The organism is Streptomyces sp. NPDC021093 (assembly GCF_044333135.1).
Classification (GTDB): Bacteria; Actinomycetota; Actinomycetes; order Streptomycetales; family Streptomycetaceae; genus Streptomyces.
On sequence record NZ_JBIRQJ010000004.1, the window covers coordinates 1 to 57,671 of the forward strand.

Annotated in this window: 45 protein-coding genes, 8 tRNA genes and 1 riboswitch (1 of these 54 running past the window's edge); of the genes, 23 read left to right on the forward strand and 30 right to left on the reverse strand. The window is 71.0% G+C overall.

All coding sequences use genetic code 11. The annotated features are described in order from the left end of the window. Nucleotides 1–409 precede the first annotated feature (409 nt). A complete protein-coding gene (locus tag ACH4SP_RS12475) occupies nt 410–967 on the reverse strand; it encodes a MarR family winged helix-turn-helix transcriptional regulator (protein WP_398413667.1) in 558 nt (185 codons plus the stop codon). Between the two features lie 114 nt (nt 968–1,081). Between ACH4SP_RS12475 and ACH4SP_RS12480 the strand changes: the two genes are divergently transcribed. After that, complete coding sequence (locus tag ACH4SP_RS12480) at nt 1,082–2,371, forward strand: MFS transporter (protein WP_398413669.1); 1,290 nt, start codon at nt 1,082–1,084, stop codon at nt 2,369–2,371. A gap of 46 nt (nt 2,372–2,417) precedes the next feature. Here the strand turns inward: ACH4SP_RS12480 and ACH4SP_RS12485 are convergent, their stop codons facing one another. Next, entirely contained in the window at nt 2,418–4,088 is a 1,671-nt protein-coding gene (locus ACH4SP_RS12485; protein ID WP_398413672.1) for a SpoIIE family protein phosphatase, read from the reverse strand. A 179-nt stretch (nt 4,089–4,267) separates the two neighbouring features. Further along, nucleotides 4,268–5,629 (reverse strand): NAD(P)/FAD-dependent oxidoreductase, encoded by a 1,362-nt coding sequence (locus ACH4SP_RS12490; protein WP_398413675.1) that lies wholly within the window; start codon nt 5,627–5,629, stop codon nt 4,268–4,270. 385 nt (nt 5,630–6,014) lie between these two features. Between ACH4SP_RS12490 and ACH4SP_RS12495 the strand changes: the two genes are divergently transcribed. Next, nucleotides 6,015–6,857, forward strand: a complete 843-nt coding sequence (locus ACH4SP_RS12495) for a TetR/AcrR family transcriptional regulator (RefSeq protein WP_398413677.1) — start codon at nt 6,015–6,017, stop codon at nt 6,855–6,857. A 264-nt stretch (nt 6,858–7,121) separates the two neighbouring features. After that, the gene (locus ACH4SP_RS12500) at nt 7,122–9,170 is read left to right on the forward strand and encodes a sigma-70 family RNA polymerase sigma factor (protein ID WP_398413679.1); all 2,049 of its coding nucleotides are present in this window, start codon (nt 7,122–7,124) and stop codon (nt 9,168–9,170) included. Between the two features lie 197 nt (nt 9,171–9,367). On the opposite strand, the gene ACH4SP_RS12505 is transcribed toward ACH4SP_RS12500, so the two are convergent. Further along, nucleotides 9,368–11,491, reverse strand: a complete 2,124-nt coding sequence (locus ACH4SP_RS12505; protein ID WP_398413682.1) for an asparagine synthase-related protein — start codon at nt 11,489–11,491, stop codon at nt 9,368–9,370. Nucleotides 11,492–12,191: 700 nt separating this feature from the next. Here ACH4SP_RS12505 and ACH4SP_RS12510 point away from each other — a divergent pair. The 4 genes from ACH4SP_RS12510 to ACH4SP_RS12525 all read left to right on the forward strand — a co-directional run bounded on the left by ACH4SP_RS12510 (nt 12,192) and on the right by ACH4SP_RS12525 (nt 17,525). Continuing rightward, nucleotides 12,192–13,622 (forward strand): MFS transporter, encoded by a 1,431-nt coding sequence (locus tag ACH4SP_RS12510; protein WP_398413684.1) that lies wholly within the window; start codon nt 12,192–12,194, stop codon nt 13,620–13,622. Between the two features lie 208 nt (nt 13,623–13,830). Further along, entirely contained in the window at nt 13,831–15,102 is a 1,272-nt protein-coding gene (lhgO, locus tag ACH4SP_RS12515; protein WP_398413686.1) for an L-2-hydroxyglutarate oxidase, read from the forward strand. 83 nt (nt 15,103–15,185) lie between these two features. Further along, on the forward strand, nt 15,186–16,040 hold the full coding sequence (trmB, locus tag ACH4SP_RS12520) for a tRNA (guanosine(46)-N7)-methyltransferase TrmB (protein WP_398415034.1): 855 nt from the start codon (nt 15,186–15,188) through the stop codon (nt 16,038–16,040). 105 nt (nt 16,041–16,145) lie between these two features. Next, nucleotides 16,146–17,525, forward strand: a complete 1,380-nt coding sequence (locus ACH4SP_RS12525; protein ID WP_398413688.1) for a PrsW family intramembrane metalloprotease — start codon at nt 16,146–16,148, stop codon at nt 17,523–17,525. A gap of 63 nt (nt 17,526–17,588) precedes the next feature. Here ACH4SP_RS12525 and ACH4SP_RS12530 read toward each other — a convergent pair whose 3' ends face one another. The 5 genes from ACH4SP_RS12530 to ACH4SP_RS12550 form a co-directional block, all read right to left on the reverse strand. Further along, entirely contained in the window at nt 17,589–18,539 is a 951-nt protein-coding gene (locus ACH4SP_RS12530; protein WP_398413691.1) for an aldo/keto reductase, read from the reverse strand. Nucleotides 18,540–18,630: 91 nt separating this feature from the next. After that, on the reverse strand, nt 18,631–19,710 hold the full coding sequence (locus ACH4SP_RS12535; RefSeq protein WP_398415036.1) for a M23 family metallopeptidase: 1,080 nt from the start codon (nt 19,708–19,710) through the stop codon (nt 18,631–18,633). A 281-nt stretch (nt 19,711–19,991) separates the two neighbouring features. Further along, a riboswitch (cyclic di-AMP (ydaO/yuaA leader) is annotated at nt 19,992–20,125 on the reverse strand. 315 nt (nt 20,126–20,440) lie between these two features. Continuing rightward, nucleotides 20,441–21,754, reverse strand: a complete 1,314-nt coding sequence (locus tag ACH4SP_RS12540; RefSeq protein ID WP_398413693.1) for a PP2C family protein-serine/threonine phosphatase — start codon at nt 21,752–21,754, stop codon at nt 20,441–20,443. Nucleotides 21,755–21,855: 101 nt separating this feature from the next. After that, nucleotides 21,856–21,929: transfer RNA gene (locus tag ACH4SP_RS12545), tRNA-Met, on the reverse strand. Between the two features lie 86 nt (nt 21,930–22,015). Then, nucleotides 22,016–22,858: an NAD(P)H-binding protein gene (locus ACH4SP_RS12550; RefSeq protein WP_398413696.1), complete on the reverse strand. Its 843-nt coding sequence runs from the start codon at nt 22,856–22,858 to the stop codon at nt 22,016–22,018. Between the two features lie 124 nt (nt 22,859–22,982). On the opposite strand from ACH4SP_RS12550, the gene ACH4SP_RS12555 reads away from it, so the two are divergent. Beyond that, nucleotides 22,983–23,513: a MarR family winged helix-turn-helix transcriptional regulator gene (locus ACH4SP_RS12555; protein WP_398413698.1), complete on the forward strand. Its 531-nt coding sequence runs from the start codon at nt 22,983–22,985 to the stop codon at nt 23,511–23,513. Nucleotides 23,514–23,575: 62 nt separating this feature from the next. On the opposite strand, the gene ACH4SP_RS12560 is transcribed toward ACH4SP_RS12555, so the two are convergent. The 7 genes from ACH4SP_RS12560 to ACH4SP_RS12590 form a co-directional block, all read right to left on the reverse strand. Beyond that, a complete protein-coding gene (locus tag ACH4SP_RS12560; RefSeq protein ID WP_398413700.1) occupies nt 23,576–23,986 on the reverse strand; it encodes a hypothetical protein in 411 nt (136 codons plus the stop codon). Between the two features lie 399 nt (nt 23,987–24,385). Further along, nucleotides 24,386–24,458, reverse strand: a tRNA-Lys gene (locus tag ACH4SP_RS12565). 266 nt (nt 24,459–24,724) lie between these two features. After that, on the reverse strand, nt 24,725–27,157 hold the full coding sequence (locus ACH4SP_RS12570; RefSeq protein ID WP_398413703.1) for a DEAD/DEAH box helicase: 2,433 nt from the start codon (nt 27,155–27,157) through the stop codon (nt 24,725–24,727). 194 nt (nt 27,158–27,351) lie between these two features. Further along, nucleotides 27,352–27,945, reverse strand: a complete 594-nt coding sequence (locus ACH4SP_RS12575; protein WP_398413705.1) for a hypothetical protein — start codon at nt 27,943–27,945, stop codon at nt 27,352–27,354. Nucleotides 27,946–28,148: 203 nt separating this feature from the next. Then, nucleotides 28,149–28,523, reverse strand: coding sequence for a fluoride efflux transporter CrcB (crcB, locus tag ACH4SP_RS12580; protein ID WP_398413708.1), 375 nt, complete (start codon nt 28,521–28,523; stop codon nt 28,149–28,151). Beyond that, a complete protein-coding gene (locus ACH4SP_RS12585) occupies nt 28,520–28,927 on the reverse strand; it encodes a fluoride efflux transporter FluC (RefSeq protein WP_398413711.1) in 408 nt (135 codons plus the stop codon). Before ACH4SP_RS12585 ends, crcB begins: the two co-directional genes overlap by 4 nt. 7 nt (nt 28,928–28,934) lie before the next feature. Then, nucleotides 28,935–29,285: a metallopeptidase family protein gene (locus ACH4SP_RS12590; protein ID WP_398413713.1), complete on the reverse strand. Its 351-nt coding sequence runs from the start codon at nt 29,283–29,285 to the stop codon at nt 28,935–28,937. A 222-nt stretch (nt 29,286–29,507) separates the two neighbouring features. Between ACH4SP_RS12590 and ACH4SP_RS12595 the strand changes: the two genes are divergently transcribed. From ACH4SP_RS12595 to ACH4SP_RS12610, 4 genes are all read left to right on the forward strand, one after another. Next, complete coding sequence (locus ACH4SP_RS12595) at nt 29,508–31,058, forward strand: metallophosphoesterase (RefSeq protein ID WP_398413715.1); 1,551 nt, start codon at nt 29,508–29,510, stop codon at nt 31,056–31,058. Between the two features lie 81 nt (nt 31,059–31,139). Continuing rightward, nucleotides 31,140–31,212 (forward strand) — tRNA-Glu (locus tag ACH4SP_RS12600). A 36-nt stretch (nt 31,213–31,248) separates the two neighbouring features. Next, nucleotides 31,249–31,323, forward strand: a tRNA-Asp gene (locus ACH4SP_RS12605). Nucleotides 31,324–31,345: 22 nt separating this feature from the next. After that, a tRNA-Phe gene (locus ACH4SP_RS12610) sits at nt 31,346–31,422 on the forward strand. 118 nt (nt 31,423–31,540) lie between these two features. Here ACH4SP_RS12610 and ACH4SP_RS12615 read toward each other — a convergent pair. From ACH4SP_RS12615 to ACH4SP_RS12630, 4 genes are all read right to left on the reverse strand, one after another. Beyond that, on the reverse strand, nt 31,541–32,170 hold the full coding sequence (locus ACH4SP_RS12615; RefSeq protein ID WP_398413717.1) for a DUF4870 domain-containing protein: 630 nt from the start codon (nt 32,168–32,170) through the stop codon (nt 31,541–31,543). Further along, nucleotides 32,167–33,129 carry a cytochrome c biogenesis CcdA family protein gene (locus ACH4SP_RS12620; protein WP_398413720.1) on the reverse strand — a complete coding sequence of 321 codons (963 nt, stop codon included), beginning with the start codon at nt 33,127–33,129 and terminating at the stop codon, nt 32,167–32,169. Before ACH4SP_RS12620 ends, ACH4SP_RS12615 begins: the two co-directional genes overlap by 4 nt. After that, entirely contained in the window at nt 33,126–33,953 is an 828-nt protein-coding gene (locus ACH4SP_RS12625) for a DsbA family protein (protein ID WP_398413722.1), read from the reverse strand. Before ACH4SP_RS12625 ends, ACH4SP_RS12620 begins: the two co-directional genes overlap by 4 nt. A 77-nt stretch (nt 33,954–34,030) precedes the next feature. Next, on the reverse strand, nt 34,031–34,408 hold the full coding sequence (locus ACH4SP_RS12630) for a hypothetical protein (RefSeq protein WP_398413724.1): 378 nt from the start codon (nt 34,406–34,408) through the stop codon (nt 34,031–34,033). 367 nt (nt 34,409–34,775) lie between these two features. On the opposite strand from ACH4SP_RS12630, the gene hrpA reads away from it, so the two are divergent. The 3 genes from hrpA (at nt 34,776) to ACH4SP_RS12645 (ending at nt 39,462) form a co-directional block, all read left to right on the forward strand. After that, nucleotides 34,776–38,720, forward strand: a complete 3,945-nt coding sequence (hrpA, locus tag ACH4SP_RS12635; protein WP_398413726.1) for an ATP-dependent RNA helicase HrpA — start codon at nt 34,776–34,778, stop codon at nt 38,718–38,720. Nucleotides 38,721–38,829: 109 nt separating this feature from the next. Beyond that, a tRNA-Asp gene (locus ACH4SP_RS12640) sits at nt 38,830–38,904 on the forward strand. 273 nt (nt 38,905–39,177) lie between these two features. Then, nucleotides 39,178–39,462, forward strand: a complete 285-nt coding sequence (locus tag ACH4SP_RS12645) for a DUF6274 family protein (RefSeq protein WP_398415039.1) — start codon at nt 39,178–39,180, stop codon at nt 39,460–39,462. A 466-nt stretch (nt 39,463–39,928) separates the two neighbouring features. Here the strand turns inward: ACH4SP_RS12645 and bldC are convergent, their stop codons facing one another. After that, the gene (gene bldC / locus ACH4SP_RS12650; protein ID WP_003949541.1) at nt 39,929–40,135 is read right to left on the reverse strand and encodes a developmental transcriptional regulator BldC; all 207 of its coding nucleotides are present in this window, start codon (nt 40,133–40,135) and stop codon (nt 39,929–39,931) included. Nucleotides 40,136–40,693: 558 nt separating this feature from the next. Continuing rightward, a complete protein-coding gene (locus ACH4SP_RS12655) occupies nt 40,694–41,545 on the reverse strand; it encodes a hypothetical protein (RefSeq protein WP_398413728.1) in 852 nt (283 codons plus the stop codon). Between the two features lie 181 nt (nt 41,546–41,726). Here ACH4SP_RS12655 and ACH4SP_RS12660 point away from each other — a divergent pair, with 181 nt between their 5' ends. Together ACH4SP_RS12660 and ACH4SP_RS12665 are read left to right on the forward strand one after the other, a co-directional pair. Continuing rightward, entirely contained in the window at nt 41,727–42,812 is a 1,086-nt protein-coding gene (locus ACH4SP_RS12660) for a Leu/Phe/Val dehydrogenase (protein WP_398413730.1), read from the forward strand. 287 nt (nt 42,813–43,099) lie between these two features. Then, on the forward strand, nt 43,100–43,348 hold the full coding sequence (locus ACH4SP_RS12665) for a DUF3073 domain-containing protein (RefSeq protein ID WP_362422924.1): 249 nt from the start codon (nt 43,100–43,102) through the stop codon (nt 43,346–43,348). Nucleotides 43,349–43,492: 144 nt separating this feature from the next. Here ACH4SP_RS12665 and purM read toward each other — a convergent pair whose 3' ends face one another. The 8 genes from purM to purS all read right to left on the reverse strand — a co-directional run bounded on the left by purM (nt 43,493) and on the right by purS (nt 53,455). Then, on the reverse strand, nt 43,493–44,560 hold the full coding sequence (gene purM, locus ACH4SP_RS12670; RefSeq protein WP_398413733.1) for a phosphoribosylformylglycinamidine cyclo-ligase: 1,068 nt from the start codon (nt 44,558–44,560) through the stop codon (nt 43,493–43,495). Between the two features lie 47 nt (nt 44,561–44,607). Then, a complete protein-coding gene (purF, locus tag ACH4SP_RS12675) occupies nt 44,608–46,134 on the reverse strand; it encodes an amidophosphoribosyltransferase (RefSeq protein WP_398413735.1) in 1,527 nt (508 codons plus the stop codon). Between the two features lie 316 nt (nt 46,135–46,450). Further along, nucleotides 46,451–47,323, reverse strand: a complete 873-nt coding sequence (locus ACH4SP_RS12680; RefSeq protein ID WP_398413737.1) for an META domain-containing protein — start codon at nt 47,321–47,323, stop codon at nt 46,451–46,453. Between the two features lie 60 nt (nt 47,324–47,383). After that, complete coding sequence (locus tag ACH4SP_RS12685) at nt 47,384–48,187, reverse strand: sterol carrier family protein (RefSeq protein WP_398413739.1); 804 nt, start codon at nt 48,185–48,187, stop codon at nt 47,384–47,386. A gap of 51 nt (nt 48,188–48,238) precedes the next feature. Continuing rightward, nucleotides 48,239–50,119 carry a hypothetical protein gene (locus tag ACH4SP_RS12690; protein ID WP_398413741.1) on the reverse strand — a complete coding sequence of 627 codons (1,881 nt, stop codon included), beginning with the start codon at nt 50,117–50,119 and terminating at the stop codon, nt 48,239–48,241. Nucleotides 50,120–50,220: 101 nt separating this feature from the next. Continuing rightward, a complete protein-coding gene (gene purL, locus ACH4SP_RS12695; protein WP_398413743.1) occupies nt 50,221–52,527 on the reverse strand; it encodes a phosphoribosylformylglycinamidine synthase subunit PurL in 2,307 nt (768 codons plus the stop codon). Then, nucleotides 52,527–53,207, reverse strand: a complete 681-nt coding sequence (gene purQ / locus ACH4SP_RS12700) for a phosphoribosylformylglycinamidine synthase subunit PurQ (RefSeq protein WP_398413746.1) — start codon at nt 53,205–53,207, stop codon at nt 52,527–52,529. Before purQ ends, purL begins: the two co-directional genes overlap by 1 nt. Continuing rightward, entirely contained in the window at nt 53,204–53,455 is a 252-nt protein-coding gene (purS, locus tag ACH4SP_RS12705) for a phosphoribosylformylglycinamidine synthase subunit PurS (RefSeq protein ID WP_398413748.1), read from the reverse strand. The genes purQ and purS overlap by 4 nt, the downstream gene beginning before the upstream one ends. A gap of 345 nt (nt 53,456–53,800) precedes the next feature. On the opposite strand from purS, the gene ACH4SP_RS12710 reads away from it, so the two are divergent. From ACH4SP_RS12710 to ACH4SP_RS12735, 6 genes are all read left to right on the forward strand, one after another. After that, nucleotides 53,801–54,118 (forward strand): Lsr2 family protein, encoded by a 318-nt coding sequence (locus ACH4SP_RS12710; protein ID WP_398413750.1) that lies wholly within the window; start codon nt 53,801–53,803, stop codon nt 54,116–54,118. Between the two features lie 141 nt (nt 54,119–54,259). Then, nucleotides 54,260–54,331, forward strand: a tRNA-Gly gene (locus ACH4SP_RS12715). A gap of 88 nt (nt 54,332–54,419) precedes the next feature. Further along, nucleotides 54,420–54,495: transfer RNA gene (locus tag ACH4SP_RS12720), tRNA-Gly, on the forward strand. Between the two features lie 125 nt (nt 54,496–54,620). Further along, on the forward strand, nt 54,621–55,589 hold the full coding sequence (locus ACH4SP_RS12725) for an ABC transporter ATP-binding protein (RefSeq protein ID WP_398413752.1): 969 nt from the start codon (nt 54,621–54,623) through the stop codon (nt 55,587–55,589). Next, nucleotides 55,586–56,401, forward strand: a complete 816-nt coding sequence (locus ACH4SP_RS12730) for an ABC transporter permease (RefSeq protein ID WP_398413755.1) — start codon at nt 55,586–55,588, stop codon at nt 56,399–56,401. The genes ACH4SP_RS12725 and ACH4SP_RS12730 overlap by 4 nt, the downstream gene beginning before the upstream one ends. Nucleotides 56,402–56,467: 66 nt before the next feature. After that, nucleotides 56,468–57,671, forward strand: the 5' portion of a protein-coding gene (locus ACH4SP_RS12735; RefSeq protein WP_398413757.1) for a sensor histidine kinase. It continues 152 nt past the right edge of the window; only the first 1,204 of its 1,356 coding nucleotides appear in the window; it begins with the start codon at nt 56,468–56,470; the stop codon falls past the right edge of the window.

Here is a 57,671-nt window from a genome sequence, read left to right on the forward strand (position 1 = left end):
GTTGTTCTTGCGTTTCCGACTCTATCAGACCGTTTCCGTTCCGACTTCCTCGGTGCTTTCCAGGTTCTTCGCTTTCGCGTTTTCCCTTTCCGGCGATTCCGACTCTATCAGATCCTTTCGGGCCTGACTCCCAGTCGAACTTGGGTTGTCTTTGCGGCTGTTGGGCCGTTCCGACGTCTCAAACTCTAGTGGATTTTCCCGGTGAACCGAAATCGGCTCCCAGCGACAGAATTCGGCATGCCGAAATTGCCCCTGGTGGGAGATCGTGCGGAGTTTGATTGCCGCTTTCGCGGCGGAAGGTGCTGCCGCAGAACCGTTACGGCTGTGTGGCAACTCGGAGAACCTTACGGATCCTGCTGAGGGGTGTCAACCCCTCGGCAGGCCGCTCGAACAGGCAGGAGAAGGGGAGTCAGTCCAGGTCAGTGAGGCGGCCGCCGGCATCCGGCTGGGCGTCCTCGACCCGGCGCAGGAGGCGGGTCAGCATCTCGCCCAGTACGACCCGCTCGTCGGGCGCGAGGTCCTGGAGGAGGTCCTCCTCGAAGGAGGACGCCATGCGCATTGCTTCGAGCCACTTCGTACGGCCCTCGTCCGTCAGCTCGACGATGACGCGTACCCGGTTGTTCTCGTCGCGGTCCCGCGTGACCAGGCCTTCGCCTGCCATGCGGTCGATGCGGTGGGTCATCGCGGCCGGGGTCAGGCCGAGGCGCTTGGCGAGTTCGCCGGGGCCCAGCCGGTAGGGGGTGCCGGAGACCACGAGGGTCTTCAGGACTTCCCACTCCGCGTTGCTGATGCCCAGGGCGGCGACCTGGCGTCCGTACGCGACGTTCATCCGCCGGTTCAGGCGGCCGAGGGCCGAGACGACCTTCTCCACCTGGGGGTCCAGGTCCCGGAATTCGCGTTGGTATGCGGCGATCTGCTCGTCGAGGCTCGGCTCATGAGGGCCGGGCGACTCTGGCGTGTCTGGCATCCGCGAAGTATGGCACGGGGTGCGTTGGCGTTGAAGTCCTTCGCTGTGTATTGTTGAGGTTCTAACTTTACTGTTGAAGTCTTCGGACTTCAGGTCTTCAGGGTTGAGGTGAGTATGACCAAGGCGATGGGCTCGGCGATGCGGCGGATTCAGGCAGGCAACGCGCTGGCCGCTTTCGGGCTCGGATTTACGGTCCCGTATCTGTACGTGTACGTGGCTCAGGTGCGGGATCTGGGCCCGACCTCGGCGGGCATCGTCCTTGGTGCCTTCGCCCTGGCCGCGCTGATCGCCCTCCCCTTTGTAGGGGTACTGATCGACCGGCGCGGTCCGGTGCCGGTGCTGATCGGCGCCGCGCTGGCGGCCTCGGTGGGCGCGGTGGCGCTCGGGGCCTCGTCCAGCCTGGTGACGGCCGTCGGATCGGCGGCGGTGCTCGGCATCGGGACCGCGGTGATGCAGCCCGCGCTGGCGACGATGATCGTGCGGTGCTCCGCGCCGGAGACCCGGACCCGGTCGTTCGCCATGCAGTTCTTCCTGGCCAACCTCGGGCTCGGCATCGGTGGACTCATCGGCGGCCAGATCGTCGACAAGAACGACCCCTCCAGCTTCACCCTGCTCTTCGGGATCGAAGCGGTGATGTTCCTGGTGCTCGCCGGGATCGCGATGACCGTGCGGATGCCGCACATCCCCGTGGTCGAGGGCGCCGGCGGAAAGGGCCTCTTCGGGGGCCTCGGCTCGCTGGTGAAGCACAAGGCGATGCTGCAGCTGTGCGGGCTCGGGTTCGTGATCTTCTTCGCCTGCTACGGACAGTTCGAGTCGGGGCTCGCCGCGTACGGGACCGAGGCCGCCGGGATCGACCCGTCGACGCTCGGCATCGCGCTGGCCGCCAACACGGCGATGATCGTGGCCGCGCAGTTCCTGGTGCTGAAGTTCGTCGAGCGTCGCCGCAGGTCGCGGATGATCGCTCTGGTGGGCCTCATCTGGACGGTGGCCTGGATGGCCGCCGGGTACGCGGGTCTCGGACACGGGAGCCAGGCCATGGCGACCGCGGCCTTCATCTCCACGTACGCGCTCTTCGGGCTCGGTGAGGCGATGCTGTCGCCGACCGTCGCGCCCCTGGTGGCCGACCTCGCGCCGGAGTCGATGGTGGGCACGTACAACTCGGCCTTCGCGCTGGTCAAGCAGCTGGCGCTGGCCGTCGGGCCGGCCGTGGGCGGGCCCATGGGGGCCTCGCTGCACATGCCGTACATCGTGACGTTCATTCTGTTCTCGCTCGGCATCAGCGTGCTCGCGCTGCGGATGGGCAAGCAGCTCACGCCCGAGCAGGACCAGCCGATTCCGGTCAAGTCGATCGTGGTCGCCAAGCACGTGCCGGAGGGCGAGGGCTCGGTGAAGGCGGCCGCGTAACCCCCTGCTCAGGACTGCTCAGGCCGGTCAGGCCGGTCAGGACCGGTCAGGACTGTTCAGGGAGTGCGAACTCGCACCACACCGCCTTGCCGCCGCCCGGTGTGCGGCGCGAACCCCAGGACGAGGCGATCGTCGCGACGATCGAGATGCCTCGTCCTGCTTCGTCCGCAGGCTCGGCCCGGCGGCGGCGCGGAAGGTGGTCGTCGCCGTCGGTGACCTCGATGATCAGGCGGCGGTCGGTGCGGCGCAGCCGCAGGCGCATCGGGGGTGTGCCGTGCTGGAGGGAGTTGGCGACCAGCTCGCTGGCGGCGAGCACGCCGAGATCGCTCAGCTCGACGGGGAAGCGCCAGGAGGAGAGGACTCCGGTCGCGAAGGCGCGGGCACGGGGGGCCGCTTCCACGCCGCCGAGGAGTTCCAGGGCCGCGTTGTGGAAGAGCTCGGCGTCGTGACCCTTGCGGGAGGGGTGCTGGACGACGAGTACCGCCACGTCGTCGTCGTGGTCGGCGGTGATGCCCAGCGCCCTCATGAGGCGGTCGCAGACGACCTCCGGGGTGCCGGTTGCCCCGGACAGTGCCCGTTCGAGCGCGGAGACGCCTTCGTCGATGTCCTCGCGGCGGCGCTCGACCAGACCGTCTGTATAGAGGACAGCCGTCGATCCTGGCGGGAGGGCGATCGTGCCGGAGGTGTGCATCCAGCCGCCGGTGCCGAGCGGCGGGCCCGTGTGGTCCTCGGCGCGGGCGACCGTGCCGTCCTCGTGGCGCACGAGGATCGGGAGGTGGCCGGCGGAGGCGTAGACCAGCCGGCCCTCGTTGGGGTCGTGGACCGCGTACGCGCAGGTGGCGATCTGGCTGGCGTCGATCTCGGCGGCCAGGCCGTCGAGGAGTTGCAGCACCTCGTGCGGCGGGAGGTCCAGGCGGGCGTACGCGCGGACCGCCGTGCGGAGCTGTCCCATGACGGCCGCGGCGCGCACCCCGCGGCCCATCACGTCGCCGATGACGAGGGCGGTGCGGCCCGCGCCGAGGGTGATCACGTCGTACCAGTCGCCGCCGACGGCCGCTTCTTCGCCGCCCGGCTGGTAGGTGGCGGCGATGCGCAGGTCGTCGGGCTGCTCCAACTCCTGCGGAAGGAGCGAGCGTTGGAGCGTCACGGCCGTCTCGCGCTGGCGGCTCTCGGAGGTGCGCAGGCGCTCGGCCGCTTCCGCGTGGTCGGTGACGTCGGTGGCGAAGACGAGCACGCCCCCGCCGTCGGGTGTGTCGAGCGGGGTGCAAGTGATCGTGTACGAACCGCCCTTGGGCGTACGGCGGGACTTGACCGTACGCGGCGTGCCGCTGCGCAGGACCTGGTCCATCAGCGGGAGCAGGCCCAGCTCCTCCAGCTCCGGCAGCTCGGACGCGGCGGTGGCACCGACGGCGCGCGGGCCGAAGGCGGCGGCATACGCCTCGTTGACGTACGCGACGCGGTGCTCGGGTCCGTACAACAGGGCGACGAGCGCCGGGAGTTGGCCGACGATCTCGCGCAGGGAGAGGTCTTCGAGGGCGGGCGGGCGCGGGGCGTCGGACGACTGGGCGCCGTCGCCGGACCCGGGCCCCTGGCCGGCCCCGGATTCGGGCTGCTGCCCGAGCTCACCGCGGGCGGCGGGCACGGACCCGCGGTCGGACCTTGCCGCCGCGCGGCGCTGCGTGCCGGGAAACCGGGCGCTCCAGCGGGTGAAGTTCACTGAACTACTTGCCTCGTGGTCGGGGTGGTGGTGCAGGTCGGCTTGGGTCCGGGGTCGGCCGTGCGGTCGCGCAGGTCACGCTCGGATCGCTCCGGGGTCACTCTTCGCAGGCGCGGGTCAACCTATCGTCACACGTCCAGTGTGACGGACCGCACTGACAACCGGTAACGGAGAGGACGTCAGCGGGGCTTGGGCGGTTCGCTCCCCGCCGCGAGTTCGAATTCCGCGCGCGGGTGTTCCAGTGAGCCGAGCGAGACGATCTCACGCTTGAAGAGGCCGGAGAGGGTCCACTCGGCAAGGACGCGTGCCTTCCGGTTGAAGGTCGGGACCCGGCTGAGGTGGTACGCGCGGTGCATCGTCCAGGCGGGGAAGCCCTTGAGCTTGCGGCCGTAGACGTGCGCGACCCCTTTGTGGAGGCCGAGGGAGGCGACCGAGCCGACGTGCTTGTGGCGGTAGTCGGTGAGGGGCTGTCCGGCGAGGGACGCCGCGATGTTGTCGGCGAGGACCTTGGCCTGGCGGACGGCGTGCTGGGCGTTGGGGGCGCACTCCTTGCCCTTCTCGGACGCCGTGAGGTCCGGGACCGCTGCCGCGTCGCCCGCGGCCCACGCGTGCGGCGCGCCCTCGACGGAGAGCTGTGCGGTGCAGGCGAGGCGGCCGCGGGAGTTGAGGGGGAGGCTGCTGGCGGCGAGTACCGGATGCGGTTTGACCCCGGCCGTCCACACGAGCGTACGGGTGGGGAAGCGGGCGCCGTCGTCGAGGACGGCGACGCGGTTCTCGACGGAGGACAGCCGGGTGTTCAGGCGGACGTCGATGCCCCGGCCGCGCAGCTCGCGGACGGCGTACTGGCCCATCTCCTCGCCGACCTCGGGGAGGATGCGGCCGCTGGCCTCGACGAGGATCCACTTCAGGTCGTCGGCCTTGACGTTGTGGTAGTAGCGGGAGGCGTAGCGGGCCATGTCCTCCAGCTCGCCGAGCGCTTCCACGCCCGCGTATCCGCCGCCGACGAAGACGAAGGTCAGGGCGGCGTCGCGGACGGCGGGGTCGCGGGTGGAGGAGGCGATGTCCATCTGCTCGATGACGTGGTTGCGCAGCCCGATGGCCTCCTCGACGGTCTTGAAGCCGATGCCGTGCTCGGCGAGGCCGGGGACGGGGAGGGTGCGGGAGACGGATCCGGGGGCCAGGACCAGTTCGTCGTACGGCATCCGGACGGGCCCGGTGCCCTCCTCGGCGGTGGCGAGGGTGGTGACGGTCGCGGTGCGCTTCGCGTGGTCGATGGACGTGACCTCGCCGACGAGGATGCGGCAGCGCGGCAGCGTGCGGCGCAGCGGGACGACGACGTGGCGCGGGGAGATGGATCCGGCGGCGGCCTCGGGGAGGAAGGGCTGGTACGTCATGTACGGGTCGGGCGTGACGACGGTGATCTCCACGCTGCCGTCGCCGCCTGCCGCAAGCCTCCGTTTCAGCTTCCGCTGGAGGTGCAGTGCGGTGTACATGCCGACGTATCCGCCGCCTACCACGAGAATGCGCACTGGATTTGTCACCGTCCCATGAGGCAACGGACGTGGGGCTTTGTCCACAGGGCCGACAATTTGTGTGACTGACCGACAGGGTCGGTGACGCGCGTGGAAGTTGATGTTCCGGGGCGGTACGGGCCGTGTTTGCGCAGGTCAGAGGGGAAGAAACGGTTGTTGGGGGTGGGTGGAAGCAGGCTGGCGGACGGCCTGACTCCGATCAGGGGGCACACCGTGCGGAACAACCCCCTTCTGAATCGCCCCGCGCTCAACTATGTTCGTATCTCGTCGGAGTAACGGGTTCGGTGTCTGCACGGCTCGTGTTCGCACGGCACGTGTCCGCACGGCTCGTGAACTCCGGCAGTCAGGGCGGGGAGTGTCTCCGGGGGGAGACATCATTACCGGGGGAACGCTGATGCACATTCAGGATTCACATTGGCAGGCTGCCGTCGCACCGTCGGCAGCGTCCGAAAGCAACGGGCGGGTTTCCGCGGGCGGTTCGGCCGTCCCGCGATCGGCACCGCTCCGGGTCGACGCACAGCGCAATCTCGAACACGTACTGCGGGCTGCCCGCGAGGTGTTCGGCGAGCTCGGGTACGGGGCGCCGATGGAGGACGTCGCGCGCCGGGCCCGGGTCGGGGTCGGCACGGTCTACCGGCGGTTCCCGAGCAAGGACGTACTGGTGCGGCGGATAGCCGAGGAGGAGACCTCCCGGCTGACCGAGCAGGCGCGGACGGCGCTGGGGCAGGAGGACGAGCCGTGGTCGGCGCTGTCCCGGTTCCTGCGGACGTCGGTCGCCTCCGGCGCGGGACGGCTGCTGCCGCCGCAGGTGCTGCGGGTCGGTGTGGATCACGACGTCGACCTCGACGGGGTGTACGGCGGGAGCTACGAGCCGGGCGGTACCGGCGCGGTGCGCGATGCCACGCGGGTGCCGCAGCAGCGGCAGGCCGGAGACGGCGCGGTCGCGCCCGACCTGCGGCTGGTCGAGCAGGACGGCTCCGTCGGTGCTCCGGGCGGCGCTTCTCCGGTCGCCGAGGGTCTCGACGACTCCGGTGCCGGGACGCTGCTGGAGGTCGTGGGTCAACTGGTGGACCGGGCACGGGCGTCGGGCGAGCTGCGGGGCGACGTGACCGTGGCCGACGTGCTGCTGGTGATCGCCACGGCCGCTCCCTCGCTGCCGGACGCGGCGCAGCAGGCGGCGGCTTCGGCCCGGCTCCTGGACATCCTGCTGGAGGGGCTGCGGTCGCGGCCCGTGTGAGAGCGCGGCCCGCACGGGTCACGGCCGGTTCATGAGGTCACGGCCGGTTCATGAGGTCGCGGCCCGTGTGCGGTCTCGGCCCGTGTGAGCGTGAGTGAGCAGGGCAAGCCCGCCGACGCCTTCCCCAACGGGTGAGGATTAGAGCTTCGTTTCGGGAAAACCCCCCGGACGAGTGGTTGGCGGGCTTGATCGGCTTTCGGCGCGTCGCCCTGTGGGAGTCTTGGCCGGTGTTCCGGTCTGAGGGTGCGTACGGGGGCTTCCGTCATGGGTGTTGACGAGCGGGACGAGTCGCTCGGGGACGGTGACGGCGGCTGGGCGTCAGGGGATTCCGGGACGTCGGGGACTTCCGACAAGCCGGGGACTTCCGGCACTTCGGGAGCTTCCGGCTCTTCGGGTGGTTCTGCCGCCGGTGATGCCGCCGGGCTGCCCTCGCGGCAGGTGCCGAGCCAGGGCGGTCCGCTGGGGGCCACTCCTGCGCCCGTGACGGAGCGCGGATCCGATCCGACGAGCGTGCCGCCGCAGCGCGGTGGCAGGACCCCGTCCGGTGAACCCTTCGTGTCCGACGCCGACTTGATCGAGCGCATGCGCTCGGGCGACGACGGTGCGTACGAGGAGCTGTTCCGGCGGCACTCGGGCTCGGTGCGCCGTTACGCGCGTACGTGCTGCCGCGACGCGCACACCGCCGACGACCTGACGGCCGAGGTCTTCGCACGGACCCTGCAGGCGGTACGGGGCGGCGCCGGCCCTGAGCACGCCGTACGGGCGTATCTGATGACCACGGTGCGGCGGGTGGCCGCGACCTGGACGAAGACGGCACGGCGCGAGCAACTCGTCGAGGACTTCGCGGTCTTCGCCGATCAGGCGGCGCGGGCCTCCGAGGTGCGGGACGACGACACCCTCGACCTGGGCGCCGACGTACTGGCGATGCACGAGGCGGAGCAGACGCTCGCCATGCAGGCGTTCCGGTCGCTGCCCGAGCGGTGGCAGGCCGTGCTCTGGCACACCACGGTCGAGGAGGAGTCGCCGAGCGACGTGGCCCCGCTGTTCGGGCTGACGGCGAACGCGACGGCGGTGCTCGCGTCGCGGGCCAGGGAAGGGCTGAAGCAGGCCTATCTGCAGGCCCATGTGAGTGCGGCGCTGACGGCGGGCGGGGACTGCGCGCAGTACGCGGACCGGCTGGGCGCGTACGCGCGGGGCGGGCTGCGGATGCGGGCCGAGCGCGGGCTGCGCAAACACCTGGAGGAGTGCGCCAAGTGCCGTGTCGCCGCTGGTGAGTTGAGCGACGTGAATGCGGGGATTCCGGCGCTGCTGCCGGTGGCGGTCATCGGTTGGGTGGCTGCCGGGTACTCGGTGAAGGCCGCGGGGATCGTGGCGGGCGGAGCGGTCGCCGGGGCGGGTGCGGCGGCCGGGGCAGGTGCGGCCGGAGCTGGAGCAGGTGCGGCGGGGGCGGGTGCGGCCGGAGCAGGGGCGGGAGGTTCCGGTGGTGCTGCCGGTGGGGGTGCCGCGGCCGAGGGGCTCGGGGCTCCTGCGAAGGTGGGGATCGGTGCGGCTGTCGCGGTCGCGGTGACGGCGGGGCTGGTGTTCGCCTTCGTGGGCGACGAGACGCCGATTCCGCCGAAGGCCGACGCGAAGCCGCCCGCGGTGAAGCCCGTACCGGAACAGCCTGCTCCGCCGCCCCCTCCCCCGCCGTCGTCGAAGCCGCCCGCCCCGAAGCCGCCCGCGCCCGCGCCGCCGAAGCCGCGGGTGGTGAAGCCGACTCCCAGGCCGACCCCCAAGCCGGTGCCGCCACCGGCGAAGCCGGCCCCCAAGCCGCCGCCTCCCGCGCCGAAGCCCCCTCCCCCTCCCCCGCCGCCGCCCGCGCCGAAGCCGCCGAAGGCCTACCCCGTCGCGGAGTTGGAGTACGGCCCGATGGGCGACCACACGGAGCCTGAGGTGCGCCTCGGCGAGAGCAGTGCGCTGTGGCAGCGGGACAGCATGTCGATCGGCGGGGTGCGGTACGGGAACGGGGTGTCGGTCCCCGCGACGTCGTCCGTGACGATCGACCTGAACCGGAAGTGTTCGACGTACGACGCGAAGGTCGGCGTCGACGACATGACGATGGGGACCGGCGCGGTCCGCTTCTCCGTGTACGGGGACGGGGCGCTGCTGTGGCGGTCGCCGGTGCTGCGGGGCGGGGACGCGGCGCTGCCGGTGCACCTGGGGATCGAGGGCCGCAAGACGCTGCGCCTGGTGACGGAGTCCGTGGACGGCCCTGGCTCGGTCTCGGACGCGGCGTTCGCGGACTGGGCGGGCTCCCGGATCGGGTGCGGGTAGCAGTTAGGCGCGCGGGCTCGCGGACCAGGTAGTTGGGCGTGCGGGCCTGCAGTTCTGGTGCGGCTAGAGGGCAGACCGTCAGGGGCGCGGGGAACTGCGCGACCAGCCACGACGCACCCGCACGTAAATCCCCGGCCCGCCGCACCCGCACGTAATCCCCCGGGCCCGCCGCAGGCGCAGGCACGGCGCCCACCCACCTAAAGGCTCCGCCGCTGCGGCACTCCCCCCGCCACCGCGCGCTGCCTCGGCGCCGCCGAGCCCGTCCAGCACGTACCGCGCCGGGCGAGCAGGCGGCGGAGCCACAGTTCGGTGGAGACCAGGTCGGCCAGTCCGTCCAGGGGTACCGGTTCGCCGGCGGCCGCCGCCCGTACCGCCTTGCGTACGACGCGCGCCTCGATCAGACCCGCGTCGGCGAGCAGCGGCGCCTCAAAGAGGGCGAGGAGGTTGTCCTGTGCGGCACGGATGCCCGCCTGGGCCGTAGCGGTGGCGGTGGTGTGTGCGGTGGCCGCGCCCCAGCCCGGCGGGAGGTCGTGGACGCCGGCGCCGGAGAGGACCGCGCGGAGGATCGCGGCGCGGGCGCCCGGCTGGACGCGGAGGGTTTCGGGGAGTTCGCGGCAGGCGCGTACGACCTGGTTGTCGAGGAAGGGTGCGTGCAGGCGCTGGCTGCGGACCTCCGCGGCCTGCTCGAAGACCCGGTGGTCGTAGGCGTGGCGGGCGAGGGCGGCGCGGGCGCGGGCCTCGCCGGGGCGCTGGACCGAGGCGGGCCGCAGCGCCGACTCCTGCAGGCGGATCGATACTTCGGCGAGGGCCTCGCCGGTCAGCCAGCGGGCGGCCGGGCCAGGACGGGACCAGGCGAGGGCTTCGAGGGAGGCGTCCAGGGCGCCTGCGGGGCCGCTCGCGTCGACGACGCCGCGGCTGGTGAGGCGGCCCGCCGCGTCCTCGATGCCCGAGCGGTAGGACGTACGGGCGAGGCGGCGGGCGGCGCGGTAGACGGTCAGCGGGACGAGGAAGGAGTGCGGGGACGCACCCTCGGCCTTCGCCAACGCCGTCGCGGGTCGCAGGATGTGACGGCGTCTGCGGTCGATGAGGAGGTCGGCGAGGCGGGCCGGGTGGGCGTCCAGGACCTGCCGGGCGCCGTTGCCCACGAGGTGGTCGGCGCTGCCCGACTGGAGGCGCAGGCGGGCGCGTTCGGCGGTGACGAGGGAGGGGCCCGGCTCGTCGGTGAGCGGCCCCGTCTCCAGGTCGGCGTACGGGAGTGCCTCTTCGGCCCCGGCGACGACGACGTGGTGGAGGCGGGGGTTGGCGGCTATCGCACCGGCCCGCTCCAGTTCGTGGTCGAGCTCGGTGTCGCGGGTGTGGGCGGTCGCGGCCAGGTCGTTGAAGGTGACGGCGAGGAGGCGTTCGCCCGCGCCGGTGCCGTGGCCGAGTACCGTGCCGGGCAGTCCTGGCAGGCCCGCCGCGAGCAGGGCGAGGGTGGCGGAGGCGCTGCCTCCGGAGAGGTCGGAGCCGATGCCGGGGACGGGTGCTCCGCGGCGGCGGGCGCGGCGCTCGGCAGGGCCCATGCCGGGGACCGGGCCCGGGTCGGGGAGCGGAGTCTCGGGGGCGTGCCGGGGTGCGGTGAGGCGGGCGCGCACCGCCTCTATGAGGGCGTCGCGTACGCCCTCCACGGCGCGTTCCGGGTCGAGTTGGGGCGCGGCGACGGCGAGGGAGGCGACCGGCTCGTAACCGGTGATCTCGCGGGAGCCCTCGCGCAGGACGAGGGCGTGGCCGGGCGGGATGCGCCGCACGCCGGTGTACGGAGTGCCGTCGCGCAGGGCTTCGGGGACGTCCGGGCAGGCGAGGAGGGCGGCGAGATGGCCGATGTCCAGCTGCGCCTCTATGAGGTCGGCGAGGGGGAGCGCGGCGGTGGCGTACGCGGTGCCATTGGCCCAGGGCGTGTAGAAGACGGGGCGGGCGCCTGCCAGGTCACCGGCCACGGTGACGCGTCTGCCGGTCTGGACGACGGCGGTGTAGCTGCCGGGCCAGGCGGTCAGATGCCTCAGTGCGCCGCCGCGCGCCGCGAAGAGGCCGACGCGGAGTTCTTCGTCGGTGGCGCCGCAGCAGCCGAGGACGGCGAGGCGGGTGAACTCGTCGACGCTGACGGTGCGCACCTCGTCGGGGCGCCAGTCGCCGACGGCCCACAGGGGGTCGGGGTCGCCCCACAGGAGCTGGGCGCCGACGGGCTGAACGGTGTCGCCCTCGTGTTCGGTGCCGGGGGCGCCGACGGCACCGACCGTGCCGAAGCTCGCGGCGATGCTGCTCCATCCCACCAACCAACGCATCGCCGCCTCCACAGCCTGTGGACAACTCTGCCCGCGCGGGGCGTGCGGTGGGGGTTCGGGTCATCACATGACCTCGGCCGGACGGTTCGAGCCGTCCACTTGCCCTCTTGTGCGCGCACCGTGCCGCGCCCTGTCGCGCGTGGGGACCATGCTGCCACGACTGCGGCGCGCGGGTGCGGGTACGGGGCGCGATGGCAAAGGCCAATGCGCCGGTGAAAAGGGGGAGTTGGGGGGCAATTGGGGCAGTGGGCGGCAAGGGCACCCGGCCGCGGAGGGGATACGGGGGAGACACAGGAGGGACGCGCTCCGCAAGAGGGCGCCATTCGGCCAAGTTTTGGGCAGCGCGCAGTCCGGGAGACGCTGTTCGCCTCCCGGACCGTACCGCCACCCGCGGGGATGAAGGTGGCGGTGACCCCCAGCCCACTGGATCCAGTGCAGCGGGCCGACCCACGCACGTCCCATGGAAGCGCCGCCTCCGCACACCGGCCAGAGCGCACGGGCGGGCGCACGGCCGCGCGGCAGGAGCACGAATCGGACGGAACGTTCCTCTCGTGCCGTCCCGTACGCACCCTGCGGGCAACAATCTCGCCATACGGGACACTTGCCCTTAACGCTTGGGATGCGGCGAACTACGCTGGGTTTACGAATGCCGCGTGCCTATGCCGGGCCCGCGGCGGCCGTCTGCGTGAGGGGTGGCGCAATGTCCAGGGAGCAACGCGGGCCGAACGACAAGCTCGGCACGGTTCTCGCCCTCGCGGGAATCAGCAACGCCGGGCTGGCGCGCCGGGTCAACGACCTCGGTGCGCAACGAGGAATGACGCTTCGGTACGACAAGACGTCGGTGGCACGGTGGGTCTCGAAGGGGATGGTTCCGCAAGGTGCCGCCCCGCACCTCATCGCCGCCGCCATAGGGGCCAAGCTGGGCCGCCCGGTCCCGCTGCACGAGATCGGTCTCGCGGACGCCGACCCGGCGCCCGAGGTCGGGCTCGCCTTCCCGCGCGACGTGTCGGTGGCGGTGCGGCACGCCACCGAGCTGTACCGGCTGGATCTGGCCGGGCGCAGGGCGGGCAGCGGCGGCATCTGGCAGTCCCTCGCGGGCTCGTTCGCGGTGAGCGCGTACGCGACGCCCGCCTCCCGCTGGCTGATAACCCCGGCCGACTCGTCGGTGGCACGCGATTCGACCGCCGCCGAGGGCTCCGCCGACGCGACTCCGTTACGGGTGGGCCACAGCGACGTCGCCAAGCTGCGCGAGGCCGCCGAGGACGCGCGCCGCTGGGACTCCAAGTACGGCGGCGGGGACTGGCGTTCCTCGATGGTCCCGGAGTGCCTGCGCGTCGACGCGGCCCCTCTGCTGCTCGGTTCGTACAGCGACGACGTGGGGCGCTCGCTGTTCGGCGCGACCTCCGAGCTGACCCGGCTGGCCGGCTGGATGGCCTTCGACACCGGTCAGCAGGAGGCCGCCCAGCGGTACTACATCCAGGCCCTGCGGCTCGCCCGCGCGGCCGCCGACGTGCCCCTGGGCGGGTACGTACTGGCGTCGATGTCCCTCCAGGCGACCTACCGGGGCTTCGCCGACGAGGGCGTGGACCTCGCGCAGGCCGCCCTGGAGCGCAACCGGGGCCTGGCCACCGCCCGCACCATGAGTTTCTTCCGCCTCGTCGAGGCACGCGCGCACGCGAAGGCGGGCGACCCGGTGGCGGCCGGGGCCGCGTTGAAGGCGGCGGAGGGCTGGCTGGAGCGCTCGCGGGAGGGCGATCCGGACCCGTCCTGGCTCGGCTTCTACTCGTACGACAGGCTGGCCGCCGACGCAGCCGAGTGCTACCGCGACCTCAAGCTGCCGCGGCAGGTGCGCCGCTTCACCGAGCAGGCGCTGTCCCGGCCGACCGAGGAGTTCGTACGGTCGCACGGGCTGCGCCTGGTGGTGAGCGCCGTCGCCGAGCTGGAGTCGGGCAACCTCGACGCGGCGTGCGCGGCGGGCACGCGCGCGGTGGAGGTGGCGGGGCGCATCTCCTCGGCGCGCACCACCGAGTACGTACGGGACCTGCTGCACCGGCTCGAACCGTACGGGGACGAGCCGCGCGTGGTGGAGCTGCGCGAGCGGGCCAGGCCGCTGCTGGTGGCGCCCGCTTAGCGGGCACGGCGCAGAGGCGACGCGGCGTTGGCGCAGAGCGACGCGGCACGCACGGAGCGGCGTGGCGTCGGCACAGAGCGACGCGGCACTGGCGCAGAGCGACGCCGCACGGCACCGGGCGGCGTGGCGTTGGCCATAGCTTCTGCTCCCAGGGTTTACCGGCGTTGTCAGTGGGCCAGTGCACTATTCGTGGTGGGAGGTGGCAGCGATGAGTCATGACTGCGATGTGCTGGTGATCGGCGGGGGGATCGTCGGGATGGCGTCCGCGCATGCCATCACACGGGCCGCGCCCGGCACCCGGGTCATGGTGCTGGAGAAGGAGGCGGGCCCGGCGAGACATCAGACCGGGCGCAACAGCGGGGTGATCCACAGCGGGATCTACTACCGCCCCGGCTCGCTCAAGGCGCGGTACGCGGTGCGCGGCGCCGCCGAGATGATCAAGTTCTGTGCGGAGCACGACATTCCGCACGAGGTGACGGGCAAGCTGATCGTCGCCACCGAGCGCGCGGAGCTGCCGCGCCTGCACGCGCTCGTCCAGCGCGGCCGGCAGCACGGCATTCCGGTCCGCGAGCTGGGCCGCGCCCAGATCCGGGAGTACGAGCCCGAGGTGCGCGGCCTCGCGGCCATCCACGTCGGCACGACGGGCATCTGCGACTACGGCCGGGTCACGGAGGAGCTGGCCCGCTCGTCCGGCGCCGAGGTGAGGTACGGCGCGGAGGTCCGCGTCATCGCCCGCCGCGCGTCCGGGATCGCGGTGCGCACGGCGGACGGGACGGTCGTCCGGGCGAAGGCCCTGGTCAACTGCGCGGGGCTGCACTGCGACCGGGTGGCCAGGATGGCGGGCGACGAGCCGGGCATGCGGATCGTCCCCTTCCGCGGCGAGTACTTCGACCTCACCCGCCCCGACCTGGTGCGCGGCCTGGTCTACCCGGTCCCCGACCCCGCCTTCCCGTTCCTCGGCGTGCACCTGACGCGCGGCATCGCCGGCGGCGTCCACGTCGGGCCGAACGCGGTACCGGCACTGGCCCGCGAGGGGTACGACTGGGGTGCGGTCCGCCCCGCGGACCTGGCGGGGACGCTGGCCTGGCCCGGCTCCTGGCGGATAGCGCGCAGACACTGGCGGTACGGGGCGGGGGAGCTGCACCGTTCGCTGTCCAAGCGGGCGTTCACCGAGGCCGTACAACGCCTGCTGCCCGCGATCACCGAGGCCGACCTGCGCCCGTCCCCCGCGGGCGTACGGGCGCAGGCGGTGCTGCGCGACGGCACGCTCGCCGACGACTTCCTGATACGCGAGGCCCCCCGCACGGTGCACGTGCTGAACGCACCGTCCCCGGCGGCGACGGCGTCGCTGCCGATCGGGCGGGAGGTGGCCCGGCGGCTGCTGGGGGTGCTGGCGGGGGCCGAATCCGCAGCCCGCCCGACGTTCGAGGACGCGCGGGCGGAGCCCGGGCAGGGGTCCGGGCAGGGGTCCGGGGCGTAGCCCCTGCAGGAGAACGGCAACCGGTCCGCGCCCGCCTCCGTAGAATCGGACACCCCGTGTCCCAGAACAGCGAGAGCCCCACGATGCCCCAGAGCCCCGAGCAGCCCGCCGCCGAGCCGCAGGCCACCCCCGGCCCCTCCCAGGCGGCCGCCGCCGCGCGGGCCGCCGCCCACGAGCGCGCCGAGCGGATGCAGCCGCGGGCCCTGCGCATGTTCCCCGAGGGGACTGGCCCCTCCCCCGACCCCGCCGGTTCGCACTTCGAGCGGCGGATCCGCAGCTTCCAGCCGCGCCGCAGCCGGGTCACCACCGGCCAGGGCGAGGCCCTGAAGCGCTGGTGGCCGACTCGGGGCATCGACATCGACGGGCAGAGCGTCCTCAACCTCAAGGAGATGTTCGACGGCCTCCCGGTCGTCCTGGAGATCGGCTTCGGGATGGGCGAGGCCACCGCGCAGATGGCCGCCGACGACCCGTCCACCGGCATCCTCGCCGTCGACGTGCACACCCCCGGCCAGGGCAACCTCCTCGGTCTCGCCGAGCGGAACGGCCTCTCCAACATCCGGGTGGCCAACGGCGACGCCATCATCCTGCTCCGCGAGATGCTCGCCCCCGACTCCCTGTCCGGGCTGCGCGTGTACTTCCCCGACCCCTGGCCCAAGGCCCGCCACCACAAGCGCCGCCTGATCCAGCCGGAGTTCCTCTCCCTCGCCGCGACGCGGCTCGCGCCCGGCGCCGTACTGCACTGCGCGACCGACTGGGAGAACTACGCCGAGCAGATGCTCGAAGTGCTCACCGCGCACCCGGACTTCGAGAACACGCAGGCCGACGGCGGCTACACCCCGCGGCCCGCCTTCCGGCCGCTGACCCGCTTCGAGGGCCAGGGACTGGACAAGGGGCACGTGGTCCACGACCTGATGTTCCGCCGCGCAGAACGCCCGTAGAAGCCCGTAGAACGCCCGTGGAACAGGCCGGTTGACGCACCGTTCATCCACAGCGACTGTCCGAACACGATCGCGAGTGTCAGTGGCAGTCGTTAGGGTCGTTGGATGTACGAGACGTACGCATCGCCCCCGCCCCCGGCGGCTCCGGCACCCGAGCCGGAGCCGGCCTCCGTCGCGCCCGCGGCGGACCACCCCCGGCGGCCGGGTGTCCTGCGCGGCGTCCGGCACCGTGCCTTCTGGCGCAGCAGGGCGGTCCGCGCCACCGCGCTGATCGTGCTGCTCGCCCTGTCGGGTCTTGTGCTGTTCGCACTCGTACGGGAGCAGACCGGCACCCGCGGCTTCCTGGTCGGGCTCGGGCTCGCCGTGTTCCCGGTGCCGCTGCTGCTTGCGGCGTTCCGGTGGCTCGACCGGGTCGAGCCGGGGCCCTGGCGGAATCTGGTCTTCGCGTTCACCTGGGGTTCCTGCGCGGCGGCGCTCGTCGCGATCACGGCGAACAGCTTTGCGGTGCAGTGGATCGCCGTGGCCACCGCGGACCCCGACAACGCGGACACGCTGGGGGCGACCTTCGTCGCGCCGTTCGTCGAGGAGTGCGCGAAGGCGGCGGCGATCCTGCTGGTCTTCGTGTTCCGCAGACGGCACTTCACGGGCATCGTGGACGGCGTCGTCTTTGCGGGCTTCACCGCGACCGGCTTCGCCTTCACCGAGAACATCCTCTACCTGGGCAATGCCTTCGGTGAGGACCAGGCGTTCGGCTTCTCCGGGCTCGGCTCGGTGACGGCGGGGACGTTCTTCGTGCGGGTGGTCATGTCCCCCTTCGCGCACCCCCTCTTCACCGTGCTGACCGGCATCGGCTTCGGCCTGGTGGCGCTCGCGCCGACCCGGCGGATGCGCACCCGCGCGTGGCCGCGCGTCCGGCGGGTCGCGCTGCCGCTGCTCGGCCTGCTCCTCGCGATGGGCATGCACTCCCTGTGGAACGGCTCGGCGTCCTTCGGACCGCTCGCCTTCTACGGGGTGTACGGGCTGTTCATGGTCCCCGCGTTCGCGTTCCTGACCTGGCTGGCGATCTGGACCAGGCAGCGCGAACTGCGTCTGCTGTCGGCCGAGTTGCCCGCGTACGCCGCAGCGGGCTGGCTGGACCCGGCCGAGCCGCTCGCCCTGTCCTCGATGCGGGCCCGCTCGCTGGCCCAGGGGTACGCGGCCAGGACGCACGGCCCCGGCGCGGCCAAGGCCGTCGCGGAGTACGAGAAGTCCGCGACGGCACTGGCCTTCCTGCGGTACCGGGCGCGGCGCGGGGCGGCGACCCCGGAGCTGGCCGCCGAGTTCACCGCCCGCGAGCGGGAGCTGCTGCACGAGCTCTGGCAGCGCAAGCGGATCGCGGGCCCGGCGCTGGTGTACGCGGCCCAGGTCACCGGCCGAATACGGCTGCTCCCGCCGCCGTACCACCCGGCCTACGCGGCCGCGTACAACCCGTACAAGAACTACTGACCCGGCCGGGCCTGCCGACAGCGCAGCCGTCGAACAGAACCAGTCGCCAGGCAGAGGCAGCCGTCAGGCAGAAGCAGCCGTCAGCTTCGCCAGCTCGGCGTCGCTGAGCGTCAGGTCCGCCACCGCGAGCAGCGCGGGCAGCTGCTCGACCGTACGGGCGCTGGCGATCGGCGCCACGACGGTCGGCCGGGCCGCCAGCCAGGCCAGGGCCACGGTCGCGATCTCGGCGCCGTGCGCTCCGGCCACCTCGTCGAGCGCGGCGAGGACCTTGAGCCCCCGCTCGGTCTCCAGGTGCTTGGCCGCACCCTCGGCGCGTGCGCTCTGCACCGCGCCGCCGTCCGCCCGGTACTTGCCGGTCAGGAAGCCGGACGCGAGCGCGTAGTACGGCACGGCCGCGAGACCGGCCTGCGACGCGACGTCCTGGAGCTCGCCCTCGTAGGTGTCGCGGGAGACGAGGTTGTAGTGCGGCTGGAGCGCGGTGTACTTCGCGAGGCCCTCGCGCTCGGCGAAGTCCAGCGACTCCCGCAGCCGGTCGGCGGAGATGTTGGAGGCGGCCACTGCCCGCACCTTGCCGTCCCGTACCAGCTGGTCGAGCGCGGTGACGAACTCCTCGACGGGCACGGACGGGTCGTCGTAGTGCGTGTAGTAGAGGTCGATGTAGTCCGTGCCGAGACGGCGCAGCGACTCCTCGGCTGCGGCCTTGATGGTGGTGGCGGAGAGTCCCTTGTACGAGGGGTGGGCGCCGACCTTGGTGGCGAGGACGACCTCGTCCCGGTTGGAGCGGGCGGCCAGCCATTCGCCGAGCACGCGCTCGGACTCGCCGCCCTCGTTGCCCGGGACCCAGGCGGAGTAGACGTCGGCGGTGTCGACGAAGTTGCCGCCGCCGGCGGTGTACGCGTCGAGGACGGCGAAGGACTGGTCGCGGTCGGCGGTCCAGCCGAAGACATTGCCGCCGAGGGCGAGCGGGAAGACATCGAGGCCGGAAGAGCCCAGCGGGCGCAGGTGGGAAGTCATGAGGACGTCAACCACCCGGCCCGCCGGACCTATTCCATGCACTGGCCATCAAATCCGGCCGGATCACACCGGACCGGACGGGGCCCGCGGATCAGACCGAAAGGCCCTTGTCCCGCAGCCAGGCCGCCGGGTCGATGCCGTCGCCGCCCGGGGTGTGCACTTCGAGGTGCAGGTGCGGTCCGGTGACGTTGCCGGTGGCGCCCACGTTGCCGATGGTCTGCCCGGTCGAGACGTCGGTGCCCGCCGAGACGTTCATCTGCGAGAGGTGGCAGTACCAGATCTCCGTGCCGTCGCTCAGCTCCAGCACGATGCGGTAGCCGTACGAGCCCGAGTAGCCCGCGGACTTTATGGTCCCGCCGTGCACGGCCTTGACCGGCGTGCCCGTCGGGGCGGCGAAGTCGAGACCGGTGTGGTGCCCGGAGGACCACATCGAGCCGGCCTGCCCGTAGGTGGAGGTGAGGGTGTACGAGGAGGTGGGCAGCGAGTAGCTGGCGGCCAGCTTGGCGAGCCGCTCGGCCTCCGCCTTCGCCTCGGCCTCCGCCTTGGCCTTCGCCTTGGCCCTGGCCTCTGCCTCGCGCTTCTCCTGCTCGACCTTCTCCGCCTTGGCGTCGGCCTCGTCGCGCTGCTTCTTGGCCTCGGCGGCTGCGTCCTTGACGGCCTGCTGGCGCGCGGCCTCCTGGACCGCCTCGTCGGCGACGGAGCGCTGCTGCTCGGCCTGGTGGAGGATCCGCGCCCGCAGGCTCTCGCCCGCACCGACCTGCTGCTGCCCGGCGGCGGCGGGAGCGGCGGAGGCGGCGGCCGGAACGGCGGCGACCACCACGCCCGTACCGGAGTCGGCGTCGGAGTGCGCACCGGAGTCGGAGCCCGACACCAACGCCCCCACGCCCGGCAGCGACTCGGCGTCCGGCAGGGATTCGGCGAGCGAGGCGAGGGAGTCGGAGAGCTGGTCCGGCAGCGATATCGAGACGGCCGGCTTCTCCTGGGCGGTGGCGATCCCACCGGCGCCGACGGCGGCGATGACGCCGACCCCCAGCACCGTGGAGCTACGGGCCAGGGAGCCGCGCTGCTTGGCGACACGGTGCTTGCCGCGCACCGGAACGAGGGACTCCTCGGTGGGGTTCCACTCCTCGGCCGACGCGGCGGGGCCGCCGAAGGGAATGCCGGAGGGGATGTGGGAGGGACCGTCGGAGGAACCGCCGGAGGTGTTTCCCGAGGGGCCTTCGAACTCAGCGAATCCCTCGAAGCCGCCCCGGTGCTGCTGCGGAATCTCGGGCGCGAGGGGCGCGAGGCCGACGAGCGTGTCGCCCTGACCGTTGGCCGGGCCGTGCGTCCAGCCGTCCGTCCGGCCGCCTGTCGGGCCCTCCGTGTCGTTCGGGACTCCGTAAGCCTGGTACGAGAAAGCGGGGGCCGGTGTTTCGGGGGCAGGCCTGTTGGACGCCACGGGGGCGCGCTCCTTTCCTTCCTTCTCGCCTACCGGGTTAGCTGACGGGTTCGGAGCAGGAAGGTCTCCTACGGGCCAGGTGCGGCCCGATTCACCCCAATTGGTGGTTCCCCGGTTTCCTCACGGAATTCGGCGCACGCGCACGGCGCCGTCTCTGACGACGGCTGGGACGACCGCACTGCGTTATCGAACGTTAATAGACACACAAGTGGAATTCCAAGCTGTTCCGGGTGATCGTTAACGCTGCGCAGGCACTCACGGCCAAGGCATACGGGCACATATGACCGCGAATCAGGACGACACAGCGGCCTCCCGAAACACATGCGTTCCGCCCCCGCAAACCCTCCACAACTGATAGATCGTCAATTGTTATGCGGAGGGCTCCCCTTCGAGCACACCCCGTGACCGACCGGCCGCACGCCGCCGCCCGCACCGCGCACCTTCCCCGCACCCACCGCGCTCACGGCCGTTTCACGATCTCCACGGTCCGGCGCCGCTCCGGCTGGCCCACCCCCGGCCGCCCCACCGCGAGCAGCGCCATGTCGTCGGTCTGCTTCCCGCCCGTATGCACCCGTACGTCACTGGTCAGCGCGTCCAGCACGGCGTCGGGCCCCGGATAGAGCGAGCGCCGCAGCCGTACCGCCGGGTCGTAGAAGACCCCGGCCGCGTCCCGCGCCTCGGAGAGCCCGTCCGTGTAGAACACCAGCGTCGAGCCCGCGGGGTACGCGAACTCCCGCGCCCGGTCCGGCCAGTCCCCCAGGTCCCCCATCCCCAGCGGCAGCGCGAACTCCTCCGGCTCCAGCACGTCCAGCTCGCCGTCCGCGTACAGCAGCAGCGGCTCGGGGTGCCCCCGGTTCACCAGTCGTACGACGCCCTCGCCGCGCGGGATCTCGGCGAGCACCGCCGTCGTGAAGCCCTCCAGCGCGTCAAGGCCGTCCCGCCGCCGGCCCTCGCGCGCCAGCGCCCGCTCCAGCCGCTGCGCGACGCCCTCCAGACAGCTCTCCGTCTCGGCGGCCTCCCGGAACGCACCCACCACCACCGCGACCGCCTCGACGGCCTCAAGCCCCTTGCCCCGTACGTCCCCCACGACGAGCCGCACCCCGTAGGGAGTGTCCTGCACGGCGAACAGGTCGCCCCCGATGAACGCGTCCGCCTCCGCCGCCTCGTACCGCGCGGCGATCTCAAGACCGCCGATCCGGTCCGGCGGGATCGGTACGACCGCCCGCTGCGCCGCGTCCGCGATGACCCGCACCGACGCGAGCTGCCTGCCGCTCTTCCGTACGACCCGGTTGATCAGGATCGCGAGCACGGCCACCGTCAGCACGGTCACCAGCTCGGTCACGCCCACCACGGACATCAGGACGTCGTCGGAGATCCGCAGCCCCACCACGGCCAGCACGGCGGCACACGCGGTCAGCCCGGTGTTGACCAGCGAGAAGAACGGCGCGGCGACCAGCGGAGCGGCCGCGAACAGCGGCGAGGCCGTGAAGTCGTCCGGCGTCAGCGCGTCGAAGAGGAGCCCGCCCGTGATCATCAGCGCGGGCAGCGCCCGCACGAACCGCCGCGTCTTCCTCCCGCCGCCGTCCCCCGCCCCTGCCCCGTTCCCGGCCCTCGTCCCGTTCCCGGCTCTTGTCCCTGTCCCGGTCCCGTCGCTTCCGCGTCCGTACCCCGCCACCGTCAGTTCTCCTGCCCAGGTCCGCACCGGGTGCGGACGGTACCGCTCCCCACCCAGGCTGGCCGGAGCCGCGCCGTACGGCGAATCGGCATCGGCCATGTGGGGGACGGTCCTGGCACGACTGCGTACATACGCGGACAAACGCCGGAGGCCCGGAACTCTTTCGAGTTCCGGGCCTCCGGACTGCACTACTTCTTCAGTAGCGGGGACAGGATTTGAACCTGCGACCTCTGGGTTATGAGCCCAGCGAGCTACCGAGCTGCTCCACCCCGCGTCGGTAAACACAACCCTACGCCATCCGGGCAGCCCCTTTGACCACTCGCGGCACCGACGCCGCCATTCCGCCTTTCCGCTGCCGCGTTATTCCCTGAACGCCCCCGCGTTCTCCCGCACCCACTGGCGGTACGTACGGGCCGGCCGGCCGAGCAGGGACTCGGTGGTGTCGTGAATGTCGGCGGGGCCGTGCGCCTCGGCGGCCGCCCAGAGGTCGAGCAGCGCGCCGACCAGCCGCGCGGGCATGAACCGGCCCATCTGCGCCTCGGCCTCGGCCCGGGTGACGTGGTCGATCACGATCTCCCGGCCGGTCTCCTCGGCGACGGTCGCGTACTGCTCGCGGAAGGAGAGCGACTCGGGGCCGGTGAGGACGACGGCGCGGCCGGTGAGGGAGTCACCGGTCAGGGCCTCGACGGCGAGGTCCGCGATGTCCTCGGGGTGGATGGGCGCGAGGTGCGCGTCCGGGTGGGCCAGGGCGATCGGGTGCCCGTTCCTGATGGCGTCCGCCGTGCCGAGGGTGTTGCTGGCGAAGGCGTCGGGGCGCAGCAAGGTGGCGGTGAGCCGGGAGGCGGTGAGCGCGGCCTCGACCAGGAAGCCGTGGCTCGCGATCGGGTGGGTCGCGGCGTCGGGGGCGAGGACCGCGGAGGACGAGAGCAGCACGACGTGCTCCACACCGGCCGCCTCGGCCGCCTTGAGCAGGTCGTCGATGCCCGCCGGGTTCGGATACAGGAACACCTGCCGGACGCCGTCCAGCGCGGCGGCGAAGGTCTCGGGCCGGTCGAGGACCAGCTCGACGGCCTCGACGCCGTCCGGGACGGTCAGCCCGGCGGGCTCGGCGCTGGCGGCGCGGACGGTGTGCCCGGCGGCGTGCAGCTGCCGGACGACCGACCGGCCGACCTTGCCGCGGGCGCCGGTGACGAGGAAGGACACGGGGACTCCATTCACACATGCATTGACTGATCAACAACACATGCATGCTCACACGCACGCAATTTCACGTCAACACATATATGCGAGCGGTCAGCCAGTGCACCGCGGGCACTACGATGCGGGCATGACGAAGCACGACCCGGAGGCCGGGGAGCCGAGAACGCCGGACGAACTGCTGGACGCCGCGGGCCCGGCACTCGGAAAGCTCCGGCGCTCCTCCCTCCTGGAGGTCGAGGAGCCGATCTCCCGGAAGGAACTGGCCAGGACCCTGGTGCTCAACGTCCTTCTGGAGACGGAGCAGAAGACGGCAGCGGCGGAGGACACCGGCCCCTTCGAGGTCACCGTCGGCGCCATCGGCGAGTTCCTGAGCGTGGACCCGTCCGTGGCCAGCCGCATGGTGTCCGACTGCATCTCGGCCGGCTACGTGGTCCGCGCGGCCTCCCAGCAGGACGGCCGCCGCACGGTCCTGCTCCTGAGCGACGAGGGCCGGGCGATGATGGCCCGCTTCCGCCGCCACCAGCGCCAGGCCTTCGAGTACGTCACCGCGGACTGGCCCGAGTCCGACCGGCTGCAGTTCGCCCGCCTCGTACTCCGGTACGTCGAGGCCCAGGACTCCCTGCGTCACCGGGCCCCGGCCCGGGACACCCCGCGCTGAACCGAGCGGTGCGGTCGGCCGTCCTGGTGGCCAGCCGTCCTAGTGGCCAGCTGTCCTGGCGGTCAGCCGTCCTGGTGGATCAGGTAGACGTACTTGCCGCCCGCACCCTTGTTCAGGTCGGTGTCGTAGCGTGCCCAGCCCTTGGGCGGCTCCACGCCGGAATCGTCGGAGATCAGGACGTCGAGGAACTGGATCGGGCTCCCCTGGTCGGGAGAGCGGGTGTAGGCCGCGTAGATGTACTCGCCGCCGGCCCCCTTGTTGAGGTCCACGGGAACCTTGCGGTAGTTGGGCGGTGCCTCCTGGTCGCCGATCAGGAAGATGATGTCGGTGATGGGGGCGTACTTGCCGTCCAGCTCGAAGGCGAAGTACAGGTACTCGCCGCCGGCTCCGGCATTGAGGTCCTTCGTGATGACGTGCCAGCCCTCGGGCGGGTACGGGGCGTTCTCGATGACGATGAGGTCGGTGACGGCCATGGTCGCTTCCCTTCGGTCCGCGTTCAGGACAGTGACGGCCAACCTAGGTCCGGGTCCGACCGTGCACAGCGGCCCGAATCAGCCGGGCGGCGGTATCACGTCACAGTGGCCCGACCGGACCTGAGCTGGGACGTTACGGAGCGACAGCGGGACGGGACCGGGGCGGGAACGGGACGGGAACGGCGTTCCAGGGACCTTGCAGGGGTGCGGCCGGGGCCGGTTCGTCACCCATACGGAATCAGTGGGGCGGACGGGGTTCGCACATGGCCCGTATCGCCGCTCTCTCGCCGCTGGTCCCGTCGATCGCCTCATGGCCAAACGACGGAGCGCCCCGACCGAAGAATCTCGGTCGAGGCGCTCCCCCGCAGGTCAGAGGCGTAAGCCCCTCACTTCGTCCTGTAGGCCATGTCGGACTCGAACCGACAACCAACGGATTAAAAGTCCGCTGCTCTGCCAATTGAGCTAATGGCCCCCGGCAGGACTCCCAAGAGCATAGCTGCCCGGTCCCCGGCAGCCGATCGGGTATCGCCCGAAAGCCTGTCGGCGGCGGCCGAAGACGTACGGCCGCGGCCGACGGTGGCCGCCTCCGAGCGGTGGGAAAGAGAAAGGGCCCGCTCGTAACGAGCGGGCCCTTTCCGGGGGTTCAACGTGTCACGGCATCAGCGCACCGGCGCGTCAGCGTGTCCCGTCGGCTCAAGCGACTCAGTCGTTTCAAGCGACTCAGCCGTTGCGAGCGACTCAGCCGTTGCGCTTCCAGCGCGGCTTGTCGTCGCGGCGGCCGAAGGAGCCGGTGCCGGTGCCGGAGCTGCCGCGGTGGTCGCCGCCACGGAAGCCGCCGCCGGTGGACGGACGGTCGCCGCCACGGAAGCCGCCCGAGGGACGCTCGTCACGACGGTCGCGGTTGAACGGACGGTCGCTGCCGCCGGAGCGGAAGCCGCCACCGGTGGGACGGTCGCCACGGTCGTCGCGACGGAAGCCGCCCGACGCGGGACGGTCGTTGTCGCGGCGGAAGCCGCCACCGGCCGGACGGTCGTCACGACGGTCGTTGCCGCGGTAGCCACTGGCCGCCGGACGGTCGCTGCCGCTGCGCTCGCCGCCACGGAAACCACCGGACGGACGGTCGTCGCGGCGGAAGCCGCCACGGTCGCCACCGCGGTCGTCACGACGGTCGCCGCCACGGAAGCCACCACCGGTGGGACGGTCGCCACGGTCGTCGCGACGGAAGCCGCCCGACGCGGGACGGTCGTTGCGGTCGCCGCCACGGTAGCCACCGGACGGACGGTCGTTGCGGTCGCCACCGCGGAAGCCGCCACGGTCACCGCCGCGGTCGTCACGACGGTCGCCGCCACGGAACCCGCCGCGGTCGCCGCCACGGTCGTTGTTGCCGCGGTAGCCACCGCGGTCGTCACGGCGCTCGAAGTTGCCGCGGTCGTCGCGGCGCTGGCGCTGCTCCTCCGCAGCCTTGGCGGCGGCGGCAGCCGCGGCCTGGGCCTCTTCCGCGGCCTCCGCCTCGGCGGCGGCCGCGGCCTCGGCGAGAGCGGTCTCCGGGTCCTCGCCACGCTCACGGGCGGCGCGGGCGACCAGACGGTCGGCCTCCTCGCGCAGCTCGGTCGCCCGGCGCTGGACGCGCTCCAGCTCCTTGGCCAGGTCCTTGGCCTCGCGCTCGGCCTGCTTGGCCGAGTTGGTCGCGGAGTCGGCCTGGACCTCGGTCAGCGAGCGGGCGCCGGTGATCTCGGCGACCTCCGGGTCGAACGCGCCCGAGCCGCCGACGATGTGACGCGAGGCGTCGACGCCCGCGTCCTCCATGAGGCGGAAGATCTGGCGGCGCTGGTGCGGCAGGGAGAGCGAGACGACGACGCCGGACTTGCCTGCGCGGGCGGTGCGGCCCGAGCGGTGCAGGTAGTCCTTGTGGTCGCCGGCCGGGTCCACGTTCAGGACCAGGTCGATGCCGTCGACGTGGATGCCGCGGGCGGCGACGTCGGTGGCGACCAGGGCGTTGACGTAGCCCTTCTTGAAGTCTTCCAGGACGCGGGTGCGGGCGCCCTGCGTCATGCCGCCGTGCAGGGCGTCGGCCTTGACGCCCGAGTCCTGCAGCTGCTCGGCGATACGGTCGGCGCCCAGCTGCGTACGGACGAAGATGATCGTGCGGCCCTTGCGGGCGGCGATCGCGGCCGTGACCGGCGCCTTGTCCTTCGGCTTCACGACGAGGACGTGGTGGGTCATGGTCGAGACGTTGCCCTGCGCGCTGTCGACCTCGTGCGTGACGGGGTTCGTCAGGTAGCGCTTGACCAGGGTGGAGATCTCGTTCTCCATCGTGGCGGAGAAGAGCATCCGCTGGCCGCCGCCGGGGATCTGGTCGAGCAGCTCGGTGACCTCGGGCAGGAAGCCCAGGTCCGACATCTGGTCGGCCTCGTCGAGGACGGCGATCTGGACGTTCTCCAGGGACGCGGCGCCGCGGTTCAGCAGGTCGCGCAGACGGCCCGGGGTGGCGACGAGGACGTCGACACCGCGCTCCAGGGCGTAGATCTGGTTGCCCATGGACGTACCGCCGCAGACGACCTTCATCTTCAGGCCGAGCACGTCGCCGTACGGCTGGAGGGCGTCCGCGACCTGCATCGCGAGCTCACGCGTCGGCGTGAGGATGATCGCGCGGGGCTTCTTCTTCTCGGTCTGGCCACCGGCCAGCTGGGCCAGCGTCGGCAGACCGAAGGAGAGGGTCTTGCCGGAGCCGGTGCGGCCACGGCCGAGGATGTCCTTGCCGGCCAGGGCGTCCGGGATGGTCGCGGCCTGGATCGGGAAGGGCGCGGTGACGCCGTTCTGGGCGAGCTTGCGGACGATGCCCTCGGGCAGGCCCAGGTCGGCGAAGCTGATGCCGGGCTCGGCGTCGTCCTCGTCGGAAGCGGCCTCGTCCTCGGTGATCTCGGCGGCGGGGGCCTCGTCGGCGACCGGCGCGGAGGCGGCCGGCTCAGCGGCCACCGGCGCAGCGGCGACCGGCTCGGCGGCGACGGCCTCGGCCGACTCGACGATCTCGGTGGCGGCCTCTACGACCTCGGTGGCGTCCACCGCGGGGAGCTCCGCGGCGGGGGTGTCGACCGTCTCGACGACCTCGCTGACGACGTCGATCGCGTCGTCAGCGGGCATGGCGGTGCGGTCAGAACTGGAAACAGACATGCGGATGCGAAACCTCTCGGAGTCTCGGCACGCGCCCAAACTCCGTGAATCGCAAGTGAAACCGCCTCAATGCGGTCAGCCACGGCAAGGGAGAGTACGCGCCACACGGCGCTCTTCTGTGTCGGCGCCGGGCAATGGGATCAAACGATCTATAACCATACGCACCCTCCCCCACACCTGGCAAATCGACTGCGCTACACCGCTTCCACCTGCGGATTTACCGCCGGCCCCGACCGTCCCCCGCGGTATTCCACGGGAGCCTGCGTCCCGGCCGCACGGTTCTGCGCCGCAGGTGTCGCGGACGGCGTCGGCTGCGTCGTCGGCTCGGTCGGGGTCGGGGTCGGCTCGGGCGGCCCGGTCGGCACCTGCGAGGGCGTCGGCTGCTGGGTCGGCCGGGTCGCGGAAGGCGTCGGCACCCCCGGGGACGGCGTGCCCTTCCCGGCTCCTCCCCCGGCCCCCGGGGACGGCGTGGCGCCCTTCGTCGGCCCCGGGACGCCCTTCGACGGAGTGGCCTCGGGGCCGGGCGATGCGTTCGGGCTGGCCGAGGAGCCGTCGCCCGGATCGGCGTCCGTACCGCTCTCGCCGCGGGAGACGGGCTTCGAGCCGGTACGTCCCTGGCCCTCGCCGCCCACCGCCGCACCGCCGTCGCGGCCGGCCTGCTCCTGCTTGGCGGCGGGGCGCGCCGGGAGGGGTTTCCCCTCGTCGTCGCTCACACTCATGCAGCCTGCGGAAGCCGCCACCGCGAGCGCCGCGGCGGCGAGTCGGACAGGGGTGGGCAGTTGGCGCACGGGCGCACCTCCGGCAAGGACGGCCAAGGGGTGCCGGCGCACGGGTCTGCGACACTCCCGAAGCCGTAGGGCGGGTGAGGGGTCGCCCTCTCAACTCCCATTGACCCGCCGGGGACACGCGCGGGCACCCGACCGCCACCGCGCCCCCACCGCCGGAACACCGTCCCGCCACGCGCCGGCCCGCCTCCCGGGGCCGCGGACGGCTACCCGCCGAGCCCACCGCCGAGCGCCAGTCCCAGGGTCACCGCACCCAGCGCGACCAGCACGGACACCGCCGCGTTCGCCACCGCGAGGAGCCGCTGCCCGGTCTCGGCCAGGCGCAACGTCTCGTACGAGAAGGTCGAATACGTGGTGAGGGCCCCGCAGAGCCCCGTACCGACCAGGAGTTGTACGGACGAGGAGGCCGCGCCGGAGGCGACCGCCCCCGTCACCACCCCCAGCACGAGGCTCCCGACGGCATTCACCGCGCACGTCCCCCACGGGAATCCGGACGTGTGCCGCGCCTGCACCGCACGGTCCGTCAGATACCGCAGCGGCGCACCGACCGCCCCGCCGACCACCACCAGGAACCAGTTCACGCGGTACGCCCCCGGGTCCTGACGGCCCGGCGCGTCACGCCCGCCGCGGCCCACACCGCGCCCAGCGCCCCGGCGAGCGTCCCGAGCACGTACAGGAGCGCGGTGCCGGCCTCCCCCCGCTCCAGCAGTCCGCTCACGTCCATGGCGTACGTCGAGAACGAGGTGAAGCCCCCGAGCACGCCCACCCCCAGGAACGGCCGGACCAGCGGACGAGCACTCCGTCCGCCCTCGGCGACCAGCACCATCAGTACGCCGATGAGCCCGGACCCCAGCACGTTGATGCCGAACACCGCCCACGGAAAGCCCCCGTCGGACGCGGGCCACGCGAGCAGCGCGGCGTACCGGGCCGAGGCCCCGAGCGCACCGCCCGCCGAGATCGCCGCGAGCACCGGCCCGTCCTTCACCCCTGCCTCACCCGTACCCGAGCGCGTGCAGTCGCTCGTCGTCGATCCCGAAGTGATGGGCGATCTCGTGCACCACGGTGATCTCGGTCTCCGCGACCACGTCCTCCCGGTCCTCGCACATCCGGAGGGTGGGCCCCCGGTAGATGGTGATCCGGTCGGGCAGCACGCCCGCGTACCACTCCCCGCGATCGGTGAGCGGCGTCCCCTCGTACAGCCCCAGCAGATCCGGATCGTCCTTCGCCGGCTCGTCCTCCACGAACACCGCGACGTTGTCCATCAACCGCGTCAACTCGGGCGGTATCCGGTCCAGCGCCTCGGCGACCAGCTCCTCGAACTCCTCACGCGTCATCTCCAGCACACCCCCATTCTGCTGCCCCGACCGCCGGACGCACCCCCGGGCAGGGCGGGTGATCGTCGTGCGGGCGCGTCGTGGCCGGCCGCGCCCACGCGGCGGAGCCGCAAATCGATACTGCCCCGCGCTACTGAAGGCCCGGCCTCGCCGACCCCAGGGCGTTCACCGGACCCGCCCCACCCCGCCCGATCCCGCATGGCCGCGCACACGTCTGGGCATACGCCCCCAATGGCCCGAGCCGCCCACCCGCGCACCCTCGCCGCCCGTCTCGCCCAGCGCTACCGCTCGCACCACACCACCCCCACCAGCGCCCTCCTCCACGCCCCCCACCCCTGGGTCCGCGCCCTCGGTCTCCTCGCCGTCGTGCTGCTCGGGGCCTGGCTCGGTCTCCTCACGGTGGGCGACGTCCGCACGCCCGTCGGTCCCGTCGACACCACCATGACCCTCCGCCCCTCCCTCACCGGCGGAACCAAGATCAACGTCTCTCCCCTGGGCGCCCTGGAGCTCGATTCCCACACCGCCCCCATCCGCCTCGACGTGGACGTCGACCAGCTCGACCCGGACCGCTCGGCGGACCTGGTCAACCACCCGGAGCGGATCTCCGGGCTGCAGCAGGAGATCACCCGGGACGTCGGCGCCGGCGCACTCGACCTGGCCCTGCGCTCCTCCGTCGCCGTCCTCGCGGGCGCCTCCGCCCTCGGGCTCGCCGTCTACCGCCGCCCGCGCCGCGCCCTGGCCGCCGGCGGGCTGGCCCTGGCCCTCCTGGCGGCCTCCGGCATCACCGCGTTCGCCACCTGGAACCCGAAGTCGGTCCTGGAGCCGAAGTTCTCGGGACTGCTCTCCTCGGCCCCCTCCGTCGTCGGCGACGCCCGCAACATCGTGTCCGAATTCGACGTCTACCAGAAGGAGTTGGCCCGCCTGGTCACCAACGTCACCAAGCTGTACAACGCCACCTCCACCCTCCCCGCGTACCGGCCGTCCCCCACGACGATGCGCGTCCTGCACGTCTCGGACATCCACCTCAACCCGGCGTCCTGGAGCATCATCGGCTCGCTCGTCGAGCAGTACGACATCGACGCGATCATCGATTCCGGCGACACCATGGACCACGGCAGCTCCGCCGAGAACGTCTTCCTCGACGCGATCGAGGACCTGGGCGCCCCGTACGTCTGGGTGCGCGGCAACCACGACTCGGCGGCCACCCAGGCGTACATGTCCCGCCTGAAGAACGTGCACGTGCTCGACAACGGCGCCGCCGTCACCGTCGCGGGCGGGCTGCGCGTCGCGGGCACGGGCGACCCGCAGTTCACCCCGGACCGATCCGTCAAGCCGCAGGGGGACGACACCGAGCGCGCCGCCGGCGTCCGGCTGGCCGCCGCCCTCCGCGCCCAGAAGGCGGCCGGCACCCCGGTCGACATCGCCGTCGCCCACAACCCGGTGGCGGCCACCCAGACGGACGGCGAGGTGCCGCTCGCCCTGGCCGGCCACACCCACGAGCGCAAGAACGAACTCCTGGGCCGCGGCACCCGCCTGATGGTCGAGGGCTCCACCGGGGGCGGCGGCCTGCGCGCCGTCGAGGGCGACGACCCGCAGAAGATCCGCGCCTCGCTCCTCTACCTGGACCGCGACACCCGCCGGCTGCAGGCCTGGGACGAGATCACACTCGGCGGCCTGGGCCTGTCGACTGCCGAGGTCAGCCGCCATCTGCCGGAGACCAACACCCCCGGCGCCAAGCCGTCGAAGACCCCCGTACCGCTGTCCGCACCCCTGTTCCGGTAAACCGTTTTGGCGATCCCACCCGGCATCCCATATGCTTCTCACGTCCCCGACGCGCTGCAAGGCGCACAGGCGGGCCAATTAGCCCTCATCGTCTAGTGGCCCAGGACGCCGCCCTTTCAAGGCGGTAGCACGGGTTCGAATCCCGTTGGGGGCACGCAACACTTGTGCGAGACTTGTGCTCGCACTGCTTGGTCCTGTGGAGCAGTTTGGAGTGCTCGCCACCCTGTCAAGGTGGAGGCCGCGGGTTCAAATCCCGTCAGGACCGCTGCGGATCGCAAGATCCGAGTGGCTGGGTAGCTCAGTTGGTACGAGCGATCGCCTGAAAAGCGATAGGTCGCCGGTTCGATCCCGGCCCCAGCCACCATCCGAAAGGCCCCGTTCTTCGCCGAGCGGGGCCTTTTGCGTTGCCTTCGCGCGTTTCTCCCCGGGGACGTCCCCGGGTTTCCGCAGATCGCGTACGACCTGCGGAAACCGACCGTGGATCAGCTCTTGGCCATCGGGAACGCGAGGAACGCCGGGTAGCGGTACGGGCGGCCCTTGTTGGCCGCGACCGTCGCGATGATCATGAAGACGACCACCGTGATGCCGTACACGATGAGCAGCACCATCGGCACCACCTGGAGCGCCGCCACGTTCCCCGGCAGGAACGACAGCAGCAGCGAAAGACCGACCATGCCCGCGCTGTAGATCAGCGAGGTCAGCGCGAGGTTCAGCGCGGCCGTCCCGTGTACGCGGGTGAAGGGGTCGCGGGCGCTGGAGCGTATCGACAGGCCGACCACCCAGGCGGCGATCGCGGAGAGGCCGCAGGTCACGCCGGAGCCGAGGGTGAGCGCGAGCAGTGTGCCCAGGTGCGCCCACATCGCGGAGGTCGTGGAGAACTGCTGCGGGGGCATGCCGTGGCCGTAGTCGTACGGGCCGGGGTAGGGGCCGGAGTACGGGCCGGGGCCGGGAGCGCCGTACGGGGGCTGCTGGCCGGGCGCGCCCTGGGGGTGGCCGTACGGGGACTGCTGCCCGGGGGCACCCTGCGGGTAGCCGTACGGGCCGCCGGCCGACGGGTAGCCGTAACCGCCGTTCGGGTCCTGGGGCGGCTGTGCGGGCGGAGGTGTCGTCATCGGGGCAGTCGTTCCTCGGGTAGGCCGTTCGGGTCGCCCTCATTGTCCAGGCCACTGACCTGGTCACTGTCTCGGCCACTGTCTCGGCCACTGTCTCGGCCACTGACCTGGTCACTGTCCTGGCCACTGGTCTGGCCACTGTCCCGGCCACGCATCGCCCGTGCGCCCAGTACCGCACCCACCACCGCCACCAGGGCCGCCAGCAGCGCCCAGTCAGGGACCGCTTCGCCGAGGCCGCTCGCCCAGCGTTCGACGGCGAAGGAGTCGTCGACGTCGAGGAGTCCTGGGAGGGCCGTCGCGCCGTCGAAGACGAGGAAGAGGACGCCGAGGGCGACGAAGAAGAGGCCGGAGAGGAGGGAGGTGGTGTGGAGTTCGAAGCGGCCGAGGGTGAGGGTGCGGCCGCGGAGCCACTGCCGCCGCCCCAGGTCGAAGCGTTCCCAGAGGAGGGCGAGGAGGAAGAGCGGGACGGCCATGCCCAGTGCGTAGACGGCGAGGAGCAGGCCGCCGTAGACCGGGCTGCCACTCACGGCGGCGACGGTGAGGACGCTGCCGAGGATGGGTCCCGCGCAGAAGCCCGCGAGGCCGTAGACCGCGCCGAGCGCGTACACGGAGAGGGCCGTGGTGGGGCGGATCCGGCCGGACAGCTCGGCCATCTTCTTCGAGGCGAACCCCATCCCCAGGATCTGGGCGACACCGAGCGCGATGATCACCCAGCCGGCGACGGTGACCAGCAGGTCGCGGTTGCCGTAGAAGAACCGTCCGGCGTACGAACCCGCGGCCCCCAGCGGTACGAGGGTCGTCGCCAGGCCCGCGTAGAAGAGGCAGGTGCGGGCGAGGAGCCGGGACTTCGAGTCGATCGAGTACGCGAAGAAGGCAGGCAGCAGGAGTGCGCTGCACGGGCTGACGAGGGCGAGGAGACCGCCGAGGAAGGCGGCGAAGTAGCCGATGTCGGGGGTCACTTCTGGCCTTCCGGAGTCTGCTGGCCTTCCGGGGCCTTCTCGCCGGCCGGCTTCTTCGCGGCGGCCGTCTTCGCAGCGGCCTCGATGGCCTGGTCGAAGACCTCGTCGGGCTGGGCGCCGGAGATCGGACGGCCGTTGACCAGGAAGGACGGGGTGGACGTGGCACCGAGCCCGTACGCCTCCTCCTGGTCCTTCTTCACGGCGGCGCGGGCCTGGGCGCTGTCGGAGTCAGCGGTGAACTTCCCGATGTCCTTCACCCCGGCCTCCTCCGCGATCGCCTTCAGCCGGTCCGCCCCGTACCCCTTCGCCTTGGCGTCCTTGGCGTACGCGGCCTGGTGGAACGGCCAGAAGGCGCCCTGCTGGCCGGCGGCCCAGGCGGCGCGGGCGACGGCCTCGGACTCCTCGCCGAAGATCGGGAAGTTGCGCCACTCGATGCGCAGGGTGCCGTTGTCGACGTACTTCTTCACCAGCTTCGGCTCGGTGTCGCGGGCGAACTTGCCGCAGTAGCCGCACTTGAAGTCGGCGTACTCGACGAGCACGACGGGCGCGTCCGCCTTCCCCTGCGCGAGCGGATCGCCCTCGGTGCGGCGGGCGAGCTTCTCCAGCTCGGGGTAGATGCCGTTCTGCGGGTCGGCGGCGGCGGTGGGGCCGGAGGTGTCGAGGGTGGGGCTGAGGGTGTTGCGGTCCTCGGGCTTGGTCGCGGAGTAGGAGGCGAGGCCGAGCAGGACGGCGGCGGTGGCGATGCCGGCGCCGATGAGGACGGGGCGGGACTTGGACTTGGCCTTGGGGTTCTTGGCCTTGGGGTTCTTCTTGGTGCTGGACATGAGTGTGCTGTTCTCCTGGCGGTACGTGGGTACGGGGGACGGCGCGAAGAGGGCAGGGGTGTGCCCGCCCGCGCCGCCTAGACGCGCAGGAGTACGGAGAGGTCGACCGGGGTCGGCGGGCCGGCCGACGGTGGAGCGCGGCCGGCGGCGACCGGGCCCGCGCTCCGGCCGAGGCTCCAGCCGCCGTCGCCGCCACGGGCCTCGAAGAGGGCGGGCATCAGCTCGTACGGGGTGCCCTGCCGGACGGGGGTGGCGGGCTGACCGACACCGTCGGAGGGGGTGTGGGGGCGGCAGCCGGGGGTGGGGGTATCGGCGACGAACGTGGGCTGGACGGAGGTGGGTCCGGACGCGGGTCCGGCGCTCGCCGTGAGGACGGCAGGCCCGCAGAACACTCCGAGGACGACCGCGACCACGACTGCCCAGCGGGACCAGCGCGCGCGTACGACGACGGACACGGGCGGACCTCTCTGGTCGGACGGGACGGTTTCTTCTCGGCCGGGCGACATTCCACCCGTCCACGAGGGTACGTGGGCGGGGGCGGGACGGTGGCGAGCGCGTGCGGTCGGGAGGGCGGGGCTCCGCGTGGGGGCCGCCCCCTTGCCCACCCGTCCCGCCCCCGGGGGGCGGCCCCGCTGCCCAAGGAGGCTAGGGGCTAAGGGGGCAGGCATTTAGGGGCGCGGGGAACTGCGCGATCAGCCACGACGCACCCGCACGTACAAACTCCCCGCCCCGCGGCCCCGGGCCCGGCCCCGGGCCACATCCCCACCCCGCCCCGAAATCGGTTCGCCACGACTCCGCCCCGGGTGAGATCCTGGACCAGGTATGTCTACTTCCCTCGCCGACCTCCAGGCCACCCTCGCCCAGAGCTCGCTCCGTGACGCCCACCGCCTCGGCCGCCGCCTCGAAGGCGCCCGTCGCATCCGTAAGCCGGAGGCCCGGCAGGCCGTTCTGGACGAGATCGCCGTGGAGGCCGAGAAGTCCGCCGCCAGGGTGGCCGTACGTGCCTCCCGCGTGCCCACGATCACGTACCCCGAGAACCTTCCCGTCAGCCAGAAGAAGGACGACATCGCCGACGCGATACGCGACCACCAGGTCGTGATCGTCGCGGGCGAGACCGGCTCCGGCAAGACGACCCAGATCCCCAAGATCTGTATGGAGCTCGGCCGCGGGGTCCGCGGCATGATCGGCCACACCCAGCCCCGCCGCATCGCCGCCCGCACGGTCGCCGACCGCATCGCGGACGAGCTGAAGACACCGCTCGGCGAAGCCGTCGGCTGGAAGGTCCGGTTCACCGACCAGGTGAACCAGGAGGCCACGATCGTCAAGCTCATGACGGACGGCATCCTGCTCGCCGAGATCCAGACGGACCGCGAGCTGCGCGCGTACGACACGATCATCATCGACGAGGCCCACGAGCGGTCGCTCAACATCGACTTCCTGCTCGGCTACCTCGCCCAGCTGCTCCCCAAGCGCCCCGACCTCAAGGTCGTCATCACCTCGGCGACCATCGACCCGGAGCGCTTCTCCCGGCACTTCGGCGACGCACCGATCGTCGAGGTCAGCGGACGTACGTACCCCGTGGAGGTCCGGTACCGGCCCCTCCTGGAGGAAGAAGGGGACGACTCCGACCGCGACCAGATCACCGCCATCGCGGACGCCGTCGACGAGCTTCAGAGCGAGGGTCCTGGCGACATCCTCGTCTTCCTCTCCGGCGAGCGGGAGATCCGCGACACCGCGGACGCGCTCAACAAGCGCAACCTCCGCCTCACCGAGGTGCTCCCCCTCTACGCCCGCCTCTCGCACGCCGAGCAGAACCGCGTCTTCCAGCGCCACACCGGCCGCCGCGTCGTCCTCGCGACGAACGTCGCCGAGACCTCCCTCACGGTCCCTGGCATCAAGTACGTGATCGACCCGGGCACCGCCCGCATCTCCCGCTACAGCCATCGCACCAAGGTCCAGCGCCTCCCCATCGAGCGGATCAGCCAGGCCAGCGCGAACCAGCGGAAGGGGCGTTGCGGCCGCACATCGGACGGCATCTGCATCCGGCTGTACTCCGAGGACGACTTCCTCACCCGCCCCGAGTTCACGGACGCGGAGATCCTCCGCACCAACCTCGCGTCCGTCATCCTCCAGATGACCGCGGCCGGCCTCGGCGAGATCGAGAAGTTCCCGTTCATCGACCCGCCGGACCACCGCAACATCCGGGACGGCGTGCAGCTCCTGCAGGAGCTGGGGGCCCTCGACCCGAACGAGAAGGACCCCAAGAAGCGGCTGACGCAGCAGGGGCGCAAGCTGTCCCAGCTGCCCGTCGACCCGCGGCTGGCCCGGATGGTCCTTGAGGCCGACAAGAACGGTTGCGTACGCGAAGTGATGGTGATCGCTTCCGCGCTCTCCATCCAGGACCCGCGCGAGCGCCCCGTCGAGAAGCAGCAGCAGGCGGACCAGAACCACGCCCGCTTCAAGGACGAGACCAGCGACTTCCTCTCCTTCCTCAACATGTGGCGGTACATCCGCGAGCAGCAGAAGGAGCGCGGCTCGTCCTCGTTCCGCCGGATGTGCAAGCAGGAGTACCTGAACTTCCTGCGGATCAGGGAGTGGCAGGACATCTATGCCCAACTCCGGTCCGTGGCGAAGCAGATGGGGATCCACCTCAACGAGGAGGATGCGCCGGAGACCTCCGTACACACCTCTCTCCTCGCCGGTCTGCTCTCCCACATCGGACTCAAGGACACCGACAAGAACGAGTACCTGGGCGCCAGGAACGCCAAGTTCGCGATCTTCCCCGGGTCCGCCCTCTTCAAGAAGCAGCCGCGCTTCATCATGTCCGCGGAGCTCGTCGAGACCTCCCGGCTGTGGGCGCGCGTCAACGCCAAGGTCGAGCCCGAGTGGATCGAGCCGCTCGCCCAGCACCTGCTCAAGCGCACGTACAGCGAGCCGCACTGGGAGAAGGACCAGGCGGCCGTCATGGCGTACGAGCGGGTCACGCTGTACGGCGTCCCGATCGTCGCCCAGCGCAAGGTCAACTACGGCCGCATCGACGCTGAGGTCTCCCGCGACCTCTTCATCCGCAACGCGCTCGTCGAGGGCGACTGGCGCACGCACCACAAGTTCTTCGCCGACAACCGCAAACTCCTCACCGAGGTCGAGGAGCTGGAGCACCGCGCCCGGCGCCGCGACATCCTCGTCGACGACGAGACGCTCTTCGACTTCTACGACCAGCGGATCCCCGAACACGTCGTCTCCGGCGCCCACTTCGACTCGTGGTGGAAGCACAAGAAGCACGACGAGCCCGAACTCCTCGATTTCGAGCGCGAGATGCTCATCAACGAGAAGGCGGCCGGGGTCACCAAGGACGACTACCCGGACTCCTGGCGGCAGGGGCCGCTGAAGTTCCGGGTGACGTACCAGTTCGAGCCGGGTGCGGACGCGGACGGCGTGACCGTGCACATCCCGCTCCAGGTGCTCAACCAGGTCACCGACGAGGGCTTCGACTGGCAGATCCCGGGCCTGCGCGAGGAGGTCGTGACGGAGCTGATCCGCTCCCTCCCGAAGCCGATCCGCCGCCATTACGTTCCCGCGCCGAACTACGCGTCGAAGTTCCTGGACAGGGCGGTTCCGTCGGCCTCTGGCCGCCAAGGAGCACTGCAGGAGCCCCTGCATTTCACCCTCGCGCGTGAACTGCAGAAGATGGTCGGGGTCCCCGTGGCCCCCGCCGACTTCGATCTCACCCGCATCCCGGACCATCTGCGCATCACGTTCCGCATCGTCGACGAGCGCCGCAAGAAGCTCGCCGAGGACAAGGACCTGGAGGCGCTGCGCCTCAGGCTCCGCCCCAAGGCCCGTCAGGCCCTCTCCAAGGCGGCAGCGGCCACCGCGGGCCCGACCGGCGAGTCCATCGAGCGCTCCGGGCTCACCGACTGGACCATCGGCACGCTCAGCAAGGTCTTCGAGACCAAGCGGGCGGGCCAGCCGGTCAAGGCGTACCCGGCGCTCGTCGACGCGGGCCCGGCCGTCTCCGTGCGCCTCTTCGACACGGAGGCCGAGCAGCGGCAGGCGATGTGGGCGGGCACCCGCCGCCTGATCCTGCTCAACATCCCGGTGAATCCGGCGAAGTTCGCCTCCGACAAGCTCACCAACCAGCAGAAGCTGGCCCTGTCCAGCAATCCGCACGGCTCCATCCAGGCGCTCTTCGACGACTGCGCCACGGCCGCCACGGACAAGCTGATCGCCGACCACGGCGGCCCGGCCTGGGACGAGGAGTCCTTCCGGAAGCTGTACGACAAGGTGCGCGCGGACCTGGTGGACGCCACGGTGCGGACGGTCGGCCAGGTCCAGCAGATCCTGGCCGCCTGGCAGGCCTGCGAGCGCCGCCTGAAGTCGACGAAGAGCCCGGTGCTGCTGCCCAACCTCACGGACGTACGGAACCAGCTGAACGTGCTGATGCCTGCGGGCTTCGTCACGAAGACCGGCCTGCGCCGGCTGCCCGACCTGATGCGCTACCTGGTGGCCGTCGACCGGCGCCTGACGCAGATGCCGACCGGCGCCCAGCGCGACACCGCGCGCATGGAGAAGGTCCACGAGATGCAGGACGAGTACGCCTGGCTGCTGGAGCAGCTGCCGCAGGGCAGGCCCGTTCCGCAGGAGGTGCGGGACATCCGCTGGATGATCGAGGAGCTGCGGGTCAGCTACTTCGCGCATGCGCTGGGCACCGCGTATCCGGTGTCCGACAAGCGGATCGTGAAGGCGATCGACGCCGCCGCCCCGTAGCGGGCGGGCCCGTCCCCACGGGTTCGACTGCACCCTCTGACCTGCTGTACAGTCTGACTCGCAGCAACACGCGGAAAGCAACACGACACCGCGTCGAGCTGTGAGTCAAGGTCCTGTGGAGCAGCTTGGAGTGCTCGCCACCCTGTCAAGGTGGAGGCCGCGGGTTCAAATCCCGTCAGGACCGCAGTGAATTCGGAGCCCGCATCCCCTCGGATGCGGGCTCCGCTGCTTTCCCGCTCCGTCCGGCCCCGTCCCGTCCTGTCCCGCCCCGTCGCAGCTCAGCGGCCGGGCCCGCGGCGGAACCGCCGTCGGACACCGCAAATCCCCTCAGGACCGCAGAGGTTGAAGGCCCCGATCCCTTTGAATCGGGGCCTCCTTCCGTCTTGACGCCGTCATCTGCCACCGGTAACCCGGACACAGAGGGGCCGGACTCCGGAGGTGACGTGTGGCCGCAGCCGTGGCGAAACACGAGACACGGGCACTGCTGCGCGCCCACCTGGCTGCCGCGTCGGGCTACCGGCACCGCACCAGGCACTGCCCGATCTGCCACCGGCTCCTGCTGCTCGCCCTGCAGCCCGAGAAACAGCCCGCGGGGCCGCCCGGGAGCGCACCTGAGCAGGAATCCGGGAGAACGCCCGCGGGGCCGCCGGAGAGGGCCTCCGAGGGGCAGCCCGGAAGGAGGCGCACCGGGGCCGCGGCGGGGCCTCCCCCGGCTCAGGACGAAAGTCCCCCGAACCCGTGACCATCGCCTCGCGACCCGACCTCCTTTCCGGTGGCAAGCTCGGATTTGGCAAGAGTCATGGACTGTGACGGGTGTCACCAGAAGAGTTTTCGGGACGGGCTTATTTACTCCCTCCCTACAAGAAGCCAATTTAATATGTGCAATTGCACCTCCCCTCGGCACCACCTGTGACACCCCTCGCGACTGCCCCCGCGACGACTCCGAAGCCTCCGCCAGGTCCCCTGGTCAGGGGCGTGGCAGCCGCCGCCGGCACCCCGTCCGGGCACAAAAAAAATCGCGCCGGACTCGGCGGAGTCCGGCGCGATCAACGACTCGGCTCCCGTTGGGGCGGGGGCCTGTCGAGTAGAGCCATGAGCGGGCGCGCGCACCGAGTTGGGGGACCCGGGACGCAATTGCCCTGCACTGCGGGGTGTTGCTGGTACTGCGGGTAAAGATGTGAAGCGGTAATGCGAGGTAATACGAAGCGTCAGGCCTCGCTGCGCTGCTGCGGAATACCCGCAAGCAGTGCGCGGACCTCGGCCTCGCGGTAACGCCTGTGCCCACCCAGCGTGCGGATGGACGTGAGCTTTCCTGCCTTGGCCCAGCGGGTCACCGTCTTCGGGTCCACGCGGAACATCGTGGCGACCTCAGCCGGGGTCAGCAGCGGCTCGGCGTCAGGGGTGCGAGCGGTCATGAGCGGCCTCCTCGGGAGAACCGAACCTTCACGGTTCTTTCCTCTAAATTCTGCACCTTGACCCGCGTTGCCCGAAATGGCGGACGCGGGCCGAGTCGGTTATAGGACGAACGGCTTGTCCTCGGCACTACAACTACACCATCCGTCCAGCCGCGTGGGCCAAACCGACGGAATTGCCCTCTGAGGTGTTCATCCGCGACGGAAGACGATGGACCATGCCATAGCGGACAGTCACCTCACAGTGACGATCAGTCACAGAGCGATCAGGAGTCATCAGACCCCCCATAGCGTGCAATGCCGAGCATTCCGCCCCTAGTTGGACGGAAGGAGCCCTCCCCGGACTCCTTGTCCTATTTTGACACGAGGGCGGGGGATGAGCGCAAGGGGCGTTTAAGTGCTGTCCGTCACGCTTGCCACAAAAGCCCGGATCAGGACGTAGGTCCCGAGCACTTGTCCCTCACCTGTCACACGCACCACATCACGGTCCGGTTCACTTGAAGCTCAGATTTCGCTCAAATCGTGTGCGGTATTCAGCATTCAGCTCTCCGCCGCCCTGACTCAGTTCGCGAACTGCCGGTCCCGGACCGCCCGCCAGCGCTCCGCGAGCCTGCTGTACGCGCGGGCCGCGCCGTCCGCGTCGCCGGACCGCAGCGCCCCTATCCCCTCGGCCACGTCCGCCGCCGACCGGTCCCCGGCCAGGTGCGTCTCGTCCAGTACGTACGCGAGCCCGCCGTAGTCCAGCTCGACGAGCGAGCGGGGGTGGAACTCCTCCAGCCAGCGCCCCACGTCCACCAGGCCCGTCACCAGCGGCCCCTCGTCCCCTTCGCCGACGTGCTCGCGCAGCGTGCGCAGGGCGCGCGCCACCCGGCGCCTGGCCTGCACCATCGGCGTCCGGTACCGGAGCACCGCCGGCTCGCCCTCCGAGGCCTTCACGTACTCGCGCTCCTCGTCCCCGAAAAGGACGAACCAGCGCACCGGCACGTGCCACACCGAGGTCCTGATCCACGGCCTGGCGTCCGGGTTCCGCTCCCGCCACCGCTCGTGGTCCGCCTGCGCCTGGCGGCGCAGCAGAGGGGGCAGCACGGCGTCCAGGAGCGGCGCCGGGTACTGGCCGTCCAGCTCCTCCAGGGCCAGCCAGCCGCGCAGCCTGGTCCGCCACGGGCACACCACCAGGACCTCGTCGATCTCCGCCACGTACGCGTCGCCGCTCTCGTGCACCGGCACCGCGACGGGCGGGGTGGGCAGCAAGTCGGCCAGGGAGCAGCGGAGTTCGTCCTGCGGCCCCGGCAGCGTCCCGCGGCGGGCGTAGCGGGCCCAGTGGGTGCGCTCCGGTTCGGGGAAGGCCGCCAGCGGTTCGTACACCCGCAGGGCCGACACGTACGGGACGATCACCGATGACGCCAGTGGCACGCCAGCTCCTCAACTCGACCGGAAGCAACGACCGCAAGCAAATCGTCCCACGGGGGTACTTCGGAAGGGGGTGATCCCGGGTACCTGGCGTACGGCGGGCCGGCAGGCCCTACTCTCATGCCCATCGGCCCTCTCCACCCGCAAGAGGGCTTCACCGTCTCGTACTTTGGGAGTCACCACAGTGACCGCATCTTCCGACGGCGTCCTGCACACCCTGTTCCGCTCGGAGCAGGGTGGTCATGAGCAAGTCGTGCTCTGCCAGGACCGCGCCTCCGGCCTCAAGGCCGTCATCGCCCTCCACAACACGGACCTCGGCCCCGGCCTCGGCGGCACCCGCTTCTACCCGTACGAGAGCGAGGAGGCGGCCGTCGCGGACGCCCTCAACCTCTCGCGCGGGATGAGCTACAAGAACGCCCTGGCCGGCCTCGACCACGGCGGCGGCAAGGCGGTGATCATCGGCGACCCGGAGCAGATCAAGACGGAGGAGCTGCTCCTCGCCTACGGCCGGTTCGTGGCCTCGCTCGGTGGCCGCTACGTGACCGCGTGCGACGTCGGCACGTACGTGGCGGACATGGACGTCGTGGCCCGCGAGTGCCGGTGGACCACCGGCCGCTCCCCCGAGAACGGCGGCGCGGGCGATTCGTCCGTACTGACCGCGTTCGGTGTCTTCCAGGGCATGCGCGCCTCCGCGCAGCACCTGTGGGGCGACCCGACGCTGCGCGGCCGCAAGGTCGGCGTCGCCGGCGTCGGCAAGGTCGGCCACCACCTGGTGGAGCACCTGCTGTCCGACGGCGCCGAGGTCGTCATCACGGACGTACGGGAAGAATCGGTACGCCGCATCACCGATCTGCACCCCGAGGTCGCGGTTGTCGCCGACACCGAGGCGCTGATCCGCGTCGAGGGCCTGGACATCTACGCCCCGTGCGCGCTGGGCGGCGCCCTGAACGACGCGTCCGTGCCGGTGCTGACCGCGACCGTGGTGTGCGGCGCGGCCAACAACCAGCTCGCCCACCCGGGCGTCGAGAAGGACCTCGCCGACCGCGGGATCCTCTACGCGCCGGACTACGTGGTCAACGCGGGCGGCGTGATCCAGGTCGCCGACGAGCTGCACGGCTTCGACTTCGACCGGTGCAAGAAGAAGGCCGCGAAGATCTTCGACACCACGCTGGAGATCTTCGCACGTGCGAAGAGCGATGGTGTTCCGCCGGCCGCGGCGGCCGACCGGCTGGCCGAACAGCGGATGGCCGAGGCGCGCGCACGGCGCTGACCGGGGCGGGCGGATCCGCCGAGGGGGAGGTACTGGGGAGACATCGCTCACCCCCCTCGGCGGGTCGGCCGTCAGGAAGGGGCTAAAATCGCGGTTGACCAGCGGGGACGGGACGTCTCGCCGGTTGTGCTTCGCGGTGTCTCCTGCGGGCGGCGTACCGTATGGCCAAAGAAGCAGGTACCGTTGAAGTCCTGCGGACCGGTCTCTTCACGGAGAGCCCGTTCCCAACCATGAACGCGTGTCAAGACTCTGGGGCCGTCGAGCCCCGTCACCGAGGGGGTCGAGCCATGGGGCGCGGCCGGGCAAAGGCCAAGCAGACGAAGGTCGCCCGCCAGCTGAAGTACAGCAGCGGCGGGACTGACCTGTCGCGTCTGGCCAATGAGCTGGGCGCTTCGACTTCGCAACAGCCGCCGAATGGCGAGCCGTTCGAGGACGATGACGAGGAAGACGACCCGTACGCACAGTACGCGTCGCAGTACAACGACGATGACGAGGACGATGAGTCCGGTCCTTCGTCGCAGCGCCGCGGCGCTTGACGCTTCAGTCCTGGCCGTTCAGCTCTGGCCGTTTCCGTTCTGGCGTGCGTACACCTCGAAAATTTTCATAAGGTCTGAGCAGTTCCACCGGACCCGGTCCGAGGCTTTCGCCCCGGACCGGGTTCTGTGCGTCCTGCTCCGGCCCTACTTCGCGTAGTCGCCGGTCAGCTCGGCGCCTTCGCGGTGGTCGCCGCGCGCGAGGATCTCGCCCGCGACCCACGACTCGACGCCCCGGTCCTCCAGCGTGGCCAGGGCCACGTCGACCGACTCCTGCGGGACGACGGCGATCATGCCGACGCCCATGTTGAGGGTCTTCTCCAGCTCCAGGCGCTCGACCTTTCCTGCCTGGCCGACGACGTCGAAGACGGCGCCGGGGGTCCAGGTCGAGCGGTCGACCGTGGCGTGCAGGTGGTCGGGGATCACCCGGGCCAGGTTGTTGGCCAGGCCGCCGCCGGTGACGTGGCTGAAGGCGTGCACCGGGGCGGTGCGGGTGAGGGCCAGGCAGTCCAGCGAGTAGATCTTGGTCGGCTCCAGGAGCTCCTCCCCCAGCGTGCGGCCGAATTCGGCCACCTCGCGGTCGAGGGCCCAGCCGGCGCGGTCGAAGACGACGTGCCGTACGAGCGAGTACCCGTTGGAGTGAAGACCGGAGGACGCCATCGCGATGACGGCGTCGCCCTCGCGGATCCGGTCGGCGCCGAGGAGCTGGTCGTACTCCACGACACCGGTGCCGGCGCCCGCGACGTCGAAGTCGTCCGGGCCGAGCAGGCCCGGGTGCTCGGCCGTCTCGCCGCCGACCAGGGCGCAGCCGGCCAGGACACAGCCTTCGGCGATGCCCTTCACGATGGCCGCGACACGCTCGGGGTGCACCTTGCCGACACAGATGTAGTCGGTCATGAACAGCGGTTCGGCGCCACAGACGACGAGGTCGTCGACGACCATGCCGACGAGGTCGTGGCCGATGGTGTCGTACACGCCCATCTGGCGGGCGAGGTCGACCTTCGTACCGACGCCGTCGGTCGCGGAGGCCAGCAGCGGGCGCTCGTAGCGCTTGAGGGCGGAGGCGTCGAAGAGACCGGCGAAACCGCCGAGGCCACCGAGGACCTCGGGGCGCTTCGTCTTCTTCACCCACTCCTTCATCAGCTCTACGGCGCGGTCGCCGGCTTCGATGTCGACGCCCGCGGACGCGTAGCTGGCACCAGTGGTCTCAGACATGGGAGATGAGAACTTTCGTGTCGTACAGCAGGGTCATACGGGCACGCTCAGGGACGACGGAGCGCGTCGACAGCGGCGGTGTTCGCCACTCCGGCCGCGATCTCGGTCTCCAGGAGCTGCTTGCCGAGGAGCTCCGGGTCGGGGAGTTCCATGGGGTACTCGCCGTCGAAGCAGGCGCGGCAGAGGTTCGGCTTGTCGATCGTCGTCGACTCGATCATGCCGTCGATGGAGATGTACGAGAGCGAGTCGGCGCCGAGCGAGGTGCCGATCTCGTCGATCGTCATGCCGTTGGCGATCAGCTCGGCGCGGGTCGCGAAGTCGATGCCGAAGAAGCACGGCCACTTCACGGGGGGCGAGGAGATGCGGATGTGGATCTCCGCCGCGCCCGCCTCGCGGAGCATCTTGACCAGTGCGCGCTGGGTGTTGCCGCGGACGATCGAGTCGTCGACGACCACCAGGCGCTTGCCCTTGATGACTTCCTTGAGCGGATTGAGCTTCAGACGGATGCCGAGCTGGCGGATCGTCTGGGACGGCTGGATGAAGGTCCGGCCGACGTATGCGTTCTTGACGAGTCCGGAGCCGTACGGGATTCCGCTGGCTTCGGCGTAACCGATCGCGGCAGGGGTGCCGGATTCGGGTGTCGCTATGACGAGATCGGCCTCGGCAGGAGCTTCCTTGGCCAGTTTTCGGCCCATCTCGACCCGGCTGAGATAGACGTTGCGGCCCGCGATATCGGTGTCGGGGCGCGCCAGGTACACATACTCGAAGACACAGCCCTTGGGCTTCGCTTCTGCGAATCGAGAGGTACGGAGACCGTTCTCGTCGATCGCGAGCATCTCGCCCGGCTCGACCTCGCGGACGTACGCGGCGCCGCAGATGTCGAGGGCGGCGGACTCGGAGGCCACCACCCAGCCGCGCTCCAGACGGCCCAGGACCAGCGGGCGGATGCCCTGCGGGTCGCGGGCCGCGTAGAGCGTGCCCTCGTCCATGAAGACGAGGGAGAAGGCACCCATGACCTTCGGGAGCACCTTTGCGGCGGCCTCCTCGATGGTCAGGGGCTTGCCGTCGTCGTCGGTCTGGCCCGCGAGGAGGGCCGTGACCAGGTCGGTGTCGTTGGTGGCTGCCACCTGGGTGGCGCGACCGTTCTCCTTGGGGAGATCGGCGACCAGTTCGGCGAGCTGCGCCGTATTGACCAGGTTTCCGTTGTGGCCGAGCGCGATCGAGCCGTGCGCGGTGGCACGGAATGTCGGCTGCGCGTTCTCCCACACCGAGGCTCCGGTGGTGGAGTAGCGGGCGTGACCGACCGCGATATGGCCCTGGAGGGAGCCGAGAGAGGTTTCGTCGAAGACTTGCGAGACCAGTCCCATGTCCTTGAAGACCAGGATCTGGGACCCGTTGCTTACTGCGATACCGGCGGACTCTTGTCCACGGTGTTGCAGTGCATACAGTCCGAAATAGGTGAGCTTGGCGACCTCTTCGCCGGGAGCCCAGACACCGAAGACGCCGCAAGCGTCCTGGGGGCCTTTCTCACCGGGGAGCAGGTCGTGGTTGAGTCGTCCATCACCACGAGGCACGGCACCGAGTGTAGGCGAGATCGACCACTGGTCCGAATTGGGGATGGGGTCGGGGTGCGGGGCGGGGCGAAACGGTCCTGCTGGGGAGCGGGCCGGGGCGGGCGGTGGTGGCACGGAGTGCCGGGGCCGTCGCGAGGGGTGCGGTCGCGGGGCGGAGCTCCGCGTGGGGGCCGCCCCCTTGCCCACCCGTCCCGCCCCCGGGGGGCGGCCCCGCTGCCCAAGGAGACGGCGGTATCTAGGGGCGCGGGGAACTGCGCGATCAGCCACGACGCACCCGCACGTGCCCACCGGCCCCACCCGCCCCCACCGGGCAGCCTCACTCGGCCGCCGTCGCCTCCAGGCCCACGCCCCCGCTGCCCGTGAGGGACAGTGCGCGGCCGTTCACCGTGTACGTGACCTTGCCCTCCAGCACCTTCAGCACCTGCTTCTCCACGGCCGCCGCCTCCCCCTGGCACATCATGCGCGTGGTCGCGATGCGCCCGAATTCGAGTGTGCCGGGGCTCTGCTTCGCCTGGCCGGTGAGGGAGTTGCAGCCGGTGCGGCCGCGCACCGAACCGTCCTTGCCGAAGATCAGGTACGCCTTGCCCGCCAGCTCCTTCGGCACGGACTGTGCGGCTTCGCTTCCGCCGGGCTTCGCGGTCTTGCGGGCGGTGAAGGACTCGACGGTCCACTTGGTCCCGGCGAACGGAACAGCCGGCTCCACCGGCTTCGAGCTGAGCACGATCGTGTCGCCCTTCGCGGTGGTCAGGGTCAGCCTGCTGTCGTCGAGCTTCGCCTTCAGCTGCTCCTTGAACGCCTTCCGCAGGGAGAGCTCGAAGTCCTGGGCGTCGCACGACATTTGGGTGGAGAGCAGCTTGTCGAGGTCGACGGAATCGCCCTTGACGGTCGCCTTGCCGCTGAAGGAGTTGCAGCCGTAGTTGCCCTTGACCGCACCCTTCTCGTCGATCTCGACGAAGGTGTCCTTGGGCGCCGCGGTCTTCTTCCCGCCGACGGTGGAACTCTCCACGTTCCACCGCACACCGGTCAGCTGGAGATCCGTCTGCACGGCACCGCCGTCACCCTTCCTGTCGCCTCCCGCGGACCCGGCTCCCGTGGTCTCCGTACCGCAGGCGGACACGGCGAGCAGCGCTGCTGCGGTGAGGGGTACACCCAGCATCTTCAGCGTCTTGAACTTCGGCTTCGTCTGCATGCCGCTGTGACGGAACAGGTGGGACTACTGGTTCCACTTACTCCGGCGCACGCCCCCTTCTCACCCCAGGATCGGCAGCACCCCCACCAGATCCGCACGCTCTCCACTGGCCCTGACCTGCGCTTCTTCGATCGCGTCCGCCCATTGTGTACGTCCTGTGGCAAGCCGGATCCAGGTCAGCGGGTCGGTCTCCACGACGTTGGGCGGGGTCCCCCTGGTGTGCCGGGGACCCTCGATGCACTGCACCACGGCATACGGCGGAATCCGTACCTCCGTGGATGCGCCGGGTGCCTTCACGGCGAGGGCGTCCGCGAGCAGCCGCGTACAGATGGCGAGGGCCTGCCGGTCGAACGGCACATCGACCCCGGTCGCCCGCGCCAGGTCGTCACTGTGCACGACGAGCTCGACGGCACGGGTGACGAGGAAGTCCGCGAGCCGCATCGGCCCGATCCTGGTCCGCGTGATCCGCTCGTCGTCGGCCCCGGGCAGCGCATCGGCGATCCCTGCTGCCACCCGCTCGAACAGCTCCCCGATCGGCGCGGACGCCGCGATCTGCCGGGTGTCCTCCGCGACCTGCCCGGCATGGGCCTCGGTCGCGAACGGCCAGTCGAGGAGCCCCACTTCGGCCTTGACCGGCGCGGGCTCGCCCAGGAAGCGCACGACCGACCCCAGCACCATCGACAGATGCGCGGCCAGCTCCCGCACCGACCACTCCCCCAGCCCGCTGGGCCGGGCGAGCTGATCCTCGCTCAGCCCGCCGACCACTTCCCGCACATGCCCGAACTGGGCAAGCACGGCAGCCCTGGTCCTGGCCGGGTCGTAGGTCCGGGTGCGCTTCTTCTTGGCGGGGTTCACGGGCGACATGAAACGAGATTAGGCCCCGGCACTGACAACCGCCCCTGTCCGGCGCCCCGTCTACAGCAGCACCACCGCCGCCAGCGCCAGCACCGCCACCAGCACGATGACCGGGCCGAGCGGCATTCCCTGGTCGGCGGGGGTGCTGTGCTCGGTGGGGCGGAGTTCCGGGTCGGCGAGCATCGTGCGGATCTCTTCGGCGGCGCGGCCGGCGACATGGCCCTTGGCGGTGCGGCGGTCGAGGCGGGCCCAGCCGGTGGGGCGTACGGAGGTGCGCGCGCCGTCCGGGCCGCGGAACACCAGGCTGTCGTCGGCGTACTCGACCTTCTCGATCTCCGCCCAGGGCAGCTGCTTCACCCGCCAGCCGCCCGCCACCCACAGGCCCGAACGGTCCGCCGTGACACGCCAGTTGAGTGCCGTCGCCAGCCAGGTCAGGGCGAAGGGGAGCATGAGCAGCATCAGCCAGGAGCGCAGGGTCCGCTCGTCGCCGAAGAAGGACCAGACCGCCGCCGCCTCAAAGAGGAGGGCGAGGACTCCGGCGGTACGGCTGACCGGGCCCGCCGACCAGCTGAGGTGCGTGGGGGCGGTGGTCGGGCTGGTCGGGGTGGGTTCTGCGGGGTCCACGGGTGTTCCGTTCTCGGTGTGTGCACGGCGGCCGGTGTCGCGTGCGGTGAAGGGCGTGCGGCGGGCGGGCCTGCCGCGGGCGGCGAGGGCCGCCCGGGTCGTGCCACGTTCCACGGCCACCCGGCCCTCGGGTCCGTCGACCGCGGCGACGTACGCCAACTCGGCGCCGGTGGCGGGGGTTCCGTACAGAACGGCCTCGCGCAGGGGTCGGGCGTCCGCGGGTCCTCCGGCCCCTGCCGGTGCCTCGCCCTCGTACGTTCCCCAGGACCGGAAGCCGAGCAGCGGTTCGGCCGCCTCCCGGTCGTCGGCCGCGTACACCCAGACCTTTCCGTCGTCGCTCTCCCGGACGAGGACGCGCAGGGCGGGCTGCGGGCGGAAGCGGCGGCGGGTCTGCCAACGGGCCGCGACTCCGTGGACGAGGAGGGCCGTTCCGAGGGTGCCGGTCAGCAGGACGATCCACTTCCCCCCGGCCTCGTCGGCCCGCGCACAGGCCAGTGCGGCCACCGCGAGGAGGAGGGCGCCGGCCAGGAGGAGGACGAGCGGGCCACGTGGGCGGCGTGCCGGAAGGGGCGGCAGCGGATGCCGCTCCTGGCCGGCCGCCTCCACCGCCTGCGCCCGCTGCCGTACGCGGAAGGCCAGCCGGTGGGCCAGGTGGAACGCGACCAGCACGGCGGCCGTCAGCACCCCGATCCGCGCGGGCAGCACCGCGTCTTCGAGTACGTCGTCGAAGAAGAGGCCCGCGAGGGTGAGCGGGGTGAGCACGGCGAGGGCGAGGGCCGGGCGGCGCCAGATCCAGTACAGCTCCAGGAGGAGGAGTCCGAGGAGCGCCGTGGGCAGCCACCACGCGTCGAAGTCGCTCGCGGAGCCGGAGGTCGTCACGGACACCACGGAGATGCTGTACGTCGTGCGGTCGGTCAGGTCCGTTCCGCCCGCGCGCGGAAGGCCCGGGTCGGAAGGGGTGGGCCCGAGGCGCCGCATGAGGTCGGGCACGGCGACGGGCGCGGAAGCGGACGCAGAAGCGGGCGCGGAGGCCGATCCGGAAGGAGGCGCGGAGGCCGATGCGGAAGCAGAGCTGCCGGGCCTCGCGAAATCCCGGTAGAGGTCGCTGTGGGCCCAGTCCGGCCGCGGCGGTGTCGCCACCGCGAGCAACGCCCACACCACTGCCCCCACCAGCACCAGCGCCGGCCACACCGGGTGCGCCCATCTGCCGGGCACGGCAGCCAGCCAGCGGCGCGCGTCGGCGGACCGCCAGGGGGCCGTGCCCTCGGGTATCCGCGAGGCGGGAAGCCGTACGGGAGAAGGGGGTTGCTCGTTCACCCGCGCATTATGACCAAGGCGCGGCGGGTGTACGAGTGCGGCCCCGCCCCCGGTGACCGGGGGCGGGGCCGCACTCGTACACGTAACGGACCAAAAGCAACTCAGGCCAGCAGGCCCGGGATCGTCGCCTCGTGCGCCGCCTTCAGCTCGCTCAGCGGGATGCTGAACTCGCCCTGGATCTCGATCTCTTCGCCGTCGACGACACCGACGCGGGTGACGGGCAGGCCGCGCGCCCCGCACATGTCGTTGAAGCGGAGCTCCTCGCTGCGCGGGATCGACACGACCGCACGGCCCGCCGACTCCGAGAACAGGAAGACGAACGGGTCGATGCCGTCCGGCACCACCAGTCGCGCACCCTTCCCGCCACGGAGGCAGGACTCGGTGACGGCCTGGATCAGGCCGCCGTCGGAGAGGTCGTGGGCGGCGTCGACCATGCCGTCGCGCGAGGCCGAGATCAGGATCTCGCCGAGCAGCTTCTCGCGCGCCAGGTCGACCTTCGGCGGCATGCCGCCGAGGTGGCCGTGCACGACCTCGGACCACGCCGAGCCGCCGAGCTCCTCGTGCGTGTCGCCGAGGAGGTAGAGCAGCTGGCCCTCCTTCGCGAACGCCATCGGCGTACGCCGTGCGACGTTGTCGATCACACCGAGGACCGCGACGACGGGCGTCGGGTGGATCGCGGTCTCACCGGTCTGGTTATACAGAGAAACGTTGCCACCGGTGACCGGAGTTCCCAGTTCCAGGCAGCCGTCCGCGAGACCGCGGGTGGCCTCCGCGAACTGCCACATGACGTCCGGGTCCTCGGGCGAACCGAAGTTGAGGCAGTCCGAGATCGCCAGGGGCTTCGCACCCGTGGTCGCCACGTTCCGGTACGACTCGGCGAGCGCCAGCTGCGCACCCGTGTACGGGTCGAGCTTGGCGTACCGGCCGTTGCCGTCGGTCGACATGGTCACGCCGAGACCGGTCTCGGCGTCGATGCGCACCATGCCCGCGTCCTCCGGCATGGCCAGCACCGTGTTGCCCTGCACGAAGCGGTCGTACTGCTCCGTGATCCACGCCTTGGAGGCCTGGTTGGGCGAGGCGACCAGCTTGAGGACCTGCTCGCGCAGCTCGTCGCTGTTGGCCGGGCGGGCCAGCTTGTTGGCGTCGTCGGCCTGGAGCGCGTCCTGCCAGGACGGGCGGGCGTACGGACGCTGGTACACCGGTCCCTCGTGGGCGACCGTGCGCGGCGGCACGTCGACGATCTGCTCGCCGTGCCAGAAGATCTCCAGCTGCGAGCCCTCGGTCACCTCACCGATGACGGTGGCGATGACGTCCCACTTCTCGCAGATCTCCATGAAGCGGTCCACGTGCTGCGGCTCGACGATCGCGCACATGCGCTCCTGCGACTCGCTCATGAGGATTTCCTCGGGCGAGAGGGAGGAGTCGCGCAGCGGCACGGTGTCCAGCTCGACGCGCATGCCGCCGGAACCGGCCGAGGCCAGCTCGGAGGTGGCACAGGAGAGCCCGGCGCCGCCGAGGTCCTGGATGCCCGCGACCAGCTTCTCCTGGAAGATCTCCAGGGTGCACTCGATGAGGAGCTTCTCCTGGAAGGGGTCGCCGACCTGGACGGCGGGACGCTTGGTGGGCTTCGCGCCCGCGGCGTCAGCCGCTGATGCATCCGTGAAGGTCTCGGACGCCAGGACCGAGACGCCGCCGATGCCGTCGCCGCCCGTACGGGCGCCGTACAGGATGACCTTGTTGCCGGGCCCGGACGCCTGCGCGAGGTGGATGTCCTCGTGCTTCATGACACCGATGCAGCCGGCGTTGACCAGCGGGTTGCCCTGGTAGCAGGCGTCGAAGACGACCTCGCCGCCGATGTTCGGCAGGCCGAGGCAGTTGCCGTAGCCGCCGATTCCGGCGACGACGCCCGGCAGGACGCGCTTGGTGTCGGGGTGGTCGGCCGCGCCGAAGCGCAGCGGGTCGACGACCGCGACCGGGCGGGCACCCATGGCGAGGATGTCGCGGACGATGCCGCCGACGCCGGTTGCCGCGCCCTGGTAGGGCTCGATGTACGAGGGGTGGTTGTGCGACTCGACCTTGAAGGTGACCGCGTAGCCCTGGCCGACGTCGACGACGCCGGCGTTCTCGCCGATGCCGACGAGCATGGCGTCGTTCTCCGGGACCTTCTCGCCGAACTGCTTGAGGTGGACCTTGCTGCTCTTGTACGAGCAGTGCTCGGACCACATCACGGAGTACATGGCGAGCTCGGCACCGGTGGGACGGCGGCCGAGGATCTCGCGGATCCTGGCGTACTCGTCCTCCTTGAGGCCGAGCTCCTTCCAGGGCTGCTCGACGTCGGGCGTGCCGCTCGCGTGCTTGACAGTGTCGAGGCGGGGGTTCGGGGGTCGCTCCCCGGAAGATTGCAGCATCAGGCGTTGACCAGCTTCTTCAGGATCGAGGTGAAGAACCCGAGCCCGTCGGTACGGCCCGTACCGATCAGCGGCTCGACGGCGTGCTCGGGGTGCGGCATCAGACCGACGACGTTGCCCGCCGCGTTGGTGATGCCGGCGATGTCCCGGAGCGAGCCGTTGGGGTTGCCGTCGAGGTAGCGGAACGCGACGCGGCCCTCCGCCTCCAGCTCGTCGAGCACGCGCTCGTCGGCGACGTACCGGCCGTCCATGTTCTTCAGCGGTACGGAGATCTCCTGGCCCTGCTCGTAATCGAGGGTCCAGGCGGTCTCCGTGTTCTCCACCCGCAGCTTCTGGTCGCGGCAGATGAAGTGGAGGTGGTTGTTCCGGAGCATCGCGCCGGGCAGCAGATGTGCCTCGGTGAGGATCTGGAAGCCGTTGCAGATGCCGAGGACCGGCATACCGGCCTTCGCCTGCTCGATGATCGTGTCCATCACCGGCGAGAAGCGCGAGATGGCGCCGGCCCGCAGGTAGTCGCCGTAGGAGAACCCTCCGGCGAGGACGACCGCGTCGACCTGGTGGAGGTCCTTGTCGCGGTGCCACAGGGACACCGGCTCGGCACCCGCGAGACGGACGGCACGCAGCGCGTCCTGATCGTCCAGCGTGCCGGGGAAAGTGACGACTCCGATGCGAGCTGTCACTTCTCGTCCTCCACCTTCACGGTGAAGTCCTCGATGACGGTGTTGGCGAGGAACGTTTCGGCCATCTCGTGGATGCGGGCGAGGGCGGCATCGTCGACCGGACCCTCCACCTCCAGCTCGAAACGCTTCCCCTGGCGGACGTCCGCGATTCCCTTGAAGCCGAGACGGGGCAGTGCACGCTGCACCGCCTGTCCCTGCGGGTCGAGAATCTCGGGCTTGAGCATGACGTCGACTACGACGCGTGCCACTGGCACTCCCGGTGTGGTGTGGTGCTTAAGGCGGTTCCATCAGCGTACCCGCCCAGAAATTCTACGCGGGTAGATATCTCCACGGGTTGATCACGTTCCGGTATCGGCACCAACAACGCAGGGAAAAATCAGGGAAAAAAGAGCCCCCCTCATTGCACTCGGACACGCTGACGGAATTGACTGGGCTTCACAATGCAATGCCTCCCCCTGTACAAAGGAATACAAGGGAAAGCAGCATTGCTCCAGAGTTGCTTCAGAACAGCCGGAAGGTCGACATCACCGCACGTCAGCGCGGTGACACCGATACTCACGCCGGTACACGCCCGCTAGGAAGGACCGATATCCGTGGCTCAACGCGTAGTGGTCACGCTCTCCGACGACATCGACGGAGGAGAAGCGGCGGAAACGGTGACCTTCGGACTCGACGGGAAGTCGTACGAGATCGACCTCAATCCCGCCAATGCAAAGAAACTGCGCACGGCCCTGAAGCCGTACGTGACGGCAGGCCGAAAGCACTCGAAGTCGGGCAATGTGTACCGGCACACGTCGGTGGCCCCGGACCCGGCGGCGGTGCGCGCCTGGGCCCGGTCGCACCGGATGGAGGTGCCGGCCAGGGGCCGGATCCCGAAGAAGGTCTACGAGGCGTTCGCGGAAGCCTCCTGACGGAGCGGCAGGTTCCCGGCCGCCCCGCCGCGGTCCTCCGCGAAGTCGGCCGGGAACCGATTTGCATCACACCCAGGTACCTGGGCTAAAGTCTGGAGCACGCCGAAGGGCAAGGCCGCAAGGCCCCGCCTCACGCAGCGTGCGGGTGTAGTTCAGTAGCAGAACATCCTCCTTCCAGGAGGAAGGCGCAGTGTGCAATTCCTGTCACCCGCTCTGCATCGCTCGAACCGGTTTCCGGAAGCCCCGGAACATCGGGTATGGTGATGCCGCACCACCAAGCACCACCTCTCAGCAGTACCTTGCGGACGTAGCTCAGTTGGTAGAGCGCAACCTTGCCAAGGTTGAGGTCGCCAGTTCGAACCTGGTCGTCCGCTCCATGTGAAAGGCCCCGGTCATTGCGACCGGGGCCTTTCGCGTTCCCTTGATCGCTCATGACATTTGTCATCGGGAGTCATGACAGCGCGCACTGCCGAAGGCCCCCGGCCGACGGGAGCCTGGGGACATGACCACCAACGCAGAGCTTGTGATCGACGTCGAAGGGCTCCGGCGGACCTATGCCGGGGGCTTCGAGGCCGTCCGTTCCGTCTCCTTCTCCGTGGCGCGCGGCGAACTCTTCGCGCTCCTGGGGACGAACGGTGCGGGCAAGACCTCCACGCTGGAGCTCCTTGAGGGCTTGGCCGTACCGAGCGGCGGTTCCGTACGGGTGCTGGGGCACGACCCGTACACGGAGCGGTCCGAGGTGCGTCCCCGGGTCGGCGTGATGCTCCAGGAGGGCGGATTCCCCTCGCAGTTGACGGTGCTGGAGACCGCGCGGATGTGGGCGGGATGCACGAGCGGGGCGCGGCCGGTCGAGGAGGCGCTGGAGCTGGTGGGGCTCGGCAAGCGGCATTCCGTACGGGTCATCCAGCTGTCCGGCGGTGAACGGCGGCGGCTCGACCTGGCGATGGCGGTGCTCGGGCGGCCCGAGGTCCTCTTCCTGGACGAGCCGACGACCGGGCTGGACGCCGAAGGGCGGCGCGAGACCTGGGAGTTGGTGCAGGAGCTGCGCGAGCAGGGCACGACCGTACTGCTGACGACGCACTACCTCGAAGAGGCCGAGGAGCTGGCCGACCGGCTGGCGATCATGCACGAGGGCCGGATAGCCGCCGAGGGGCGGGTGGACGAGGTGGTCGCCGCGCACCCGTCCCGGATCAGCTTCGAGCTGCCGGACGGGTACCACCTGGGGGACCTGCCTGCACTGGGCCAGTTGGGCATCACCGAGCACCAACTGAACGGCAGGAGCGTGCAGTTGACCACTCCGACGCTTCAGCGGGCGGCCACCGGGCTGCTGGTCTGGGCGGAGACGACGGGGGTGGAGCTGCGCGGTCTCGACGTGCGGTCCGCGTCGCTGGAGGAAGCCTTCCTGCACATCGCGCGGGACGCGAAGGCAACGGCGAACACGACGACGAAGGAAGAGGTGGCGGCGCGATGAGCGGCACGCTGACACAGAGCGCACGTACGACGACCGCTGCCGGAGCACGCACCACGGCCGCGGGCCGGATGAAGGCGATGGCGCGGGCCGAACTCACCCTGCTGGGCCGGAACAAGTCCAGCCTGGTGATGATCCTGGTGATGCCGGTCATCCTGACCTTCGCCTCCCTGTCGACCGCCAAGGGGATGGACCTGGAGAAGTACGGTCTTTCGCTCGGCACGATGCTGATCCCGACGGCACTGACGTACGTGATGATCGGCAGCATCTACACCACGCTGGTCGGCACGTACGTCACCCGCCGCGAGGAGCTGGTGCTCAAGCGACTGCGGACCGGTGAGCAGGGCGACATCGAGATCCTGGCGGGCACCTCGATCGCCGCGCTCGTGGCGGGCCTGGTGCAGGCGGTGCTCCTGCTGGTGGCGGGGGTCGTGCTGCTGGACGCGGAGATGCCGTCCAACGTGCTGTTCGTGGTGGTGGGCATCGTGCTCGGGATCGGGCTTGCGGTGCTGCTCGCGGTGGCGACCACGGCGTTCACGAAGAGCGCGGAGGGGGCGCAGCTCACCATCGCGCCGGTGATGTTCCTGTCGATGTTCGGCTCCGGGCTGTTCTTCCCGCTGGAGGCGCTCCCGGACACCGCCGCCGCGATCTGCGAACTGCTGCCGTTCTCGCCGGTGGTGGAGCTGATGCGGGGCGGCTGGTCCGGCGGTCTGACCTGGACCGGGGCACTGGGCGACATGGCCGTCGTGGCGGCCTGGACCGTACTGTCGGTATACACGGCCAAGAAGCGGTTCCACTGGGAGCCGCGGCGGTAGAGCCGAAGCCCGGCCCCCGTCCCGAACCGGGGCGGGGGCCGGTTTTTCGAGGGAGTGGTGACGGGGATGAAGGGTTTCTGGCGCAGGCGCAGCCGGGCCGCGAAGCTGGATCTGTACATGCGCGTCACGCTGTACGGCATCCCGTGGCTCATCTGCTTCGGGATCATCGTCCCGTTCCCCTCGAACCTGGTGCGGGAGTCCGGGCCCGTCGCGCTGGCCCAGGGTCTGACGGCGGTGGTCGTGGTGCAGGTCGCGCTCTCGATGCACGCGATGTCCCGCGGCTTCGCCCACCGGCTGCACGGAGCACCGGCCCCCTGGCGGAGCGCTGTGCTGTCCCTGGTGCTGGGCGGGGTCGTGGTCGCTCTGACCGTGATCCTGCAGGCCACCGGCGGGCTCGCCGCCGGCAACAACGACGGCTCCAGCATGGTGATGCTCGTCTGGTACGGCCTGTTCCCCACGATGATGTCCCTCTACGCCCTGTCGACGACCCGGTGGCTGATCCTGTGGACGTTCGTGGCCGCCGCCCTGGTGGCCGCGGCCGCCGGGTTCGGGACGCAGCGCTACGAACTCGCCCTGGGCAGTGCGATCTCGGTCCTTCTGCTGGGCGCTTTCGGCCTGGTGACCTACCGCTCGTCGCTCTGGTTCATGGCGATGATCTGGGAGATCGACCGGGCCAGGGACACCCAGGCCCGTCTCGCGGTCGCCGAGGAGCGGCTGCGGTTCGGGCGGGACCTGCACGACGTGATGGGCCGCAACCTCGCCGTCATCGCGCTGAAGAGCGAGCTGGCGGTCCAGCTGGCTCGGCGCGGCAGGCCGGAGGCCGCCGAGCAGATGGCCGAGGTGCAGCGGATCGCGCAGGAGTCGCAGCGCGAGGTGCGCGAGGTCGTCCGCGGGTACCGGGAGGCCGATCTGCGGAACGAGATCGAGGGCGCGCGCGGGGTGCTCGCCGCCGCCGGGATCAGCTGCCTGGTGGAGAACGGCCTCGGTACGGACCTGCCCGCCGGAGTGCAGTCGGCGCTCGGCTGGGTCGTCCGCGAGGCGACCACCAACGTGCTGCGGCACGGCAACCCGAAGAGCTGCACCCTGCGCCTCACCTCGGACGGGGTCCGCGCGGTCCTGGTCGTCGAGAACGATGGGGCGGACTCCTCCGCCCCCGTCGGACCGTCCGGCTCCGGCCTGGCGGGGCTGCGGGAGCGGCTGGCCGTGGTGGGCGGGTCGCTCGTCGCGGGGGCCGCGGAGGACGGCCTGTTCCGGGTCCGCGCGGAGGTCC

Coding starts and splice junctions, on each gene's coding strand:
- ACH4SP_RS12475 (WP_398413667.1), bottom strand. CDS start 967: ATGCCAGACACGCCAGAGTCGCCCGGCCCTCATGAGCCGAGCCTCGAC.
- ACH4SP_RS12480 (WP_398413669.1), top strand. CDS start 1,082: ATGACCAAGGCGATGGGCTCGGCGATGCGGCGGATTCAGGCAGGCAAC.
- ACH4SP_RS12495 (WP_398413677.1), top strand. CDS start 6,015: ATGCACATTCAGGATTCACATTGGCAGGCTGCCGTCGCACCGTCGGCA.
- ACH4SP_RS12500 (WP_398413679.1), top strand. CDS start 7,122: ATGGGTGTTGACGAGCGGGACGAGTCGCTCGGGGACGGTGACGGCGGC.
- ACH4SP_RS12505 (WP_398413682.1), bottom strand. CDS start 11,491: ATGCGTTGGTTGGTGGGATGGAGCAGCATCGCCGCGAGCTTCGGCACG.
- ACH4SP_RS12510 (WP_398413684.1), top strand. CDS start 12,192: ATGTCCAGGGAGCAACGCGGGCCGAACGACAAGCTCGGCACGGTTCTC.
- lhgO (WP_398413686.1), top strand. CDS start 13,831: ATGAGTCATGACTGCGATGTGCTGGTGATCGGCGGGGGGATCGTCGGG.
- trmB (WP_398415034.1), top strand. CDS start 15,186: ATGCCCCAGAGCCCCGAGCAGCCCGCCGCCGAGCCGCAGGCCACCCCC.
- ACH4SP_RS12525 (WP_398413688.1), top strand. CDS start 16,146: ATGTACGAGACGTACGCATCGCCCCCGCCCCCGGCGGCTCCGGCACCC.
- ACH4SP_RS12530 (WP_398413691.1), bottom strand. CDS start 18,539: ATGACTTCCCACCTGCGCCCGCTGGGCTCTTCCGGCCTCGATGTCTTC.
- ACH4SP_RS12540 (WP_398413693.1), bottom strand. CDS start 21,754: ATGGCCGATGCCGATTCGCCGTACGGCGCGGCTCCGGCCAGCCTGGGT.
- ACH4SP_RS12555 (WP_398413698.1), top strand. CDS start 22,983: ATGACGAAGCACGACCCGGAGGCCGGGGAGCCGAGAACGCCGGACGAA.
- ACH4SP_RS12560 (WP_398413700.1), bottom strand. CDS start 23,986: ATGGCCGTCACCGACCTCATCGTCATCGAGAACGCCCCGTACCCGCCC.
- ACH4SP_RS12570 (WP_398413703.1), bottom strand. CDS start 27,157: ATGTCTGTTTCCAGTTCTGACCGCACCGCCATGCCCGCTGACGACGCG.
- ACH4SP_RS12595 (WP_398413715.1), top strand. CDS start 29,508: ATGGCCCGAGCCGCCCACCCGCGCACCCTCGCCGCCCGTCTCGCCCAG.
- ACH4SP_RS12615 (WP_398413717.1), bottom strand. CDS start 32,170: ATGACGACACCTCCGCCCGCACAGCCGCCCCAGGACCCGAACGGCGGT.
- ACH4SP_RS12625 (WP_398413722.1), bottom strand. CDS start 33,953: ATGTCCAGCACCAAGAAGAACCCCAAGGCCAAGAACCCCAAGGCCAAG.
- hrpA (WP_398413726.1), top strand. CDS start 34,776: ATGTCTACTTCCCTCGCCGACCTCCAGGCCACCCTCGCCCAGAGCTCG.
- bldC (WP_003949541.1), bottom strand. CDS start 40,135: ATGACCGCTCGCACCCCTGACGCCGAGCCGCTGCTGACCCCGGCTGAG.
- ACH4SP_RS12665 (WP_362422924.1), top strand. CDS start 43,100: ATGGGGCGCGGCCGGGCAAAGGCCAAGCAGACGAAGGTCGCCCGCCAG.
- purM (WP_398413733.1), bottom strand. CDS start 44,560: ATGTCTGAGACCACTGGTGCCAGCTACGCGTCCGCGGGCGTCGACATC.
- ACH4SP_RS12680 (WP_398413737.1), bottom strand. CDS start 47,323: ATGCAGACGAAGCCGAAGTTCAAGACGCTGAAGATGCTGGGTGTACCC.
- ACH4SP_RS12685 (WP_398413739.1), bottom strand. CDS start 48,187: ATGTCGCCCGTGAACCCCGCCAAGAAGAAGCGCACCCGGACCTACGAC.
- purL (WP_398413743.1), bottom strand. CDS start 52,527: ATGCTGCAATCTTCCGGGGAGCGACCCCCGAACCCCCGCCTCGACACT.
- ACH4SP_RS12725 (WP_398413752.1), top strand. CDS start 54,621: ATGACCACCAACGCAGAGCTTGTGATCGACGTCGAAGGGCTCCGGCGG.
- ACH4SP_RS12730 (WP_398413755.1), top strand. CDS start 55,586: ATGAGCGGCACGCTGACACAGAGCGCACGTACGACGACCGCTGCCGGA.